This is a genomic window from Bradyrhizobium sp. ORS 285 (assembly GCF_900176205.1).
Lineage (GTDB): Bacteria > Pseudomonadota > Alphaproteobacteria > Rhizobiales > Xanthobacteraceae > Bradyrhizobium.
On the sequence record NZ_LT859959.1, the window covers coordinates 2162330 to 2217809 of the forward strand.

Consider the following 55480-nt stretch of genomic DNA (forward strand, 5'->3'; position numbering starts at 1 on the left):
GCGGGAATTCGCCGGTGAGATCGTCCAGATAGGTTTGCGTGAAGCGGTCGCTATTCCCAGTCAGATCGAAGCTCCAACGGCACAGTCGCGCGCGCGACTTTGCGGGATCGGTGGGGCGGCCATCGGGATGTGGAAACAGCGGCGGCTCGTCGAACTGCATCACGTCGGCGACGATGCGGTCACCGTCGTCCCAGGCGTTCATGATGTGAAAGACGTAGCAGGCGTCACCGCGAAACCAGACGATGTCCTTGATGTCGCCGCTCCGCTTCATCACACCAACATAGGCGCCCTTGTCCGGCTCCCATGCGTAAGGCGGCTTGCCGGACATCGCGCGCTGCAGGCTGCCGGTGAGCGGGAGGATCGGAAACAGGACGTGGTTCGCGGTGACGATGAAGTCATGCACCATGCTGGCATAGGGTGCCTCGAAACGATTGAGGCGCGTCAGTTGGCCGGCGGCGTCGATGGTGCCGTAGGACAGCGCCGGCGTCAGCGGGCCCGCCGCGTTGTAGCCGAAGAACAGGAGTTCGCCGGTCACCGGATCCGTCTTCGGATGCGCGGTGAAGGCGCCGCGCAGGCGGCCGCCGAAATCCTGATAGCCCGTTGTCGCCAGCGTGCCGGGCTCGATCTCGGTCGGCAGATGCGCTTCCTCGAGCGCGAGCAGCTTGCCCGCATGCGCAATGATGTTGGTATTGGCGACGCCCCCATCGGTGACGTCGGACGGCGCGTCGGGCAGCTTGCGGCCAAAGCCGCCGAACAGCGCGCGGCCGGCCTTGCGCTCGGCCTCGAATTTCGGCGTGCGGACCCAGCGATTGCGATAGGAGGCGCGGCCGTTCTCCAGATGGAAGGCGTGCAGCATGCCGTCGCCGACGAACCAGTGAGCGCCGGGCGAATCGAACTGCGGGTTGGGGCCGTTGCGATAGAGGGTGCCATTGAGCTCGCGCGGCAGCTCGCCGGTGATCGTCAGGATGGGCGCGTCGCATTCGAACGGGATCGGCCCGATGTTGTTGCGTGTCTGTCGTGCCGTCATCTCAGAGCCGTCGCTCATGGCCGTTCCTCCGGTTTATCTTTACGATGTAAAGATAAACCTATCGGGTGCCTGCACGCCGGTCAAGCCGAATCTTTACGCTGTCAAAATTGTCTGTATAAGGAGGCTCATGACGACCAAGACAGAACAGGTTCGCGCACAGCCGCGACGCGCCGCGGCCTCGGGAGCGAGAGCGCGGCAGCGCACGGCCGGCAGGCCGGCGGGCGAAGCGGCGACGCCGTATCATCATGGCGCACTGCGCGATGCCCTGCTGGAAGCCGCCGAACGCGTGCTGGAGCGCGATGGGCTCGCCGGCCTCACCCTGCGTGCCGTGGCGCGCGAGGCGGGGGTGTCGCATGCGGCGCCGACGCATCATTTCAAGGACCTCACCGGCCTCGTCAGCGAGCTCGCTGCGATCGGCTTCACCCGCTTCAACGCCGCGATGAAGGCGGCGGGCGAGCAGCCGGGTACGCCGATCGAGCGCGCGATGGCGCGGGCGCATGCCTATGTGGCCTATGCGCAAGCCAATCCCGGCATGTACGGGCTGATGTTCCGCACCGAGCGGCTCGATTATTCGCGGCCCTCACTGCACGACGCGGCGGAGGCCTCGTTCGCCGGTCTGGCGGGCTCGGTCGCGGCGCGCAGCGAAGGGCAGGTCGGGGACGAGGAGCTGTCGATCGATCAGGCTGCGGCGATCGCGCGCGCGTGGTCGCTGGTCCATGGCTATACGATGCTGCTGCTCGACGGCCGCCTCGCCGACATCCTGCGCCGCTCACCCGCGGGCACGACGGCCGATTCGCTGCTCGATGCGATGTTGCGGGCCACCGTCCCGAAGCTGCCGCCGGGCGCGTAGGTCGTCGCACCGGAAACCGGGGCGCGGATCATGCGTTGATCACGCATGGCACGATCACCCCGCGCTCCCTGGAGCAAGGCCAATCCGCGCAAGCGCGCCGGCAAGGCCTCCACCCGTCTGACATCCGCCGAGAAGGCCACGGCCAAGGCCCGAGCGCGCCGCGCCGGCCGGCCCTATCCCAATCTGGTCGACAACATGCGCGTCGCGGCCAAGAAGGCGGGCAAGACCAAGACGAGTGGCCGCAAGCGGTCGGCTGCAAAGGCCAATACAAAGAAGGCCACGACCAAGAAGGTCGCAAGCAAGAAAGCCGCAAGGAAGACGGCGCGGAGCAAGACGCGCGCGGCATCCTCGGCCAAGAAGCGGTCCGCAAAGCGCGCCACACCGCGCAAGGCAACGTCGCGCAAGAGCGCCAAGAGCAAGCGCGAGAAGGACCCACGCGGCGGCCTGACAGCCGCGGGACGCCAAGCGTTCGCCGAACGCGACGGCGCGCATCTGAGGCCGGGCGTCACCAAGAAGGTCTCGGAGATGACTCCGCAGGACATGCGGCGCAAGGGCAGCTGGGCGGTGCGCTTCTACGGCCGCGATCCGCTGCCGCCGCTGCTCGACGCCAAGGGACGGCCGACCCGGCTCGCGCTCTCGGCGCATGCCTGGGGCGAGCCGGTGCCGCGAACGGTTGCCGCCGCACGAAAGATTGCCGCGAAGGGCGAGCGGCTGCTCGCGCGCTATCACCGCATCAAGGACAGTCGCACGCGAGGCAAGAGCTAGGGCAAAGCGAGATCGATCGCGCGGCCGCGCGTGCCGACGACCTTTACCTTGTCCTTGCCACAGGCGAAGCTCCGCGCGCCCTCATCGGCCGCCTGCCGCGCCAGCTCGTTGGCGTTGGCATTGGCGGCCGCATCGACATAGGCGACGTGACACACCGGTCCCGGCGCCAGCCGCGTCACTACCAGCAGCGGCTTGTTGTTCGGCCCCTGCTTGCCCTGGTCGTCATTGTCGGCAATCTGCCAGCGCTGGATGATCGCGAACGGCTTGCCGTCGGCCATGCGCCATTCGATCGTCTTGCCGGCGGAGTTGAACGGGCCGAACCAAGTCTGTGCGGCCGGCTCCTTGGCGGCGGCGCTGACGGTGCGGCCCACCGAGACGGTCTGGCGAAGATCGCCTTCGTTGACCAGCACGATCAGGCCATCCTTGCCGGGGCAGCTCTGCGTCGAGCTGTCGTTGTCCGGCTTGCCGATCGTGCGACAGTCCTTCTCGGCCGCGGAGGTGTAGGCGCTGGCGATCGTCTCCGCGCCGGCGGGATTGAGCCCCGTACAGCAGAGCAGGAGCGCCGCGCCGATTCGGACCGTCGCGCCAGTACTGAAAGATCCAAGACTGAAGAATTCGGACATGCGGTGACCCGTGATCGCCGGAACCTGTGGCGCGCAAGGCGCTGCAAACTGGGGACGGCGCGAAACGGGGCAGGGAAACACCTGACAGCGCCACGAAATTATCCTAGAACGACGGCCTCGCGAGGTCCATCTGTTCTCATCGATCATGCCTGTCATCCCACAGACCAAACCCTATCGCATCGGCCGCTCCAAGACGGGGCTCGGTCTGTTCGCCACCCAGCCGATCAAGAAGGGCAGCAAGATCATCCGCTACTTCGGACCGCTCCTGGATTCGAAGAAGGCGGAGGACGACGCGATCGAGAACAAATATCTGTTCGAGCTCGACAACCGCTGGACTATCGACGGCTCGATCCGCGAGAACGTCGCCCGCTACATCAATCATTCCTGCAAGCCGAACGCCGAGTCCGACGTCAAGCCGCGCAAGAAGAAGATCTTCATCCGTGCCATCAAGAACATCGAGCCGGGCGAGGAGATCAACTACGACTACGGGACCGATTACTTCAAAGCCTATTTGAAGCCGATCGGCTGCAAATGCGACGCCTGCGAGAAGAAGCGGGCCAAGAAGAAGATCGAGGCACGCGCCGAGCGCGCCAAGCAGAAGGCGAAGGACGAGCGGAAGCACGAGCGCAAGGCCGAAAAGAAGGCCAAGAAAACGTCCGACAAGTCCGCCAAGGGCAAGCAGCCCGCCAAGGCCAAGCAGGCGGCCAAGACAAGCGCGAAATCAGATCGCGCAGCGGCCAAGAGCCGTGGGCTTACGCGTGGCAAGACCAAGTCCAGCCCCGCCAAATCCAGCAGTGCCAAATCCAGCAGTGCCAAATCCAGCCGCGCCAAGGCGGCCTGATCCGGCCGGTTCGCGTTCAGCGCCGCTTATCCCGGTCTGCTGAAGGCCAGCGTCGTCCACGTCACTCCTGCAGCGCGGTTCTCGGCGGCGAGGGAGGAGCCGTGGCGGTTGAGTTCGAGGCTGAGCCCGAGCTGCCGCGCCGGCGCAATCACCGTCTCGGCATCGATCTCGAACATCCGCCGGCCCGGCGGCACCGGCCCGTGTCGCAACGTCATGATCAGCAGTCCGCCGGGAGCGAGCCGCGCAGCGATGTTGGGCAGCGCGCGCCGCCGCTGTGGCTCATCGAGATGCATGAAGACGGCGGTCATCATCACCAGATCGAACGGCTCAGCGCGAGATGCCAGCACGGCGAGCTCCGGAAGGCTGTCATCGATCCAGGTGATCGCAGGCGAGGCATGCAGCTGCATGGCGCGGAGGCGCAGCGCATCGGTCGGCTCGACCGCGACCACGCGATGTCCGAGGCTCGCGAACCAGGCTGCGTCCCGTCCTGTGCCCGCGCCGATGTCGAGCACGCGCGCCGGCGCCTTCGGCAAGAGATGAAGCACGGCGGCATGGGCCTGCTCCGACGGGATGCTCTCGTAGCGCACGAACAGACTATCGGCCTCGGCCGCGTAACCTTCCGTCCCGCTGACATCAGGCGGCATCGCTGCGATCTCCTCTCAGTCTGCAACGCGACAGAGGATGCGATCGCCGGCGATATCAGATCAAGCGCGGTGCGAGCGCCGGGCCGCGCGATCGCGACGGCCGGCGCTCCCCACCGATCTCTGTCAGGCCGTCACCGTGCCGGCGCTGCGGCGCAAGCCGATATATTGCAGCTCGGCGAACACGCCCGTTCCCACCGCCTGGGCCGCGACGAAGATCTCGCCGAGCACGTTCGGCGTGACGAGGCCGGAGAACAGCAGCGCGATGCTGCCGACGGTCCAGGCCGCGTTGCCGGCGATGACCAGCAGGATCAGCGGCTTTGGCGCCAGCGCGCGCGAGCCGAGCCAGCCGACGAAGCAGGCATAGACGATCAGGAACAGCCCGGTCTCGCGCAGCAGCGCATCAGGCAGTTGCATGAGCGCCGCCAGCGGCGACGCGTCGAAGGTCAGCGCGAGGCCGGCCATGCCGCTGAACACGGCATCGGCGATCAGGGCGCGGCGGAGCAGGGTGGACGAAGCAATCATGTCGGTCTCCTTCGGTTGGGGGCGGTTCAACGGAACCAGGCGAGGAGACGACGACGCAGGCGCCTCGGGCACAGCGAGCGTGCCGCCCGGGTCTCGATCTCGGTGACCTGCGCGACGACGAGGCTGCCCGTGACGTGCAGCAGCGGCTCCGGCAGGTTGAGCGAGCGCGCCAGCAGCGTCGTCACGAGGTCCGCCAGCCAGCGGCTGGCTGTGGTGAAAGCGAAGGTCTCGGGACTGCGCTGCCTGCTCATGGTCATCTCCTGTGGTGGAGAGGATGGCCGCCCGCGGGAGGCATTTCGATTACCTCCGAGGTCATGGAGGCCCTGACGTCTGCGTGATAGGCCTTGGCTCATGACACAGCTCGCTTCGGCGCGCGCCGACCGCGCCAAACCCGTTCATGTCGGCGAGCATCTGCGGCAATGGCGGCAGCGCCGGCATCTGTCGCAGCTCGATCTGGCGCTCGATGCCGAGATCTCGGCGCGGCATCTGAGCTTCGTGGAGACCGGCCGCGCCGCGCCATCGCGCGACATGGTCCTCAGACTGGCGGAGCGATTGGACGTGCCCCTGCGTGAACGCAACGTGCTGCTGGTCGCGGCGGGCTATGCGCCGGCGTTCCAGCAGCGACCGCTGGAGGATCCGGCGCTGAAGCCGGCCCGCGAGGCGATGATGCTCGTGCTCAAGGCGCACGAGCCGAACCCGGCGGTTGCCGTCGACCGCCACTGGAACCTGGTGGCGGCCAACCGGATGATCGCGCCGCTGCTGACAGGTGTTGCGGAGCGGCTGCTGGCGCCGCCGCTCAACGTGCTGCGCGTGGCGCTGCATCCGGACGGTCTGGCGACGCGCACCGTGAACCTCGCCGAATGGAGCGGACATCTGCTGGAGCGACTGCACCGGCAGTGCGAGGCGACCGCGGATGCCGAGCTGCTGAAGCTCCATGAGGAGCTGAAATCCTATCCGATCCCGGCCCGATCGGCGCCGCTCGCCGCCGACAGCGTCGCGATCCCGTTGCGGCTCCGCGTCGGCATCGACGTGCTCAGCTTCTTCTCGACGACGATGGTGTTCGGCACGCCGGTCGACATCACGCTCTCGGAGCTGGCGCTGGAGACCTTCTTTCCGGCCGATGACCTCACCGCCGCCAGGCTGAAGGAGATGGTTACCTCGCTGTGACCCCGGCTTGTGCTGGCGTGGCACAGGCTTATCTTGGACAAAACGCCAAGCGAACCGGAGCGACGCGCATGAGCCTGAAGCCGCTGATCATCGACGTTGTCTCCGACGTCGTCTGTCCCTGGTGCTACATCGGCAAGCATCGCATCGAGGAGGCGCTGAAGCTGGTGCCGGACGTGCCCGTGGAGCTGAACTACCGGCCGTTCTTCCTCAATCCCTGGGTCCCGCGCGAGGGCATCAGCCGCGAGCAATATCTAACGACCAAGTTCGGTTCAGTCGAAGCCTACAAGGGCATCGCCGGCCGCGTCGTCGCGGCCGCGGAGGAGGAGGGGCTGAGCTACCGTCCCGACAAGGTCGCGCGCCAACCCAACACGACCGACTGCCATCGTCTGATCCACTGGGCCGGCCAGATCGGCAAGGCGCCCGAGATGAAGCAGCGGCTGATGGAATTGTACTTCCGCGACGGCGGCGATCTCACCGACACCGAGGTGCTGGTGCAGGCCGCGGCGGATTGCGGTCTCGACGCCGACGTTGTGCGCAAGATGCTGGCGAGCGAGGAAGACGTCGCGCGGGTATCGGCGCAAGCGCAGGAGGCGGCCGAGAAGGGCATCTCCGGCGTGCCGACCTACGTGTTCGCGCAGAAATATGCCGTCTCCGGCGCGCAGGATCCGCAGATGCTGGCGCGCGCGATCCGGCAGGTGTCAGCCGAGGTCAACGCCGAGGCTGCAGAGTAGCTGTCCGGTTCTTGCCGACGGCGCGCATCAGATGGACTGCGCGCCGCGCGAGCGCCAGGCCCTCGCGGCGGGCGATGAGCGCGGACTGGATGAGCTCGACGATCGGATCGCGCGGGTACAGCGGGATCAGCACGTCGCCGATCGCGAGCCGGCCGCGCCAGATCGGATTGATCATGGGATGGTCCGGACCCGCAGTTGAATCCGCAGAGCTGATCAAGGGATCGCTGCAGAGATGACGGGTCAGGTCCAAGGTGAGTTGGACCCCGGGCGAATATTTTGCGAAGCGCTCGTCGACGCCGAGCTTGAAGAAGAACGCGCGGCGCTGGTGACGCAGTACGACTCCAGCCGCAATCGTGGAGTCTCCGACCAGGAGGCTGATGATCTCGCAGGCGCCTTGCTCGGCGAGATCGGGTGCGGCGCGGCGGATGAAGGCCGCGTCGCCATCGTGCTGGATCAGCGCGGTGCCGCGATGGCCTTTCCAGCCGCTGGCCTCCAGCGTCAGGAAGGTCTCGAGCGCGGCGGCAACCTCGTGAGGCGCGCGCGCGACATCGAAGCGGACCTCGCCATGCTCGGCGAGCCGGTGACGCAGCCGGCGCAGCTCCTTCAGCTTCTTGGTGCCGAGCGCCTCGTGCAGCACCGCCTCGCCATCGCCGGTCGCATCGAGGCAGGCGCGCTCATAGGATTGCAGCGAACGCGGGCGCAGGCCGTCGCGGCGGAGCACGGTCTCGAACGCCTGCATCACCGGGCCCGCGACCGACATGTCGCGCAACAGGAGCGCACGAGCGGCCGTTTGTCTGGCTGCGTCGAGCAGACCCACTGCAGCCCGCTCCGCATCGTCGTGATCGAGCAGCGGCGTGCACAGCGTGCCGTAGGGATGGCCGCTGGCAAGCGCCGGCAGCGGCAGCTTGCAGGCCTTCCAGAGCGAGGTGACCGGCATCAGTCCAATGAGCCGAGACGGTTGATCGTCGCTCCAGGCGCACAGCGCCGAGTTGCCGGTGCGGCCGCGCGCGGAGGCGTTCACCGCGCGCTCCCAACCGGGCAGGTAGTAGCCGTTCGGCTCCACGGCGCGGTCAGCCAGGTCTTGCCAGGCTTGCGGCAGGACAGCATCCAGAGGGACCAATTGCTCGGCAGGCACCGGCATGCGCGCTTCGGTGCGTCGCTGCTCCGCCGCTATCGAAGGCGGATGTGCAAATGAACGATCGATGATCTCGGCCACGTCCCGACGGTCCCCTTGCTGCGCTGTGGTCACGCAACCCGGTCGAATGGTAGTGCAAAGCTGACAAGAGAGACCTTGCCGATCGGCTCAAATTGATCCGGCCGGTTTAACGACGCATTCACCACAAGCTCAACGCGCGATCAGCGGATCAGCGCGACATCGCGGAAGGCGCCGATCAGCGGCTTCTCGAGCTTGCCTTCCATGCTCTGGAGGATCTCGTAGGCCTTCTCGCGCGCCATGACCGGCTTGTAGCTGCGATATTCGATCAGCGCCGAGAAGATGTCGGAGATGGTCAGGATGCGCGTCAGATCGGGAATGTTGTTGGCCATCAGCCCGTCGGGATAGCCGCTGCCGTCGAGGAATTCATGATGGTGACGAACCGCCTTGAGCACCTCCTCGGTGATCGCCGCGTTGCCGATCAGCGCATCGTAGCCCGCGGCCGGATGAGTCTCGACCAGCGCGCGTTCCGCGACGTCGAGACGGCCGGGCTTGTCGAGAATGGCGAGGGGGATCTTGGCCTTGCCGATATCGTGAAACATCGCAGCCATGTAGAGCCGTTCGAGATCGGAGCTGTGGACACCGAGGCTCAGGCCGAAATCGACGGTGATGCCGGTGACGAGCAGGCAGTGCTGATAGGTGCCTTCATGATGGCGGCGAACGGTGGCGAGCCAGTCGGACAAGCCGTTTTCAGCGATGCACTCGGCAATCCGCTTCCCCGCGCGCCGCGTCTCATCGACATCGATCTCGGCGCCACCCAGCACGGCCGCGAACATCGAGGCGATGCAGGCCGCGCCGGCAAAGGCAGCCTGTCGATCGTCCGTGGCAACGCTCTTCGCCGGCGACTGAGGCCGCGCATCGAGCAGCTTCCCGAGCAGCTGGTTGCGGCTCGGCGTGGCCGACAGGACGGTCGTGGCGCCGAGTGCGTAGGCCTGCACCGTCGACAGGCGCGATTTGTGATTGGTCAGGAAGATGCGGCGCGGAATCCGTGCCAGGCGGTCGGAGATTTCCTTTAGCGCCGCGATGTTGTCGACGTCGCGCAAATCGGCGGCCACGACGATCGCGTCGATGTCGCCGCCTCTGATGTCGGCATCACCGATCAGTTCGGTCGTAAGAGAGCAGCGCTCGGCCAGCATCCCGCGCAGCAAAGCAAGCTTGGCCGAATCGTCGCCGACGAGGTGAACGTTCATGAAGAACCAGATCCAGTGGTCATTCCCGGCGTTAGCTGACCCCAATGTTGCGCAAGAATCGTTAAATTTGAGCCAGTCGTTCGCTCCTCGGTTACGCGCTTGCGTTAGCTAATAGCTAACGCTCTGCTTCCGGCAAGGTAGCGGGTTCCCGCACCGTAGCGGACGTGATCAGTTCAGGTCGATTGCGCAGCGTGTCATCAGCCAGGAGTTGAATCACTTTGTTGGTAGTACGGCCGTGTAATTTTCAGCAACACAGTCCTGGCCGGCTGCGCGCCGGCGATCGATGATCTCATCCTGCTTGATCGTGAGCCGGTAGGTCTGGCGCCGGAGCGGAGCGCCGGTGACCGAAATGATCTCCGCGCGGACGCAGGCCGTCCATGCATCGCCACGCTCCGTGCGCCTCGGGGCAGTGGCCTCGAGGTCGCGTGGTTGCGTCGTGGCGACGAAGATCATGTCGAGGTTCATGCGCACGAGACGCCCGACATCCGGCGGAGCTTCAGGCGGGGGCGGCTCGGGTGCCCGCACGCGCATGAAGGCCGGCAGGCGCGATTGACTGTCTGCGGCGCAGCCTGAAAGTAGCAGAGCCGCGAGCAGCCCTGCCAGTGTTGCCGTCCGCCGCATTGTCACCCCGCCGTCATGCCGCGCGGAAGCTATGAGGCGATCGCGGCAACGCCGCGGGAGTCTTGTGCAGCAACGATGTCCAATCCGGTTCCAATGTGGGGAGCAGCACATATCCAGCCGTGCCAGGCGTGTAGCACTTGCTCTCCGCAATGAACCGGGTCGCGAACCGGCCCGACCAACTGGCACGTCAGCAGCAGATTGGAGATCGCCATGTTTCGCCACGCTTTCAGGGCAGTATTGATTGCGGGCGGCCTGCTTGCCGGCCTGGCGCCAGCCTTGGCCGAGAGCAGCCGGCTGGCGCTGGTGATCGGGCAATCGGCCTATCGGTCGGTAACGCCGCTGCCGAATCCGGCGAACGACGCCAATGCGATGGCCAAAATGCTGGGAGAGTCGGGCTTCGAGGTGACCACGGCCGCCGATCTCTCACAGAAGGATCTGAACCGCGAGGTCGGAGATTTCGCTGCGAAGATTGCAAGCAAGGGGCCTGATACGGTGGCGCTGGTGTTCTATGCCGGCCACGGGCTGCAGATCGACGGCGAGAACTATCTGGTGCCGGTCGATGTCGATCCGCGTCGCGAGGCCGATATTCCGCTGCAGGCGGTGCGTCTGAACGATGTTCTCAACACGCTCAACGCGGTGCCGAGCCGGATGCGCATCCTGCTGCTCGATGCCTGCCGCAACAACCCGTTCCCCAGCATCAACCAGAGCGCGGGCCGCGGCCTCGCGCTGCTCGACACCAAGAGCGGCGCGCCGGGCACGTTCCTGTCTTACTCGACCTCGCCCGGCGCTGAGGCCGAGGACGGCAACGGTGCCAACAGTCCCTACACCACGGCGCTGCTGCAGGCGGCGCGCGAGCCCGGACTGCCGATCGAGGAGGCGTTCAAGCGGGTGCGCGTCGCCGTCAACAAGGCGACCGAAGGGCGGCAGACGCCATGGGATTCTTCATCACTCACGGAGGATTTCCGCTTCGTTGCCACGAGCGATGCAAGCGCGGCCAATGCCGGGCCGCGGCCGGTGATCGCCAAGCGCAGCGTTGATGAATGGAAGCGCAGCCTGCAAGGCAAGCCGATCGAGGCCGCCAACGAGATCATCGTCGGTGACGGCAGTGTCGAAGCCTACGAGGCGTTCGTCACGCTCTACACTGCGGCGCCCTATGGTCCGCAGGCGCGGCAATGGCTCGACCTGCACAATCGGATGGCCGCATGGAACGAAGCCGTGCTGATCAACACCGTCGCGTCCTATCAGGGCTTTCTCGACCGCTATCCGGATAGCGACCTGACGCCGACCGCGCGCAAACTGATCGAGCGCCTGCGCAACCGTCCGGTCGTGACCCCGGTCGTCGCGGCGGCGAATGCCGCCATCCCCGCGGTGGTCCCCGCAACTCCGCCGGTGGTGCCGGCGAATGCCGCAGCGGGTCCGACCTGTCCGTGCTCGCAGACGTCGCCGGCGCGCCAGTCCGACACGCCGAAGCGCGTCGAAGAGAAGCCGGTCAGGAAGCGCGACGAGGATCCGCCGAAGCGCGCCAGCCGCCCGTCGCGCCGAGATCCTGATGATGTCGTGGTCTACGCGCCGCCGCCACCGCCCCCGCGGGACTATTATGGACCGCCGGTGCGGGTGGTGCCGCCGGTCAGCATCGGGATCGGCATCGGCGGCGGCTATGGTGGTGGCTACGGGCGGGGTCCATCGAATTATCCAACCCGGCGCGGTTATTAAGTCGACCAAAAGCGGCCGCTCTGGAGGCGGCCGCTTTTATGGCGCGCTCGGTCCAATGCTCCAGAGGAGCGCATTCGGCCGCGTCATGCGGGGCAGGTCCAATCGCCCTCTATCCTAATCAGTCGAAGGCGATCCCGATCCGCTTGTCGTGGCTCCACACGGCGTGGCCACGGCGCGTGAACCTGTCGGCCGGGATCACCAGCGTGAAGGCTTCGGGCAGGCCGACTGGGCTGACGACCTCGACCCGCGCTCCGGTATCCGACATGTTGCGGACCATGCAGTCGACCGCGCCGCCGCCGTCGAACGCCAGCCTGCCTTGTTTCAGCACCCGATGACGGGGTGCAATCCGTTTTTCATCTGTCTCGCTCATCGCCTGCAACCCGATGCCGAATGGGATCACCTTTCGCGTCAAAAGCGCATAAAATAAATCAGGCCCGGGTTTCATTGCGATGAATCGGGCTCGTGAAGGCCGGGTCCTCATCTTCACGATTCGTTAAACCCCCGTGGCTTTGCGGGGGTCAGAGCGTCGCGAAGGCGCTCGACACCATCGCCACTGGCTTGCCGTCGGCGGCGCTCGTCAACGTGACCCGGCCGAAGCCCATGGTGCGGCCGAGCCGGACCACGCGCGCATCGGCCAACACATCGGAGGAGGCGACCGCGCGCATGAAGTGCGTGGTCTGGTCGACCGTGGTCATCGGCCGATAGCCTCCGCTCGCCGTGACCAGCGCGATCACCGTGGCGGTGTCGGCAAAGGCCATCAGCGCCTGGCCGCAGACGACGCCGTTGTCGCGGCACAGACGCGGCGAGAAGGGCAGGCGCAGGATGGCGCCCGGCTCGCCCTGCGCGGAGGGCGCGATGTCCTCGACGATTAGCGCGAGATCCTTGATCCAGGGGGCGAACACGTCATCCAGGAGGCGCCGCGCCTGATCGAGGGTGAAGTCAGGTGTTTCTTTCGGCACGAGCGAGAGTCCTCCCAGTTTCGATGCTTGTTATCGGCTACGCGTCTTGGGCGAAGCGGTCCGATTGGGCAAAGCGGTTCGGGCCGTCTGCCGCAGTCCGGCGGCTTGAAAAGGCCGGAGTTGGAAGCCTATGCTGAATGCGGGCAGGGAGACAGCGCGATGCGACGGCCTCGTCAGACTTCCTCCCGGACCGGTCTTGCGCGGCCAGATGTCGAGCGCTGATGGGTGGAGCGTCACATCCACTGCCTCCTGAGTCGGCAGCCGCTGGACGGTACCTCTGGGGCTTGTGATCCAGGCAGGGAGTTCCCTGGATCGCTGGGTCGTGCCTGAGACAAGACGTGCCTGAGACAAGGCGCGCCTGAGACTTGGCCCAGGGCGACGCAATGGTATAAGGCGGCCAATACCGGGGAGTAACCAATGAAGAAGCTGATCGTAACGATGGCGGTCGCCGTGCTGACCGGCTGGGCCGTGCCGGCGATGGCGCAGATGCCGAACATCAACCTTCTCGCTGATGGTCCTTCCAAGACCCCAGAGGAGAAAGAGGCCGAGGCTGCGCGGGACCGGGCCTACCGGGACACCATGCGCAAGATCCCGGACGCCAAGGCGGCCGCGGATCCCTGGGGCAATGTGCGCGCTGTCGAGCAGCCGAAAGCGACTCCCCCAGTGAAGACGACAGCGGCGAAAAAGCCGAAGACGGGCGCCAGCACCAACTGACGTTTGCGCCCTCGGGCTCGCAGAGCGGGAGCGCCGACGATCGGACTCGGATTCCGTGCAACCTCGTCTATATTGACGGGGTGCAACGTGTTGGAGTTCGTCGATGGGGTTGCGCCCGCGGGACATTGCCAGCCGGATGGCGGCCCAGCGCCGGAAGCCGGACGGCTATGTGCGCGACACCTTCACCTTGCCGCGTGAGGCCGCGCGGGCCAAAGCGCGCGACTATCTGACCCGCTATCCCAAGGCCGGCTACATGAGCGCCGTGGAAAGCTGGCGCGAGCTCCCAGATGGAGCGATCGAATTTACGATGCGGCGATTGCCCAGCGCGGATTGAGCCGCCGCAGGGCGCTCATTCCCGCTCGCCAAGCAGCTTTCGGGTGTCGCGGTTGATGAAGTGAAGCCGGGTGCAGGCCTTGCAGACCACGGTTTCATACGCGCACGCAGGATCGCCCGGCTTCGGCTCTTCCAGCCAATGCTGCACGTTCATTCCCGTTCGCGGACATTTGAAGATCAGATTACCCATACAAATTTAAGTTTCGGCCAGCAGCGGCCCTGCCTACTTGATCTAGATCAAACGCGCTTGCCGAAATGACAGGCAATGCATGTCATTTGCTTACCTAGAATTGCGGTCGAGGGCAGCCATCGACCCCTGATGGCAGATCGTCACGCCAAGAAGTGCTCAGGCCTGATCCAGCGACTCGGCGACGATGCGGATGCGGAACACCGGCTGCCGCGTCTCGTCGAGCAGCTCCATCTGCCACTCCGAGTTCTCGGCGAGCTTGCGCGAGATGCTGCTGGCCATGTCGGCGCAGACAGTGGTCATCTCTTTCCAGGCGGCGTTACGATCGGCACACTCGGTCCCATACTCGGACGCGCCTGAGAAGTGGCCGTTACGGATACGAAAGAAATAGAGCGGCATTGCCAAAACCGGTGAGCCCTGACCGCCCCAGGCCGCTGGGTTTGATGAACGCAGCGTAAATGGAAGCGCAAACCCCCGCTGGATCAATTCCGGTAAAATACGGTCGACGGTTGCGTTGGCTGTTAGTTGTTGCCGTCACGCAAGGATTTGCCGCCTTCGCACCGCGGGAGAGGCGAAGCTGAGGCGAAGTTCATGTGCGCTGAATGAGTGAGCCTCGGACCGCCGCGGTCCGAGGCTCGGCGTCAACGTCGTAGCTTCCCGGCGAGGGCAGTTCGGCAATGACATGCTTAGAGTAGACAACAACTTGCGCGCGCGCCTTGCGTCAAATCAAGAGTTGCAAATAACTGATCAGCTCGTGCGATTTTGGCGAGTGAGTTGACGACGTCGTGTGCGGCTATCGCGGATCGAAAATCCGCTCCGGCACGACGGTGAGGCGGTACGCGACCTCGGTCGCGCCATCGACGGTTTCCAGCACTTCATCGCAGGCCGGACATCGTTTGTCACCGGCAACGCCGCGCTGCGAGTGAAGCTCGATGCGCTGCAGGCCGGCTCTGCATCAGCGGCAGATGAGATCATCGCGTGTCATCGGTCATATGATGCGCAAGGGGGGCGATCCGTTCCCGAGACAGGCGACGACAAATTCAGATGGGCGTCATGACGAATGCGGAAATGCGACGTCAAACGTCAAAAGCCCCGGACAAGGGTCCGGGGCTTTCTTTCGGCGCGGATGGTTTCAGGGCCGTGCGCCTAGGGTGACGGAGCCTGCAGACATTGTCTCGAGCCATTGTCTCGGCAACTCTCTGCAGATGGCATGTCACATGGCAGCACATCGCTCGCCAAAATGAGCCGGTTGATATGCGCCATCATCATCGGAAACGAACAAACAAATTTGGGGCTGAAAAATCCGTTGTCACGCTCCAAGACCCGATTTTCGTACCACAACCAAAAGTTTATGACAATGGCCGTGGTTCGCCGGGGTATTCAGCGTGGGATTGCGTGAGGCGCATCACGAAGCGGCTGGGTTGAACATTCGGCAGACGAGGATGCGTTCATCTTGCGGTTGTGCACGGGCAAGATCGTGGACTTCGGATGGATCGTGGTTGGGGCTGCGCGTGCGGCCGGCTTCACCTGCCGATCATCATGTTATGAGCATCGAGCACCAGCCGTCATTCCGATTGCGCCTGAGTGGAACCGGCTGCGAAGTGTCGCACCTCCTGCACCGGGACATAGCCGCGATCTCTGGAAAAATTTCGCCGCGCTGTTAGCTGCCTTGCGGAGACGTTGGTGTGTGGAACTCGCAGCGGCTCGACGCGCATGTCGTACAACCATTTCATCTTCCCTTCGGATGCACGAAAACCGAGCGGCTGCTCAGAGGATGAGCCGAACAAAAGCAGAAGAGACGTGGGAACTTCGTTCTTCTCAGGAGAACCACGGACGTGCGGTGTTCGCACGCTAGCGGAAGTCCGGTTGTTTCAAGGAAAACTTTTGACGAGCACGATAGGCCCGACGATGGCGGCATTGAACTCAACGAGATGATCGCTCGGGATCCAGTATTCGAGATGGTCCCGTCCGCCGGCCTCTTGCACTTGGTAGCAATCGATGAATTCGCGCAACACCTCGAACCGCAGCACATGGCCGCTGCCGCTCGCCGGCACGTTCCAGTCGCGCGCGATTTTCACCGCGTAGTCCTCGCTCAGCACGGGATAGAAGATCGGCTGCTCGGGAAGGCGCGGTGGAAATGCCCGCATGCCCGACGCTTCTATCAAGGCGAGCTCCTTCGGGCCGACGGGACGCCACAGCGTGACGGTGTTGCTTGGGGTGGTCATAGGGTTCGAACTGGCCCGAGGTCGATCGGATCTGCCCCGAGGAAGCAGAACCCAAGAGCCCGCGCAAGCGCCTCGTGCTGTATGCAATTTATAGTTGTCGAGTGGCTTGCCGCAGCCGAGGCGCGAGACATGTGGAGCTGTGCTGAGCTGCCGCAGCCTCTGGCCAATGCTCGTTGAGGCCGCCGCCTCGGCGGGTCGCCAGAATCTGTAAACGGGTGCGAATGGCTGAAAGAACATATTGCGAACAAAGAACAGATCGGGTACATTCACCTCAAGATTGCTGGCCGACCTCGTTAACCGTTTGTCCATCCCGCGAATCCCCGCCATAAGGAGCGCCAATGTCCGCCACCGCCCTGCGTATCGTCGAAGGTTCTTCCATGGATAAGAGTAAGGCGCTCTCCGCTGCGCTGTCCCAGATCGAGCGTCAGTTCGGCAAGGGCTCGGTGATGAAGCTGGGCAAGAACGACCGCTCGATGGATGTCGAGACGGTCTCGACCGGCTCGCTCGGGCTCGACATCGCGCTGGGCATCGGCGGCCTGCCGAAGGGGCGCATCGTCGAGATCTACGGGCCGGAATCGTCGGGCAAGACCACGCTGGCGCTGCACACGGTGGCGGAAGCGCAGAAGAAGGGTGGCATCTGCGCGTTCATCGATGCCGAGCATGCGCTCGATCCGGTCTATGCGCGCAAGCTGGGCGTCAACATCGACGAGCTCCTGATCTCGCAGCCGGACACGGGTGAGCAGGCGCTGGAGATCTGCGACACTCTGGTGCGCTCCGGGGCGGTCGACGTTCTGGTCGTCGACTCCGTGGCGGCGCTGGTGCCGAAGGCCGAGCTCGAGGGCGAGATGGGCGAGTCGTTGCCCGGCTTGCAGGCCCGCCTGATGAGCCAGGCGCTACGCAAGCTGACGGCCTCGATCAACAAGTCCAATACGATGGTGATCTTCATCAACCAGATCCGCATGAAGATCGGTGTGATGTACGGCTCGCCGGAGACCACCACCGGCGGCAACGCGCTCAAGTTCTATGCCTCGGTGCGCCTGGACATCCGCCGCATCGGCGCGATCAAGGAGCGTGACGAGGTGATCGGCAACTCCACCCGCGTGAAGGTGGTGAAGAACAAGCTGGCGCCGCCGTTCAAGCAGGTCGAGTTCGATATCATGTATGGCGAAGGCGTGTCCAAGATGGGCGAGATCCTCGATCTCGGCGTCAAGGCCGGCATCGTCGAGAAGTCCGGCGCCTGGTTCTCCTATGACAGCCAGCGGCTCGGGCAGGGACGCGAGAACTCGAAGACGTTCCTCAAAACCAACCCGGACATGACAGCCAAGATCGAGGCGGCCATCCGCCAGAACTCCGGCCTGATCGCCGAGCAGATCCTGGCCGGCAATGCCGAGCGCGACTCCGACGACGAGGAGCCGGCGGAGGAGTAAGGTCTGCTGATCAGGGATTAGAACGAAGCGGGCGCCGGTCGATCGACCAGGCGCCCGTTCTCGTTCTGGCTCGCGTCTTTATTGTGCGTAGGCGCGATTGCTCTTGGCAGCAAAACGAAAGCCGGGTGTGTTGCACCCGGCCTCCAATGTTCAAGCTGACCTCAGAGCTGGCGACCTCACTCCGCCGCCTGGGCATAGTCGCCGATCGGCGGGCAGGAGCACACCAGATTGCGGTCGCCATAGACGTTGTCGACGCGACCGACGGGGCACCAGTATTTGTCGGTGCGCGAGGTGCCCGCGGGGAAGCAGCCTTCGCTGCGCCGATAGGCGCGGGTCCAGTCGTCATCGGCGATGTCGTGCACCGTGTGCGGCGCATGGCGCAGCGGCGAGGCATCGATCTTGAACCGGCCCTGCTCGACCTCGGCGATCTCCTTGCGGATCGCGATCATGGCGTCGCAGAAGCGATCGAGCTCGGCCTTGGACTCCGACTCGGTCGGCTCGATCATCAGGGTGCCCGCGACCGGGAAGCTCATCGTCGGCGCATGGAAGCCGTAGTCGATCAGCCGCTTGGCGATGTCGTCGACGGTGACGCCGCTGGTCTGCTTCAGCGGTCTGGGATCGATGATGCACTCATGCGCGACGCGGCCGCGCTCGTTGCGATAGAGCACCGGGAAATGCGCATCGAGCCGCGCCGCGACGTAGTTGGCGTTGAGGATCGCAATCTCGGTGGCGCGCGTCAGGCCGTCGCCGCCCATCAGCAGCATGTAGATGTAAGAGATGGTCAGGATCGACGCCGAACCATAGGGCGCGGCCGAGACCGGTCCGACCGGATGCGCGCTGGCGCCGTCCGTGCTGGGGTGACCCGGCAGGAACGGCGCGAGATGTGCCTTGACGCCGATCGGGCCCATGCCCGGGCCGCCGCCACCATGCGGGATGCAGAACGTCTTGTGCAGGTTGAAATGGCTGACATCGGCGCCGTAGTCGCCGGGACGGGCGAGGCCGACCTGGGCGTTGAGGTTGGCGCCATCCAGATAGACCTGGCCGCCATGCGCATGGACGATGTCGCAGATGTCGCGGATGTGCTCCTCGAACACGCCATGCGTCGAGGGATAGGTGATCATGATCGCCGCGAGCTTTTGGCTATGCGCCTCCGCCTTGGTCTTGAGGTCGGCGAGGTCGACATTGCCGCCCGCGTCGCAGCCGACCACCACGACCTCCATGCCGACCATGTGCGCGGAGGCCGGATTGGTGCCGTGGGCGGAGGAGGGGATCAGGCAGATCGTCCGGTGGCTGTCGCCACGCGCGGCGTGATAGCCGCGGATCGCCAAGAGGCCTGCATATTCGCCCTGGGCGCCGGAGTTCGGCTGCAGCGACACGGCGTCATAGCCGGAGATACGGCACAGCCAGTCCTGGAGGTCGGCGAACATCGCGTGATAGCCGGCCGCCTGGGCGCGCGGCACGAACGGATGCAGGCTGGCGAATTCCGGCCAGGTCAGCGGGATCATCTCGGTCGTGGCGTTCAGCTTCATCGTGCAGGAGCCGAGCGGAATCATCGCGCGGTCGAGCGCGAGATCGCGGTCGGCGAGCTTGCGCAGATAGCGCAGCATCTCGGTCTCCGAGCGATGCGCGTGGAACACCGGATGGGTGAGATACGGCCGCTGCCGCTTCAACTCGGCCGGGACAGCGTCGCGCGCTTCCGCTTCGACGTCGGCATAGGACAGCTCGCCACCAAACGCGCGCCAGACGGCTTCGACGACGTCGGCCGTCGTCGTCTCGTCGAGGGCAATGCGCAGCTTGCTGCCATCGCGGCCGAGATTGATCCGCTCTCCTTCCGCCTGCGCGACGATCGAGGTGGCCTTGGCGCCGGCCTCGACGGTGACCGTGTCGAAGAAGGCGTCATTTGCCGGCGCAAAGCCGAGCTTGCGCAGGCCGGCCGCGAGCACCGTCGTCCGGCGATGCACCGTGCGCGCAATCGCCTTCAACCCTTCGGGGCCGTGATAGACCGCATACATCGCGGCGATGACGGCCAGCAGCACCTGCGCGGTGCAGATGTTCGAGGTCGCTTTCTCGCGGCGGATATGCTGCTCGCGGGTCTGCAGCGCCAGGCGATAGGCGGGGGCGCCGCGCGAGTCGACGGAGAGGCCGACGATGCGGCCGGGCAGCGAGCGCTTCAGCGCATCGCGCACCGCCATGTAGGCAGCGTGCGGACCGCCATAGCCCATCGGCACACCAAAACGCTGCGCCGAGCCGATCGCAATGTCGGCGCCGAGCTCGCCGGGCGAGGCGATCACGGTCAGCGCCAGCAGGTCGGCGGCAAGGATCGCCAGCGCACCCTTGTCGTGCAGCTTGGCGATCGCAGCGCGCGGATCGCGCAAGGCGCCGGTCGTGTCGGGATATTGCAGCAGCCCGCCGAACACCTCGGCGCCCTCGAGGTCCTTCGCCGGATCCCCAACAATCAGCCGCCACCCCAGCGGCTCGGCGCGGGTGCGCAGCACCGCCAAGGTCTGCGGGTGAACGTTGTGATCGACGAAGAACGCCTTGGTCTTCGCACGCGACGAACGTTCGGCCAGCGCCATGGCTTCCGCCGCCGCGGTGCCCTCGTCGAGCAGCGAGGCGTTGGCGACGTCGAGCCCGGTGAGGTCGCAGATCATGGTCTGGAAGTTGAACAGCGCCTCCAGCCGGCCCTGGCTGATCTCGGGCTGATACGGCGTGTAGGCCGTGTACCAGGCCGGGTTCTCCAGGATGTTGCGCTGGATCACCGCCGGCATGACCGTGCCGGAATAGCCCTGGCCGATCAGCGAGGTGAACACTTGGTTCTGCGCCGCCAGCGCGCGCATGTGGCCGATCGCCTCAACCTCGCGCATGGCGGGCTCCAGCGTGAGCGGCGCCGCCTGCCGTATGGTGCCGGGCAGGGTCTGCGCCATCAGCTCCGCCACGCTCTTGGCGTTCACGGTCTCCAGCATCGCCGCGACGTCACGGGGAGACGGGCCGATATGGCGGCGGGCGAAATCGGTGGCGGCATCATCGAGCGGCTTGAGCGGCGTGGTCATGAGTAAATCCTCTATGCCTCGTCATGCCCCGCGAAGGCGGGGCATCCAGTAAACGTTGCTGTCGAGATCAGGCGGAGGGGGCGCGGCGTACTGGATCGCCCGGTCGAGCCGGGCGATGACAGTGGGAAGTGTCGCCGCATTGCGCGTCTCACGCCGTGTGCGCCTTGTAGGCGGCCTCATCCATCAGGCCGCCGAGCTCGGCCTTGTCGGCGATCTTGAGCTTGAAGAACCAGGCCTTGCCGTCGGCATCGGTGTTCACCAGCGCCGGCTCGTCGACGATGGCCTGGTTGACCTCGACCACCTCGCCGGTGATCGGCGCGTAGACGTCCGAGGCGGCCTTGACCGATTCGACCACGGCGGCGGCCTCGGTCTTCTTCAGCGCGCGGCCGACCTGCGGCAGCTCGACGAACACGACGTCGCCGAGCTGCGCCTGCGCGTAGTCGGTGATGCCGATGGTGGCGACATCGCCGTCGATGCTGAGCCATTCATGGTCGGAGGTGTAGAGCGTGGTCATGGACGTCCTTCAGCGCTTGCAGGGTCAACGTTTGTAGGTGTTGGGGACAAAAGGCGTGGCGGCGACGCGCAGCGGCAGCCGCTGGCCGCGCACGTCGGCGAACAATTGCATATCGAGCGCGGCGAGGGCGGTCGGCACGTAGCCCATCGCGACCGGAGCGTTCAGCGTCGGCCCGAAGCCGCCCGAAGTGACCTTGCCGACCGGCTCAGACGAGTCGGCGGTCGCGAACAGCGTCGCGCCCTCGCGCACCGGAGCACGGCCCTCGGGCCTGAGCCCCACGCGGCGGCGCGTCGCGCCTCCGTCAAACTGCGCCAGGATCTTGTCGGCGCCCGGGAAGCCACCGGCGCGGGCGCCGCCGCTGCGGCGAACCTTCTGCACCGACCATTCCAGCGCCGCCTCGACCGGCGTGGTGCCGGTGTCGATGTCGTGACCATAGAGGCAAAGCCCGGCCTCGAGCCGCAGGCTGTCGCGGGCCCCGAGCCCGATCGGCAGCACGTCCTTGTCGGACAAGAGCGCCTCGGCGAGCTGCTCGGCCTTGTCGGTCGGCACCGAGATCTCGTAGCCATCCTCGCCGGTGTAGCCCGAGCGCGAGACGTAGCAGGCGAGCCCATCGACCATGCGCGGGCCCGAATCCATGAACCGCATGGCCTCGGCGTCTGCACAGAATTTCGCCAGCACGGACGCCGCCTTCGGCCCCTGCAGCGCCAACAGTGCCCGGTCCGCCAGCGGATGCACCTCGCAGACGTCGGACACGCCGTCGCGCAGCAGCGCGATGTCCGCCTCCTTGCAGGCGGCGTTGACGACCAGCACCAGGTGCTCGCCGAAATTCGCCACCATCAGGTCGTCGAGAATGCCGCCCTCGGCATTGGTGAACTGGGCGTAGCGCTGCCGGCCCGGGGGAATGCCGATGATGTCCTGCGGCACCAGCCGCTCCAGCGCGGCCGCAGCGTCAGCAACGGTGCCGGATTTCGGCACCAGCGCGACCTGGCCCATGTGGGAGACGTCGAACAGGCCCGCGTGGCTGCGGGTATGGAGGTGCTCCTTGAGCACGCCGGGCGCGTATTGCACGGGCATCTCATAGCCCGCGAACGGCACCATCTTGCCGCCGAGGCTGACATGCAGCGCATACAGCGGTGTTCGTTTGAGAGAAGTGGAGGGAGTAGCAGCCGGTTCAGCCATCAGGGGTCCTCGCGCGGTTCCTCGGGACCAGTCCCGAAAAACGCTACCGAAGCCCCATCTGTCGCTGTGCCTGAGAGTATTATCCCGTCGGCGGACGCCTCCTGGGATCAGGCCCGGCCAGCGTCTCTTTCCAGATGCAGTTGAAGTCGCGAGGGTCCTTTTGCCTGAGAGTTTCCGGGGCGGTTGCTCCTTCGGCGCCGGCCCCTGAAGTTCAAGCTGAACCTCAAGAGACGGTCTCTCCCGACGCGACTGTCGTTGAGTGGCGCGAGAAAACACCAGCTCACCCGAGCTGTCAACGCGTCACCATGGCTTTCAACCAGCTTTAGGAGCCGTGCAGCAACCCCATGATGTTTCTGCACAGTTTCTGGACACGCGATAGTCCCTTGTCTAAAAGCAATGCCGCCGAATTCCCGGACTTCTTCGATTGGATTGCTATGAGCGGCGTCAACGAGATCAGGTCGACTTTCCTCAATTTCTTCGCTGCGAACGGCCACGAGATCGTGCCGTCCTCGCCGCTCGTGCCGCGCAACGACCCGACCTTGATGTTCACGAACGCCGGCATGGTGCAGTTCAAGAACGTCTTCACTGGCGTCGAGAAGCGGCCCTACAACCGCGCCACAACGTCGCAGAAATGCGTGCGTGCGGGGGGCAAGCACAACGATCTCGACAATGTCGGCTACACCGCCCGGCATCACACCTTCTTCGAGATGCTCGGCAACTTCTCCTTCGGCGACTACTTCAAGGAGAACGCGATCGAGCTCGCCTGGAAGCTGGTCACCAAGGAGTTCGGCCTCCCGAAGGACAAGCTGACCGCGACCGTCTATATCGACGACGACGAGGCGTTCGGACTCTGGAAGAAGATCGCGGGTCTCCCTGAGTCGCGCATCATCCGCATCGCCGGCTCGGACAATTTCTGGCAGATGGGCGACACCGGCCCGTGCGGCCCGTGCTCGGAGATCTTCTACGACCATGGCGACAAGATCTGGGGCGGCCCTCCGGGCTCGCCGGAGGCGGATGGCGACCGCTTCATCGAGATCTGGAACCTCGTGTTCATGCAGTACGAGCAGCTCGAGGGCGGGGTCCGCAATCCCCTTCCGAAGCCCTCGATCGACACCGGCGCGGGCCTCGAGCGCGTCGCCGCGGTGCTGCAGGGCAAGCACGACAATTACGACATCGACCTGTTCGTCGCGCTGATCCGGGCCATTGCCGACCTCACCAATGCCGACCCGCAGGGCCCGCAGAAGGCGAGCCTGCGCGTCATCGCCGACCACCTCCGCGCCTCGTCGTTCCTGATCTCCGACGGCGTGCTGCCGTCCAACGAAGGCCGCGGCTACGTGCTGCGCCGGATCATGCGCCGCGCGATGCGCCACGCCCAGCTGCTCGGCGCGCGCGAGCCGCTGATGCACAAGCTGGTCGGCGCGCTCACCCGCGAGATGGGCCAGGCCTATCCGGAGCTGATCCGCGCCGAGGGGCTGATCAAGGAAACCCTGCGGCTGGAAGAGACCCGCTTCCGCAAGACGCTGGAGCGCGGCCTCGCCATCCTCGACGAGAAGTCGGCCTCGCTCTCCAAGGGCGACATGTTCGATGGCGACGTCGCCTTCACCCTGTACGACACCTATGGCTTCCCGCTCGACCTCACCCAGGACGCGCTGAAGTCGCGCGGCATCAGCGTCGACCAGGCCTCCTTCACCGATGCCATGGAGCGGCAGAAGGCGAAGGCGCGCGCGGCCTGGGCCGGCTCGGGTGAGGCGGCCACCGAGACCGTCTGGTTCCCGCTGCGCGAGAAGCTCGGCGCCACCGAGTTCCTCGGCTACGAGACCGAGACCGCAGAGGGCGCGGTCACCGCATTGGTCAAGGACGGCGCCGAGGTCGACAGCCTCAAGGCCGGCGAGAGCGGCGCGATCGTGTTGAACCAGACGCCGTTCTACGGCGAGTCCGGCGGCCAGGTCGGCGACACCGGCGTGCTGACCGGCGAGGGCGTCCGCGTGCGCATCACCGACACCCAGAAGAAGGCCGGCGATCTGTTCGCGCATATCGGCACCGTGGAGCAGGGCACGCTGAAGCTCGGCACCGCGCTGCAGCTCGACGTCGATCACACCAGACGCTCGGCAATCCGCGCCAACCATTCGGCGACCCACATCCTGCACGAGGCGCTGCGCCAGGTGCTCGGCGACCACATCGCCCAGCGCGGCTCGCTGGTCTCGCCCGACCGGCTGCGCTTCGACTTCGTGCATCCCAAGCCGATCACGGCCGAGGAGCTCGCCCGCGTCGAGGACATCGCCAACGACGTCGTGCTGGAGAATGCCGAGGTCACGACCCGGCTGATGGGGCTCGACGATGCCCGCGAGGCCGGCGCCCGCGCGCTGTTCGGCGAGAAATATGGCGACGAGGTCCGCGTCGTCTCGATGGGCAACGCCGCGCGCGACCACGGCAATAATGCGATGGGCTGGTCGGTCGAGCTGTGCGGCGGCACGCATGTGAAGCGCACCGGCGATATCGGCCTGATCGCGGTGACCTCAGAGAGCGCGGTGGCCTCGGGCGTCCGCCGCATCGAGGCGCTGACGGCGCGCGGCGCCCGTGCCCATGCCAATCACAATCTTTCGCTCGCCAAGGCGGCCGCGGCTGAGCTGCGCACCACCGTCGACGAGGTGCCGGCGCGCATCACCGCGCTGATGGAGGAGCGCAAGAAGCTCGAGCGCGAGCTGTCGGACGCGCGCAAGAAGCTCGCGATGGGCGGTGGCGGCCAGGAGACCGGCAACGGCGCTACTGCCGGCGTCCGCGACGTCGGCGGCGTCAAGCTGATGGCGCGCGCTGTCTCCGGCATTGAGATGAAGGATCTCAAGTCGCTCGCCGACGAGGCCAAGAAGCAGCTCGGCTCGGGCGTCGTCGCGCTGGTGGCGACTTCCGAGGACGGCAAGGCCGGCGTCGTGGTCGGCGTGACCGCCGATCTCACGGCGCGCTTCAACGCGGTCGAGCTGGTGCGCGCGGCGTCCGAGGCGCTGGGCGGCAAGGGCGGCGGTGGCCGTCCCGACATGGCCCAGGCTGGCGGCCCCGATGGAGCCAAGGCGGAGGCTGCGCTGGCCGCGATCGAGAGCGCGATCAGCAAGGCTGGCTGATCGTGCCGCCGCTCGGGCCGGGCGAGAGCGTTCGACATCCCGACCTGCGGGACCGGCTCTACGAGCTGCTCGAGCACGACCATCTGCCGAGCACGCACGGCTCGCGCCTGATCCAGCTGATCGTGCTGGTCATCACGCTCGACGTGCTGGCTGTGGTGCTGGCGTCAGATCCTGACATCGCGGCCAGCTTCGGCTGGCCGCTGCGGCTGATCAAGATCACCGCGCTGATCGTGTTCGCCGCCGAATATGCCGCGCGGCTCTGGAGCATCGCGGGTCATATGCCGCGGCGGCAGTCGGCGTGGCAGGACCGGGTGGCCTACGCCTTCTCCGCGCTCGGGATCATCGATCTCCTGTCCTTCGTGCCGGCCACGATTGCGCTCGTGCTCGGCGACCGCAGCCTGGAAGCGGTGTCCATCGTGCTGCCGTTCCTCAAGCTGGTGCGCTATTCGCCGGCGCTGCGCTCGCTGTTGTCAGCGGTGCAGGCCGAGCGCCGCACCCTGGTCGGCTGCCTCGTCATCCTCGCCGGCGCGGTGCTGCTGTTTGCCTCGCTGCTCTATGCCGTCGAGCGCGACGTGCAGCCCGACAAGTTCGGCACCATCCCGCATGCGATGTGGTGGGCGATCGTCACGCTCGGCACCGTCGGCTATGGCGACGTCGTGCCGGTGACGCCGCTCGGCCGCATCATCACCGTGGTCGCGATCATCTGGGGTTTTGCCATGATCGCGCTGCCGGTGGCCATTATCTCCACGGCGTTCGCCGAGGAGATCAAGCGGCGCGACTTCGTCGTCACCTGGGGCATGCTCGCCAAGGTGCCGCTGTTCTCGCATCTCAACGCCTCGGAGATCGCGGACATCATGCGGCTGTTGCGCGCGCGCACGATCGAATCCGGCGAGGTGCTGGTGCGGCGCGGCGATGCGGCGTCGTCGATGTATTTCATCACCGCCGGCGAGGTCGAGATCGAGCTGCCGACGCAATGCGTCAAGCTCGCCGACGGCACCTTCTTCGGCGAGATCGCGTTGCTCCATCGGACTAAGCGCTCCGGCACCGTGACCGCGACCCGGAAGACAAGGCTGCTGGTCTTGGACGCCCAGGACTTCCACGCACTGATAGCCCGCATGCCGGCTCTTGCCGCGCATGTCCGCACCATCGCCAAGGCTCGCATGGCCGACTCCGGCGACCTCGCGATCGCGGAGCTCTCGCAGGCTGAGCATGAGGACGAGCCGGAAGGGTAGCAGACTAATCGCATTGCCCGCGCTGATGGCGGTCACCCTTCACCTCTCCCCACCGGGGAGAGGTCGGCGCGCAGCGCCGGGTGAGGGGGCGCCGCTCGGGGACTCGTAGCGTGATTCACACCTGAACCCCTCACCCGGATTGCATCTCCGATGCAATCCGACCTCTCCCTTCGGGAGAGGTGATCATCGCTGCGGCGACAGCGCGCCGGGGCTCGCCGTGGCGAACTACCGCCTGACCATTCGTGCGCGCGATCAGCTCGCACAGATCTATGACTACACAGAAACGTGTTGCATCACGCGCGCCGGATCAGATCCAGCTGTTCGATTGACGGGGAGGGAGCGCCTTACGCCTTCTCCTTCGCCACGGCCGCGTCCTTCAGCTTGCCGATCGCGTCCTTCACGGCCGGATCAAGGCCCGCGCCGCCGGCGTCGTGGTGGGCGTAGATCGTCTTGAGCATGCGCGGGTCCCAGAACTTCTTGATGTGCTCGGCGACGCCGGCGACCTCTTTCTCCTGGCCCTGGCTCTGGAAGAACTTGCCGATCTGGTTGGCCATGTAGACGAGGCGTTCGATGGGGTTATGCGACATGGGGCGTGTCCGTGTGTGTTGATCGGGCGCCGGTCTCGGCGCTCGCGACGATGCGGTCGGGGTGGGTGAAGATTTCGAAGCCGTCGTTGCGGGCCACGGCGATCAAGGTGATGCCGGCCGCCTCGGCCATGCGGATGGCGAGCGCGGTCGGCGCTGACACGGCGACCAGCACCGGGGCGCCCATCGCTGCGGCCTTCTGCACGAGCTCGACGGAAACGCGGCTGGTCATGAGGACCAAGCCTTCGCTCGCGAGGCTGTGCGTCTGCGCGAGGTGGCCGGCGAGCTTGTCGAGCGCGTTGTGGCGGCCGACATCCTCGCGCAGGGCGATGATGCCGCGGGCTGGCGTCCAGAACGCCGCGGCGTGGACTGCGCGGGTCTCGTGGTTGAGCTTCTGCAGTGGCTCGATCGCGGCCAGGGCCGCCATGATGTCGCGCGGTGCAAAGCGTCGGCCTGCGGGCACATGCGCCGCGGGCCGCACGGCTTCGGAAAGGGAGTCGATGCCGCACAGGCCGCAGCCGGTGGGGCCGGCGATGTTGCGGCGGCGCTCGGCGAGGCGTTCGGCGAGCGCGTCGGGCAGCCACATTCGCAGCTCGATGCCGTCGTCCAGCTCGACGACGTCGAGCGAGACGATGTCGTCTCGGCCAGTGATCAGGCCTTCGTTTAGGCTGAAGCCGACGGCGAAGTCGCGGAGATCCTGTGGCGTCGCCATCATGACGGCCTGGGTGCCGCCATTGTAGGTCAGCGCGACCGCGGTCTCCTCCGGCACGCGGCGGTGGCCCTCGGTGAGGGCTCCGTCGCGCCAGACCAGACGATCCGCGATGCGCACTGCATCTGGCATGCTACTCCGCCGCCTCCACGATCGGAGCGATGCGGCGCGAGTTGCGGGCCTGCTCGTCATAGGCCTTCTGCCAGTCCGACGGTCCGTTGGACTGCGACACCTGCACGGCCGTGACCTTGTACTCGGGGCAGTTGGTCGCCCAGTCGGAGTAGTCGGTGGTGATGACGTTGGCCTGCGTCAGCGGGTGGTGGAACGTGGTGTAGACCACGCCCGGCGCCACGCGCTCCGAGATCAGCGCATGCAGGGTGGTCTCGCCGGCGCGGCTGGTCAGCCGCACCCAGTCACCGTCGCGGATGCCGCGCTGCTCGGCATCGTGCGGATGGATCTCCAGCACGTCCTCGCCATGCCACACCACGTTGTCGGTGCGCCGCGTCTGGGCGCCGACATTGTACTGCGACAGGATGCGCCCCGTCGTGAGCAGCAGTGGGAAGCGGGGACCGGTACGCTCATCGGTCGCGACATATTCGGTGACCACGAACTTGCCCTTGCCGCGGACGAAGCCGTCGACATGCATGATCGGCGAGCCCTCGGGGAACTTCTCGTTGCAGGGCCACTGCACCGAACCCATCTCCTCGAGCTTCTGGTAGGAGACGCCGGTAAAGGTCGGCGTCAACGCGGCGATCTCGTCCATGATCTCCGAGGGATGATTGTACGTCATCTCGAAGCCCATCGCCTTGGCGAGCCCGATCGTGACCTCCCAGTCGGCCAGGCCGTTGCGCGGGCTCATCACCTTGCGCACGCGCTGGATGCGGCGCTCGGCGTTGGTGAAGGTGCCGTCCTTCTCCAGGAAGGTCGAGCCGGGCAGGAAGACGTGGGCGTAGTTGGCGGTCTCGTTCAGGAACAGGTCCTGCACGATGACGCATTCCATCGACGACAGCGCCTGCACCACATGCGTGGTGTTCGGATCCGACTGCAGGATGTCCTCGCCCTGCACGTAGAGGCCCATGAAGGTGCCTTCGATCGCGGAGTCGAACATGTTGGGGATGCGCAGGCCCGGCTCAGGGTTGAGCTTGACGTTCCACATCGCCTCGAACTGATCGCGCACCGCATCGCCCGAGATGTGCCGGTAGCCCGGCAGCTCGTGCGGGAACGAGCCCATGTCGCAGGAGCCCTGCACGTTGTTCTGGCCGCGCAGCGGGTTCACGCCGACGCCGCGGCGGCCGATATTGCCCGTGGCCATCGCGAGGTTGGCGATCGCGATCACCGTGGTCGAGCCCTGGCTGTGCTCGGTGACACCCAGGCCGTAGTAGATCGCGCCGTTGCCGCCCTTGGCGTAGAGCCGGGCCGCGCCGCGGATCGATTCCGGATCGACGCCGGAAATGCTGGCGATCGCCTCGGGGCTGTTCTTCTCCAGGGCGACAAACTCCGCCCAATCCTGGAACTCGCTCCAGTCGCAGCGCTCGCGCACGAAGGTCTCGTTGACGAGGCCCTCGGTGACGATGACATGCGCCAGCGCGGTCAGGATGGCGACGTTGGTGCCCGGCAGCAGCGGCAGATGATAGTCCGCCTTGATGTGCGCCGACTTGACGAGGTCGATCTTGCGCGGATCGACGACGATCAGCTTGGCGCCCTGGCGCAGCCGCTTCTTCATGCGCGAGCCGAACACCGGATGCGCGTCGGTCGGGTTGGCGCCGATCACCATGATCACGTCGGAATCCTCGACCGAGTCGAAGTCCTGCGTGCCGGCCGAGGTGCCGAAGGTGGTGGCGAGGCCGTAGCCGGTCGGCGAGTGGCAGACGCGGGCGCAGGTGTCGACGTTGTTGTTGCCGAAGCCGGCGCGGATCAGCTTCTGCACCAGATAGGTCTCTTCGTTGGTGCAGCGGGACGAGGTAATGCCGCCGATCGCGTCGCGGCCGTACTTGGCCTGGATGCCGCGCATTTTGTCGGCGGCAAACTTGAAGGCCTCGTCATAGGAGACCTCGCGCCAGGGCTGGTCGATGGTCTCGCGGATCATCGGCTTGAGGATGCGCTCCTTGTGGGTTGCATAGCCATAGGCGAAGCGGCCCTTGACGCAGGAGTGGCCGCGATTGGCCTTGCCGTCCTTGTACGGCACCATGCGCACGACTTCCTCGCCGCGCATCTCCGCCTTGAAGGCGCAGCCGACGCCGCAATAGGCGCAGGTGGTGACCGCCGAATGCTCGGGCTGGCCGATCTCGATCACGCTCTTCTCGGTCAGGGTCGCGGTCGGGCAGGCCTGCACGCAGGCGCCGCAGGACACGCACTCCGACCCTAAAAAGCTCTCGCTCATGCCCGGCGACACCCGGCTGTCGAAGCCGCGGCCGGAGATGGTCAGCGCGAACGTGCCTTGCACTTCCTCGCAGGCGCGGACGCAGCGTGAGCACACGATGCACTTGGAGGGATCGTAGGTGAAATAGGGGTTCGACTCGTCCTTCGGCAGCCAGGCCGGATTGGCCTCGCCGCAGGCGTCGGCGAACACGTGGTTCTCACCCTGGTTGCCGTAGCGCACGTCGCGCAGGCCGACCGCGCCGGCCATGTCCTGCAGCTCGCAATCGCCATTGGCGGCGCAGGTCAGGCAGTCGAGCGGATGGTCGGAGATGTAGAGCTCCATCACGCCCTTGCGCAGCTTCTTCAGCCGCTCGGTCTGGGTGTGGACGACGAGGCCCGCGGCGACCGGCGTGGTGCACGAGGCCGGCGTGCCGGCGCGGCCCTCGACCTCGACGAGACAGAGCCGGCAGGAGCCGAACGCGTCGACCATGTCGGTCGCGCACAGCTTCGGGATCTGCGTGCCGGCCTCCATGGCCGCGCGCATGATCGAGGTGCCCTCGGGAACGGTGATGCTCTGACCGTCGATGGTGAGCGTCACCATCTTCTCGGACTTGGAGAGCGGGGTGCCGTAATCGGTTTCGTGGATGAGCGACATGGCCGTGTCCTTATTCCCGAATGTCTATTCCGCAGCCTGCAGGCGCGGTTGCTGAGGACCGAAATCCTCGCGGAAATGTTTCAGCGCCGAGAGCACAGGGTAGGGCGTGAAGCCGCCGAGTGCACAGAGCGATCCGAGCTTCATAGTGCCGCAGAGGTCCTCGACGAGAGCGATGTTCTCAGGTACGCGCTCGCCGCGGCGGATCTTGTCGATGGTCTCGGCGCCGCGCGTCGAGCCGATGCGGCAGGGCGTGCACTTGCCGCAGGATTCGATGGCGCAGAACTCCATCGCGAAGCGCGCCTGCTTCGACATGTCGACGGTGTCGTCGAACACGACGATGCCGCCATGGCCGATCAGGCCTTCCTTGGCGGCGAACGCCTCGTAGTCGAACGGCGTGTCGAACAAAGCGCGGGGGAAGTAGGCCCCGAGCGGGCCGCCGACCTGCACCGCGCGCACGGGACGGCCGGTGAAGGTGCCGCCGCCGATCTCGTCCACGAGCTCACCGAGCGTGATGCCGAACGCGGTCTCGAACAGGCCGCCGAACTTGACGTTGCCGGCGATCTGGATCGGCATCGTGCCGCGCGAGCGGCCCATGCCGAAGTCGGCATAGGCCTTGGCACCCTCATCGAGGATGAAGGGGATGGCTGCGAACGACAGCAGGTTGTTGACGACGGTCGGCTTGCCGAACAGGCCGTGATGCGCGGGCAGCGGCGGCTTGGCGCGGACGATGCCGCGCTTGCCTTCGAGGCTCTCCATCAGCGCGGTCTCTTCGCCGCAGACATAGGCGCCGGCGCCCGTGCGGACCTCCAAATCGAACGTGTAGTTGGAGCCGGCAATCTTGTCGCCGAGCAGGCCAGCCTTCTTGGCGATGTCGATCGCCTTGGCCATGGTCGCGATCGCGTGCGGATATTCCGAGCGCGTGTAGATGTAGCCCTTGGTGGCGCCCACCGCGATGCCGCAGATGGTCATGCCTTCGATCAGCACGAAGGGATCGCCTTCCATCAGCATGCGGTCGGCGAAGGTGCCGCTGTCGCCCTCGTCGGCGTTGCAGATGACGTATTTGCGATCGGCTGCGGTCTGCGACACCGTCTTCCACTTGATGCCGGTCGGGAAGCCCGCGCCGCCGCGGCCGCGCAGGCCCGAGGTGGTGACTTCGGCGATGACGGCATCCGGCGACAGGGTCAGCGCACGCGTGAGGCCCTTGTAGCCGCCATGGGCGCGGTAGTCTTCGAGCGACAAGGGATCGATGATGCCGCAGCGGGCGAAGGTGAGGCGGGTCTGCCGCTTCAGCCACGGGATTTCCTCGGTCAGGCCGAGCGAGAGCTTATGCGACTTGTCGGCGATGATGGCGTCGAGCAGCGACGGCACGTCGTCGGCCGTGACGGGACCGAAGCCGAAGCGGCCCTGCGCCGTCTCGAGCTCGACCAGCGGCTCGAGCCAATACAACCCACGCGAGCCATTGCGGACGATTTCAATATCGACCTTCCGCTCGATCGCCGCCTTGTGCAGCGCCTGCGCAACCTCATCGGCGCCGACGGCGAGCGCGCCGGCATCACACGGGACAAAAAGACGCACGCTCATCGCTGGGCCTCCGAGACGAGAGCATCGATCCGGGCCTCATCCAGCCGGCCGACCAGCCGGCCGTCGATCATCGCCGAGGGCGCGGTCGCGCACAGGCCGAGGCAGTAGATCGGCTCGAGCGTGACGCGCTCATCCGCCGTGGTGTTTCCCATGGCGATCCCGAGCTTGGCCTCGGCGCGCGCGGCGAGCGCATCGCCGCCGGCGGCCTGGCAGGCCTCGGCGCGGCACAACTTCAGCACGTGACGACCGGCCTTCTTGGCCCGGAAATCATGGTAGAATGTGAACACGCCGTAAACCTCGGCGCGTGACAAATTGAGGGTGGATGCGATCATCGGAATGGCATCCTCCGGCACGTAGCCGAATGCCTCTTGCAACGCATGGAGGATGGGCAAGGTTGCTCCCTCCATTTTGCTATGTTCCGCGATGATCTCGGCGCCGCGCGCCGCGTCCCAACTTTCGTACACCGGCGTCATTTTGGGCGTCATCCTGATCCCGATTCTGCGTTGCAAGCGTTTCTCATATCCAAGTTGGAATTGCTCAAGATATCAATAAAGCAGTCCCGTGCTGCGATAGCGAAACGCAATCGTGAGATAGCTAGAAGTTGACGAAAAACAGGCCTTCGCGCGACCGGCTTGCGGCCGCGTTTTACCGTGTCCGTGACCCCCTCGCCGTGATAGGGTTTCACCCTGTCCGGAGGCGCTCAAAACGTGCGGAACCGGGCCATTCAACCCGTGGAAGGCCGACCTCTTGATCGACAAGCTCGAACTGCTGCTGGCACTCGCCAAGGAGCGCCATTTCGGCCGCGCCGCGGAGACCTGCGGGGTCACCCAGCCGACGATGTCGACCAGCATCAAGCAGCTCGAGGAGATCCTCGGCGTCATGCTGGTGCAGCGGGGATCGCGGTTCCAGGGGTTTACCCCGGAGGGCGAGCGCACGCTGGACTGGGCGCGCCGCATCGTCGGCGACTTCCGCGCGATGCGCCAGGAGATCAACGGCCTCAAGGACAAGCTCTCCGGCGAAATCCGCATCGCGGCGGTGCCCACCGTGCTCGGCATGGTGGCCTCGCTGACGACGCCGTTCCGCGCCAAGCATCCCGAGGTTCGGTTCCGCATCATGTCCTGCACGTCCGCCGACGTGCTGGGTCTGCTCGAAAACCTCGAGGTCGATGCGGGGCTCACCTACATCGAGAACGAGCCGATCGGCCGCGTCCGGACCATCCCGCTCTACAACGAGAGCTACCGCCTGCTGACCGCGCCCGACGCGATGTTCGGCGATCGCGAGCAGGTGACCTGGCAGGAAGTCGGGCAGGTGCCGCTGTGCCTGCTGACACCCGACATGCAGAACCGCCGCATCATCGACCGCGCACTGAAGGCCGCCGGCAACGAAGTGACGCCGACGCTGACCTCGAACTCGCTGCTGGTGCTCTACACCCATGTGAAGACCGGCCGGTGGGCCAGCGTGATGCCGGCCAAGCTCGCCGAGACGCTCGGCCTCGCCGACAAGGTGCGCTCGATCCCGATCATCGATCCCGTGATCAACTACCAGATCGGCCTGGTCATTCCGCAACGCGACCCGATGACCCCACTGATCGCCTCGCTGGTCCAGATCGCGCGCGAGGTGGCGCCGACCTTGCAGGCATGAGGCGCGACGCGCGCCGGCAAGTTTCAAAGGCAGGCTCACGGTCACCAACCATAAACGGGCGCCAGCCAGAAGCTGTGCAAGCGGTCCCTGGATGCTTCGCTGCGCTCGCAATGACGCCTCACCATTTCTGGTCGTGCTTGGATGCGCACCAGCGTCGATGGTGGCACACGGTTCTCCGCAAGCGTCATTGCGAGCGCAGCGAAGCAATCCAGGATCTTGCAGCGCGACCAGATGCCTCGGTTCGGGCACGTACACCGGCGCGCTCTGATCCGCCCGGCTGGAACAGCCCGGAGCAGCGGCTGTTAGCCCAGGACAGGCCACCGCTTCCGGAACCGCCATGACCGACCTCTCCATCGACGCGCGGCTGCTCGCGCCGGACAACAACCGCAACCGCTCGAACACGCCGGTCGTCGCCGTCGCGGCGGCAGCCTTGCTTCTCGGTGCGCTAGCGCTCACTGCTGCGATCACCTGGCGGCAGGGTGCGTTGTTTCTGGTCGGAGGCGGGCTTGGCCTGTCGCTGTATCACGCGCTATTCGGCTTCACCTCGGCTTGGCGCGTCTTCATCGTCGCGCGTCGCGGTGCCGGCCTGCGGGCCCAGATGGTGATGCTCGCGGTCGCCGTCGCGCTGTTCTTTCCGGCGCTCGCCCATGGCACGCTGTTCGGCCAGCCGGTGCACGGCGAGTACGGCGCGGTTGGCGTCGGCATGCTCACCGGCGCCTTCCTGTTCGGCCTGGGCATGCAGATGGGCGGCGGCTGCGCGTCGGGCACGCTGTACACCGCCGGCGGCGGCAACACGCGGATGCTGGTGACGCTCGCCGCCTTCATCGTCGGATCGACGATCGGCGCGCGGCATCTGCCGTGGTGGAGCGCGCAGCCGAACATCGGCGCGGTGTCGCTGATCGACAAGCTCGGCTGGATGCCGGCGCTGATCGCCTGCCTCGTCGTCATGGCCGGCATCTACGTGTTCACGCTGCAGGTCGAAACCCAGACACACGGCGAAATCGAGCCGGGCGCGCGCACCGAGCTCACCGGCGCCAGACGCTTCCTGCAGGGTCCTTGGCCGCTGCTGTGGGGCGCCGTCGCGCTCGCGCTCGGCAATTTCGCCACGTTGGTTCTGGCGGGCCGGCCCTGGGGCATCACCTCCGCCTTCGCGCTGTGGGGATCGAAGATCGCGATGGCGCTCGGCGTCGACGTCGCGTCCTGGGGCTATTGGCAGGGCGCACGCGCCGCCTCGCTGCAGCAGAGCATCTTTTCCGACATTACCTCGGTGATGGATTTCGGGATCATGCTCGGCGCGCTGCTTGCCGCAGGTCTCGCCGGCAAATTCCATCCGACCTGGCGCCTGCCGCTGCCGTCGCTGCTCGCCGCCATCGTCGGCGGACTGTTGCTCGGCTACGGCGCGCGGCTCGCCTATGGCTGCAACATCGGCGCTTACTTCAGCGGCATCGCCTCGGGCAGCCTGCACGGCTGGTGCTGGTTCGTGGCGGCCTTCATCGGCAACATGATCGGCACGCGGTTGCGTCCGCTGTTCGGACTGACGGTGGAGCGTGGGCCGGTGCCGAAGCCTGCCTGAAGCGGCCTTGCATCAACCGATGCGCAGCTCGTATTGCGCGGCGTGTGTTTCATAGCGGCTGAGCAGCTTACGCGCCGCTGGCGGCACGACGGCTTCCTTCGACGGCCCGGCGAAGTTGATGACTGCGTTGTCATCGGTGAACGTCATCATCGTCACGAACTCGACCTCGGTGTCGAGCGGGCGACGCAGTAGCTCGATTGCGACAAACCCAGGGATTGCCCGATCCTTGATCCCCGGAAAGATCGTCGACCGCAGCAACTCCTCATAGGCATCGGCATTCGCGGGAGTGGTCCAGCCGCGCCAGATACGCTTCAGCATTCGATTGTCCTCAGCGATGATGGCAATGCTCATCGCACGGCGTCTGCAACTCGCGCTTGGTGAAAATTGCTGTTCTCGATGCGGCCGTTGTAAGGTGCGAGGTGCAACGGCTTTTGTCATGTTGGCCGCAAAGGTGCTGGCCAATACAGTGCCCTCGCCCCTTGCGGGAGAGGGCATCGACGGCCTGTCTACGCGCGCGGTTGGGTGAGGGGTATCTCTCCGCGCGCGACACTCGTGGATAGATACCCCCATTGGCGCTAACTTACCAAATTATCGCTTGGTATTCTCGTTTCCTCGGCGGCTCTCGGAGATGGCGTTGAATGTTTCGCGCGGCGGCGCGCAATGTTTGCACGTCGGGCTTGGGGATGACGGCGTCGATGAGGGCCTCGACGATCAAGCGTGACAGGCGCCAGAGGCCGTTCTTCACGCGGCCTCCCAGCGGGGAGAGTCACCGAGATGTTCCGCAATGAGCGGCTCGGTCAGCAGTGCCAGCAGAAGATGACAGAGGATGTGTGCTCTCGCACTCCTGGGATCCTGGCCCGGTGGTCGCGCGAGGCCGATACTGCTCTTGAGATGTTTGAAGGCGATCTCGATACGCCACCGCAATCGATAGAGGCTGCTGATTGCTGGAAGTGGATATTCATCGCGATCGAGCGAGGTGATGATGATGACCCATTCGGCTGCGACCAACGTCTCGGGCTGCAGCTTGCGGCCCATGTCGCGAGCCCGGCGTGTGATCTTGTCGATCGTGGCATCGCGCGCCTGCTTCGGCTTACGGATCGCCACCAGGCGCAATGCGATGGGCTCTTTTGCAGAAGCCTTGATCCAGATCGGCCGATCAACCAGCCCCTTGCCGCGTGATTTTTTAAGCAGGGCAATGACATCGAGTCGGTTCGCGTCAGCGTCGAGCCAATGTGCGCCATTCCATTTGGCGCGCACGACGATATCGGCGCCTTCAGCAAGCACCTTGGCGATCCGATTGGGCTGCAGATAGGCGCGATCGCCGACACGTATCTCGCCCGGCACGACATCGGCACGATCGATGACCTCGCCCTCGTGCTCATCCGTCAGCTCGAAGGCGGTAAATCGCTCGCTCGCCAGATCGAACGCAGAATGTATCCGCCATACGCCGCCGGATTCTCGATCATTGCAGCCGGCCTTTGCCACCGCCGTGGCATCCACAAGACGGACCGGTCGGCCTTTCGCTGCCGCCAGACAGGTCTCACCTGCGCTCCTAGCGAGCAGCCGGCAGACCAGTTGTTCGAGCCAATCTGCCGAGTTGCGAAGTCGCTTGAGCAGCGCGACATTCGACAATGAGGCAAGTCCCATCGCCTCAGCCCATGCGGCCGTCAATCGCAGCCCACGCGTCCCCCAACAATACGCCAGCACCAGCCGCAGCTGATCCACGGCGCATTCGATCTTGCGGGCTCGTTTGAAAGCCCCAAATTCCCGAGCCTCATGCTCAAGCAGCTCAGCGCCACCCAACCGAGCGATGGTGCGCAGCCATTCGGCGTTAGAAAGCGATTCGTCAGTCACTCGACCGAGGAATCATCCATTTCGGGCAGCAAAATGGTAAGTTAGCGCCGATGATAGATACCCCTCACCCAACCGAGCTTGCTGCGCCATCCTACATGCCCTCTGGGGCGAGGGCGCAATCATGGACACCGCGAAATCTGCGAATTTCAGCTGGGGAGGGTGGGCAAAGGGCCGCCCGTAGGGCGGCACGTGCCCAACGTCTGCATCGACGACATTGGTGGGCACGGCGCGGGCGAGAGCTCGGCTCGACACGAGACGTGGGCGCGCCTTTGCCCACCCTACGGTCGTGCGCTTCGTGGTGGCTCAGCGCGCTCCACTCACGCCGCGACGGAAATGCTCGCCGTGGCCTTGTACGCGTCGCGGGGCAGGGTGACGCGGACGACGGTGCCGCATTCGAGGCGGGAGCGCAGGCGCATCGAGCCGCCGTGGAGCTGGGCCAGCGAGCGGGCGATCGCAAGGCCGAGGCCGGAGCCATGATAGGTCTTGGTCATCTGGCTCTCGACCTGCTCGAACGGGCGGCCGAGCCGCGCCAGCGACTGCGCGGGGATGCCGATGCCGGTGTCGGCGATGATCAGCACGACCTTGTCCTCGAACACCCGGCTGCGCATCGTGACGCGGCCGCCTTCGGGGGTGAACTTCACCGCGTTGGACAGCAGGTTCACCATGATCTGCTTGGTGGCGCGGCGGTCGGCGATGACGGGGATGCTGCCCTCGATGTCGGCGTCGAGCACCAGGCTCTTGTCCTGCGCACGGCCGGAGACGACGCGCAAGGATTCCGCCAGCGTCTTGGCGAGGTCGAGCGGCTCCATGTCGAGCTTCATGCGGCCGGCCTCGATCTTCGACATGTCGAGAATGTCGTTGATCACCTCGAGCAGATACTGACCAGAGGTCAGGATGTCGTGGCAGTATTCCTGGTACTTCTCCGAGCCGAGCGAGCCGAACATGCCCGAGCCCATGATCTCCGAGAAACCGATGATGGCGTTGAGCGGCGTGCGCAGCTCATGGCTCATATTGGCGAGGAATTTCGACTTGGTCTGGTTCGCTTCCTCGGCCCGGGTCTTTTCCTGCGAGTACTTCTCGGCGAGGTCGGCGAGCTCGATCGCCTGGCGCTCCAGCGCGGTCTGCGAGCGCTGCAGGTCGATGACGGTGGCGCGCAGGCGCAGATCGTTGTCGACGAGCTTCTGCTCGTGCTCCTTGATGCGGGTGATGTCGGTGCCGACCGAGACGTAACCGCCATCCTTGGTGCGGCGCTCGGAGATGTGCAGCCAGCTGCCGTCGTCGAGCTGCGCCTCGAAGGTGCGGCCGCCCTTCGCCTGCTGGCTGTTGTCATGCAGCCTTGTGCGGATCTCCGGCATCTTGCCGACCTCGATCACGGTCTCATACGAGGTGCCCGGGGTGACGGCGGAATCCGGCAGCTTGTGCAGCTTCTGGAAGTGCGAGTTGCACAGCACGAGACGGTTGTTGGAATCCCAGAGAACGAAGGCCTCCGAGATCGTTTCGATCGCGTCGCGCAGCCGCAGGTCCGCCTCGACGGTCTTCTCGACGAGGCTCTTCTGCTCGGTGACATCCACGGCGATGCCGATCAGGTGCAGGCCCGAATCCGTGGTGCCCTGCGAAAGCTCGCAGCGCACGCGCAGCCAGATCCAATGACCCTCGGTGTGGCGCATGCGGAAGCTCTGGTCGATGTGGCGGAGCTCGCCGGCGACGAGCTGGTCGGCGATCGCGAACAGGTCGATGTCGTCCGAGTTCACCAGCGCATTGACCTCGCCGAAGGTGAGCAGGTCGGTGCGGTTGTCGAGGCCGAGCATTGCGAACATCGAGTTCGACCAGAAGATCCGGCCGCGCGACAGGTCCCAGTCCCACAGGCCGCAGCGGCCGCGATTCAAGGCGGTGTCGATGCGGCCGCGCACGGCGTCGTTGATCAGGTCGCCTTCGCGGGCGCGGGTCGACTGCCAGTGGAAGGCGAAGCCGAGGATCAGGACGACGAAGCCTGTCGTCGCCGACAGCGTGATCGACAGCGCCGCGTCCGAGCCCCAGATCGGCTCGATCTTCTCCTGGATGATGACGACGCGGCCCGGCAGGCTCTTGATCAGCTGCGAGACGGCGAAGGCCGGACGGCCGTTCGGCAAGGTGATCTCGGTGACGGCGCCCTGCAGTCCCGGCGTGGCCAGGAGCTGCGCGGTCGAGATTAGGTCGAGGATGCGATCGTTCTCGCCGAGGCCGGCATCCACCGGGACCCGGGCGAGGATGCGATGGTCGGCGCCGGTCACGATGACATGGCGGCCGGGCGCGACGCCCCAGGCCGGGATCAGGTCAGGGAGCAGCATCTGCAGATGCTCGATATTGGCGACGCGGTCGGGCCGCATCGCCAGATGACCGATGCGGTCGGCGAGCAGGTCCGAGATTGCGGCGAGGTCGCGCTTGGTCGCGCCGCGCTTCTGCCGGCTGTGGTCGAGCACCTGGACGAAGGCGCCGAGGCAAATGGTGACGAGAAAGGCGATGATCAAAGTGGGGACAGCACGACGCAATACCGGCTCAGCAGTCAGCAGCCTTTGATAGGCCGGTTTCGCGATCGATTGCGCCAACCCTTTGATTGAATCAGAAGATTGGACGCACGCGTTCGCGGCATGCGCACGCGCCATGCTGTAGACCCCCGAAACTTCCTGGATTACCCGAATTTCGAAAGAGCCCCAGCCGCTTCCGAATCAAGTTGATTTGAATCCAGATTTGTCGGGCTGTCGAGAGTCAACGATTTGGCAAAAGCTAATAAATCTTATCCAATGCGGAGTTGCGGTGACAAAAAATCGGCGAGATGAGTCCGAAGCAAGAACACCGCGTGACTCCAGGGCCTCAGCCGTGCGGCGGCTCGGCATGGCTGATGACGCGCTTCACGGTCGGGAAGGCGCGCCGCAGGCCGCGCTCGATGTGATCGACATTGTCGTGCACCTTGAGCACGCTCATCGACGGCGCCGCGCGGCAATGGAAGTTGACGATCTCGCCGGCCTCGGTGTTGCGGACCCGGACATTGTGCACGTCGTACATGTCGGTCTCGGCGGCGAAGCGCTGCAGGGCGTCGGCGATGATAGCGACGCGCTCGACGGGCGCGTCGATGCCGAACGGCAGCTCGGGCTCGAGCGGCTCGATATGGGTGTCGACCTCGACGTCGGCGCCGAACTCGTCGCGGATCGAGCGCTCCAGCTCATGGGCGATCGCATGCGCCGCGACCAGGCTCATGTCGCCATCGACCTCGAGGTCGATCGCGACGATCAGCCGGCCGCCGACATCGTGAACAGTGACGTGGTGGATCGCGAGCCCGGAGTTGCGCGCGATGACCATGATGCGCTCGCGCACGCTCTCATTGCTGAGCGCCACCGGGACCGTCGTGAAGGTGACGTCGGCGCCGGACAGGCTGGCATCGACGGCCGCCTGCGCGTCGCGCTTGATCTCGTGGACGCGGTCGATGGGATAGGTGCGCGGCACCTGCACGGTGGCGTCGACGAAATGGGTGGCGCCGACGAGCCGCACGCGGAGACGCTCGACGTCGACGACGCCGGGGACTGAACGGATTGCTGCATCGGCCTTCTCGGCGGCGCCGTCGGGCGCGCGGTCGAGCAGGGTCTCGACGGTCGAACGCGCCAGCCTGAGACCGAGCACGGAGATCATGACGGCCACCGCGACGGCTGCGGCGGAATCGCCCCACCAGAAGCCGAGCGCGGTGAGGACGAGGCCGGCGATGACCGCGATCGAGCCGAGCACGTCGGAGGCGAAATGCAGCGCGTCGGCCGCGAGCGCCTGGCTGTGGGTCTCATGCGCGGCGCGGTGCAGCGCGCGGGCGCGCCAGAAATTGACGGCGATGTCGAGCAGCAGCACCACGAAGGGGATCGCCGACAGTGACGGCGGCGGCGCCGCCTCGCGCAGCCGGCTCACGGATTCGACCAGCACGCCGCCGGCCAGCACATAGAGCAGGGCGATGACGCCGAGCGCCGACAGGCTCTCGAGCTTGCCGTGGCCGTAATGATGCTCGTCATCGGCGGGCCGGTCCGATACCCGAACGACCATCCAGGTGATGACCGTGGCGACGACGTCGACGCCGCTATGCAGCGCCTCGGAGATCAGCGCGAGGCTGCCGATCAGGATGCCGACGATGAACTTCGCTGCGGCCATGCTGGCGCTCGCCGCGATCGAGATCGCGGCGACGCGGGTTTTCCCGGAGTGGATGGGGGAGTCGGCATCGCTCATGGCCGCGGATGTAGCAGCCGATGCCTTGCCGTGAAAGCCGGGATCGCGCGGCATATGTGCATGAGCCGCGCACTGTTTCGATTGCGTCTAAATGTCAGGAGCTCGCGCTCACAAGGTCACCACGATCTTGCCGAGATGTTTGTTCGCTTCCATATGCGCGAACGCCGCGCCGATGTCATCGAAGGCGAAGACGCGGTCGATCGGCAGGCGCAGCGTCCGTGTTTCCACGGAGCTCCAGATATCCGCCTTCACTTCGTCGAAGATCGCGCGGATCTCCTCGATCGAGCGGGTGCGGAAGGTGACGCCGACATAGCTGATGCGCCGCGCCGCGTGGAGGTCGAAATTGAAATCAGCATGCGTGCCGCCGAGCCGGCCGACATTGATGATGCGGCCGAGCACCTTGGTTGCGGCGAGATTCTGGTTGGCGACCTGGCCCGAGACCTGATCGATGATCAGGTCGACGCCCGCACCGTTCGTGGCCTTGAGCACCTGATCGATCCAGGCGGGATCGCTGGAATCGATCGTGAGATCGGCACCGAACTCCTTGAGTCGTCCACGGCGCATGGCATCGGTCGAGGAGCCGATCACCAGCGACGCGCCCTTGAGCTTGGCGATCTGCATCGCCATCAGGCCGACGCCGGAGCTCGCGCCCTGCACCAGCACAGCCTGTCCCGGCTGCAGCGCGCCGTTGGTGACGACGGCATTGTGCATCGTGGTCAGCGCGATCGGCAGCGTCGCGGCCTCGTCGAAATTCATGTTCGACGGCGTGTGGAACAGCCGGCCATGATCGGCGAGGGTGTATTCGGCGAACGCGGCGGCGCCCGAGCCCATCACCCGGTCACCGATCTTTACGCCCTTCGCATCAGGTCCGAGCTCGGCCACTTCGCCGGCCCATTCCATGCCGAGCACGGTGCCGACGCCGCCGGCCGCGCCATGCACATGGCCCTTGGTCATGCCGAGGTCGGCGCGATTGAGGCCGCAGGCGCGCACGCGGATCAGAACCTGCGTGCCCTTCGGCGTTGGCTTGGCGATGTCGGTGATCGCGGCGCCCTGGGCGCCATAGACATAGGCTTTCATCGCAGGGAATCCTGTCGGAGTGCAACGAGCCGCAACCCGAACGTTGCGGCTCTGTGTTGCGCACCGCCTAGCAGGCGGCACGCTGCTCCGACAAGTCTGCCGCGGCGACGGAACGGTGCCGTCGCCATGTCTCCCGCTCAGGCGGCGGCGGACGCTTCCGCCTCGTCGAACGCCGAGGAGACATCGCGCATGCTGATGACGCCGGCCAGCGCGAAGTCGACGATGACGGGCAGATGGCGGATGTGATGCACGTTCATCAGATGGCGGACGTGCTCGAGCGAGTCCTCGGTGCTGCAGGAGATCAGCCGCTGCGGCGAGATCAGCTGCGAGACCTTCATGGTGACACCGGCGGCGCCGTGCTCGGCGATCGCGCGCACCACGTCACGCTCGGTAAACATGCCCGCGGCGGTGTTGCCCTCGGTGCGGACGACGTCCTTGACGACGAGGGCGCTGACATTGCTGGCGCGCATCAGCTGCGCCGCGACGCCGACGGTCTCGTTCATTCGCACCGTGATCACGCGCGCCGTCTTGTTGCGCAGGATGTCTCCGACCTTCATGGCACCCTCCCGTTGGTTAATCGTTGATGGTCGAAGTCTGGTATACGTTATGCCAGATGTCAATGCGGTCGGACCGGTTTTTGTCGGTCCGGTCACTGAAAAAACACGTCAGTGACGCTGCCCCCGTGGCCCGAACGTTCCGGAGCGCAAAAAAAAGAGGCGCACCGGGTGCGCCTCGTGAAGTCGCGGGAAGAAAGCGGAGGGGTCACGCCGTCCGGACGTCCTGCGTCGCCGGCTTGGCGACCGGCGCCTCCTTGCCGAGGATGAAGGCGCGGCGCAGCGGCTTGATCACGAACAGCGCCATCAGGGCGGCCGTCGCATTCAAGCCGACGCCGATCACGAACACGGCCTGCCAGCCATACTTGGCCGACACCAGGCTCGCGAGCGGGACCAGCAGCGAGGCGGTGCCCTTCGCGGTGTAGAGCATGCCGTTGTTGGTGGCGGCGTATTTGCTGCCGAAGGTGTCGCCGGAGGTTGCCGGGAACAGGCTGTAGATCTCGCCGAACACGCCGAAATAGACGGCGGTGGCCAGCACGAACACGATCGGGTTCTGCCCGTAATTCGACAGCGTCAGCAGCATCACCGCCGCCGTGCCGAAGGCGATGAACATGGTGTGCTCGCGGCCGATCGTATCCGAGATCCAGCCGAAGATCGGTCGGCCGAAGCCGTCGAAGATGCGGTCGAGCGAGATCGCGAAGGTCAGCGCCGCCATCTGGAAGCCGGCGAGCGACACCGGCTCGTTGGCGATCTTGAAGTCGTGGGCGATCGGCGCGATCTGGGCCGCGGTCATCAGGCCGCCGGAGGCCACCATGACGAACACCAGATACATGATCCAGAAGATCGGCGTGCGCAGCACCTGCGGCGGCGTGTAGTCGATCTTGCTCTGCGGCAGATTGAGCTGCTTCTTGCGCGCCGGCGCCGCGTGGGTCGGGGGCCGCAGGAAGATGGCGAGCACGAACACGATCAGGCCCTGGCCGATGCCGAAGGTGAAGAAGGCGCTCTGATAGCCGCTCGAGGCGATCATGCTGGCGATCGGCACGACGGTCAGCGCCGCACCGGCGCCGAAGCCCGCGGCGGTGGCGCCGGCGGCGAGGCCGCGGCGGTCGGGAAACCATTTCAGCGCATTGCCGACGCAGGTGCCGTAGACGGCGCCGGCGCCGATGCCGCCGATGACCGCGCCAGCATAGAGCAGCGTGAGCGAGTCGGCATAGGAGTTCAGCACCCACGCCAGCGCGATCATGACGCCGCCGAACATGATCACGACGCGCGGACCATATTTGTCGACGAACCAGGCTTCGACCGGCACCAGCCAGGTCTCGGTCACGACGAAGATGGTGAAGGCCAGCTGGATGGCCGTGCGGCCCCAGTGATACTTCGCGTCGATCGGATCGACGAACAGCGTCCAGCCATATTGCAGGTTGGCGATCATCGCCATGCAGACGATGCCCATCGCAAGCTGGACCCACCGGAAGCCGCTCGACTGCGGCGGGGTGGGCGGTGACGCCTCTGTGCTGGAAACCATGAATCCTCCCAAAGCGCGCTCTCTTGGAGGTTGCGGCTGCGACCAGCGCGCTCCTCATCTGCGCATCAGGCTATCCTGGTATAATATATTCCAGTCCGCAATATGGCCTGCGACACCGGGTGCGACATGCTGCTTTGCAGCGAGGCGGGTTTGGTCGGCCAAGCAAAAGAAAACGCTCGGCAAAATGCCGAGCGTCGCTTGCGTGGAATCGTTCTATTTTATTTTTGCTGCGCTGCGAAGCCGCACCTATTGCAGCATCGACTTCTCCACCACGACCTTGCGCCAGGGCTTGAGCACCGCGATCGAGAGGATCGAGGCCAGGATGTTCGCGCCGGCCGCGATGATGAAGACGCGGTCCCAATCGCCCGATGACTGCTGCATGTAGTTGGCGATCGGTACCAGCAGCGCGGCGGTGCCCTTGGCGGTGTAGAGCAGGCCGGCATTGGTGGTCGCGAACTTGGTGCCGAAGGTGTCGGTGCAGGTCGACGGGAACAGCGAGTAGATCTCACCCCAGGCGAAGAACACGAAGCCGGAGAGGATCACGAACCACACCGGATCATGGCCCAGCATGTAGAGCGCCCAGATGCCGATGCCTTCCATGCCGAAGGCGATGAACATCGTATTCTCGCGGCCGATATTGTCGGAGATCCAGCCGAAGAACGGACGCGTCAGGCCGTTCAGCACGCGGTCGATCGTCGCCGCGAAAGTCACGGCCGTCATGGTCATGCCGATCAAGGTCACCGGGATGTTGTCGACCTTCCAGTCGCCGGCGATCGGCTTCAGATTCGCGGTGACCATCAGGCCGCCGGCGCCGACGATGACGAACATGAAGTACATCAGCCAGAAGATCGGCTGGCGCAGCACCTCGGTCGGATTGTAGTTGCGGCGGCTCTGCACCAGGTTCGTGTTCTGAGCGACCGCAGGCACCTGGCCTTCCTTCGGAGCGAACAGGAAGAAGGCGAGGATGACGATGATGATGCCCTGGCCGAGACCGAAATACAGGAAGGTGGTCTGGAAGCCGGAGTCACGGATCATGGCCTGGATCGGCGCGACGGTCAGCGCCGAGCCCGCGCCGAAGCCGGCCGCCGTGATGCCGGCCGCGAGGCCGCGCTTGTCGGGGAACCACTTCAGCGCGTTGCCGACGCAGGTGCCGTAGACGCCGCCGGCGCCGATGCCCGCGATGATCATGCCGAGGTAGTAGCCGTTGAGCGAGGTGGCGTAGGCGTTGATCATCCAGCCGATGGCGCAGAGGATACCGCCGACGAGCACGACGATCCGCGGGCCGTATTTGTCGACGAACCAGCCTTCGACCGGCACCAGCCAGGTCTCGAACAGCACGAACAAGGTGAAGGCCCACTGGATCGAGGCGCGATCCCAGCCGAACGTCTTGGCGATATCAGGGACGAAGAAGGTCCAACCGTATTGGTAGTTGGCGATCATCACCATCGCCAAGACGCCGACCACCAGCTGCGTCCAGCGATAGGCATCGCTTACTCTTGCAGATGCGGGCGCCCCCGCGTGAGCCAAGTCCGTCATGCTTCCTCCAGGCTGTCTATTTTTGTCCTAACAGCTAAGCGGAGTTTGGTATAACATATGCCAATAGACAAGCTGATTTCCGCGGAGCCGGTGCTCTTGCACTGCGAAGCCGGTCGAAAAACACCTGCAATAGCAAGGCAAATCGCTGCAGCGACAATACGACGCGGCAGCGGAGAATTGTAGATCAACTATCGGATTAACGTCTGCTTTAAGCGGCCGCCGCGCGCAACCGGCTCCATCCCTGGTTGAGGGGAGACCAGAACAGCGCAATCAGTCCCAGCGCCATGATGGTGCCGACCAGCCCGTTGGAGAAGAACACGGCCAGGGATCCCTGGGATCCCAGCAGCGACTGGCGGAAGGCCTCCTCGGCCTTGTCGCCGAGCACGATGGCGAGTACCAGCGGCGCGAGCGGGTAGCCGCACTTCTTGAACAAATAGCCGAGCACCCCGAACACCAGCATCAGCACGACGTCGAACGTGCTGCTATGCACCGAATACGCGCCGATCGCACAGAGCACGAGGATGAGCGGTGCGATGATGCTGAAGGGAATGCGCAGGATCGCCGCGAACACGGGGACGCAAGTCAGCACGACCAGCAGGCCGGCGAGGTTGCCGAGATACATCGAGGCGATCAGGCCCCAGACGAACTCCTTCTGTTCGACGAACAGCATCGGACCCGGCTGCAGGCCCCAGATCAGCAGGCCGCCGAGCAGCACGGCCGCGGTCGGCGAGCCGGGGACGCCGAGTGACAGCATCGGCAGCAAGGCTGCTGTGCCCGCGGCATGGGCCGCCGTCTCCGGCGCGACCACGCCCTCGATCTCGCCATGTCCGAAATTCTTGCCGCGCTTGGAGAGGCGCTTGGCGATGCCATAGCTCATGAACGAGGCCGGCGTCGCGCCCGCCGGCGTGATGCCCATCCAGCAGCCGATCAGGCAGGAGCGCAGCGAGGTCAGCCAGTAGGCGGGCATCTCCTTCCAGGTGTGCAGCACGACCCGCAGGTTGATCTTCGCGTTGCCGCCGCGGAAGCTCAGGCCTTCCTCCATCGTCAGCAGGATCTCGCCGATGCCGAACAGGCCGATCACGGCGATCAGGAAGTCGAAACCGTTGAGCAGCTCGGTGATGCCGAAGGTCAGCCGTAGTTGTCCGGTGATGGAATCGAGGCCGACGGCGGCCAGCGCAAAACCGATCATCATTGCCGCGATGGTCTTGAACGGCGGTTCCTTGCTCAAGCCGACGAAGCTGCAGAAGGCGAGGAAGTACACCGCGAACTTCTCGGCCGGGCCGAATTGCAGCGCGAAGCTCGCCACCAGAGGCGCGACCAGGGTGATCATCACGACCGCGAACAGCGCACCGACGAAGGAGGATGTGAAGGCGGCCGTCAACGCCTCGCCGGCCTTGCCCTGCTGCGCCATCGGGTAGCCGTCGAATGTCGTCGCGACCGACCATGGCTCGCCGGGGATGTTGAACAAGATGGACGTGATCGCGCCGCCGAACAGCGCGCCCCAGTAGATGCAGGACAGCATGATGATCGCCGAGGTCGGCGGCATGCTGAAGGTCAGCGGCAGCAGGATCGCCACGCCGTTGGCGCCGCCGAGTCCCGGCAGCACGCCGATGATCACCCCGAGCACGATGCCGAGGATCATCACCATGATATTGAAGGGTTGCAGCGCGACGGCGAAGCCGTGAAACAGATTGGCGAGTTCTTCCATGCCGGCGCGTCCTGCAACCCCTAGCCGATGATTTTTGTTGTTAGAGCCCGAGCCATTCCTCGACCGGTCCCTTGGGCAAGGGGACCATGAACCAGCGCTCGAAGATCAGATAGGTGACGACCGGCATCCCGATCGCCACCGCCGCGACCGTGAGCCAGCCATACTTGCCCAGCCAGCGCATGAACCAGGCGATGAAGACCATGGATGCGAGGTAGATTCCGGTGAAGGGCAGGGCGCCGACATAGATCGCGGTCGGCACCACCACGCTCATGACCTGCCGCAGCTGCGTCCATTCGGCGAACAGTCCGCCGTCATCCTCGCGCAGCGCATTGCGAACATTCATCGCGCTCGACACGACGATGAACAGGCCGACATAGAACGGGAAGAAGCCCGCGCGCGGCCCCTCGGCGCCCCAGTTGATTCCCGCCTTCACGCTGCCGATGATCACGATGATCCCGAACAGCGCGATGGCGAGCGTGACTCCGAGCTCGACCGCCTTATGGCTCGGGCCGGCGGATCGTCCCTGACTGCTCATGCGTGCCGCTCAGTTGGACGCCAGGAAGCCGGCTTCCTTCATCAGGGTCTCGTGCCGCTTCTCCTCCGTCTCGACCCATTTGGCGTAGTCGGCGCCGGTCATGAAGGTGGTGTTGAAAGCGCCGGTCTTCATGAAGTCCTGCCAGTCCGGCGTCTCCCGCACCTTCTTGAACAGCTCGACATAATACTCGACCTGGTCCTTGGTGGCGCGCGGCGACATGAAGATGCCGCGCAGCATCAGGTACTCGATGTCGAGCCCCTGCGACTTGCAGGTCGGAATATCCTTCCAGGCCCTTCCGTCGGTGATCGGCTCGTCATAGCCCATCGGCTTGGCGTCGAACACGCAGAGCGGCCGCACCTTGCCGCCGCGCCATTGCGCCACCGCCTCGATCGGGTTGTTGACAGTGGAATCGACGTGGTTGCCGACGAGCTGCACCGCGACTTCGCCGCCGCCTTTGTAGGGGATGTAGGTGAACTTCGCGCCGGTGGCCTTTTCCATGGCGACCGTGATGATCTGATCTTCCTGCTTCGAGCCGGTGCCGCCCATCTTCAAGGTGCCGCCGGCCTGCTTGACCGCATCGATATAGTCCTTGGCCGTCGCGTAGGACTTGTCGGCATTCACCCACAGCACGAACTCGTCGAGCGCCAGCATCGCGACGGGTGTGAGGTCCTTCCAGCTGAAGGGGATGCCGGTGGCGAGCGGCGTCGTGAACAGGTTCGACAGCGTGATGATGATCTTGTGCGGGTTGCCGGCCGAGCCCTTGACGTCGAGAAAGCCTTCGCCGCCCGCGCCGCCGGACTTGTTGATCACGACCAGCGGCTGCTTCATCAGATTGTGCTTGGTGACGATGCCCTGGATCGTCCGCGCCATCTGGTCGGCGCCGCCGCCGGTGCCCGCGGGAACGATGAACTCGACCGGCCGGACCGGCTCCCAGCCCGCGAGAGCCGGAATGCTGCCTGCGGCCAAGGCCACCCCAGCCGCGAAGGCACCGCGCACAAAACGCTTCATCGACGCTTTCTCCCCTTCAATCTCGGACCTTCGCCGCTTCTTCCGAGCCGCTTACCAGGTCGCGATCCGTCTCATTCCTCAATCATCCCGAGCTTCGACGCCGTCACGCTCGTCGGCTTTCTCCCGGCGCGCGCACGCCTGTTAGGTGCACCAGCGAGCAACAGCACGCTCCAGGAGTTTGCCGATTGCCAATCGACCAATTTGATTTTGGTATGAGAAAGCGGCCGACCGCAATTGAGGAGATGGGCTGGTGCGCCTGCGGAGCCAATTTGTCGCAGCCATCGGGTTCGGTCACAAAAGCAAAAAGCCCCGGGATCCGGGGCTTTTGATTGGGTCGTACAGATGGGGCGCGGGAGGCGCCGGGCTCAGAGGCCGAAATAGGGCAGGTCGCCGTTGCGGTTGGCGGCGCGGGCGCTGACCATGAGCAGGCGATCGAGGGCGGCCAGGAAGCGGCCGAACAGGGACACCGAGTTGACGAGGGGGAGGGCGACGGTCTTGGCCATGGTTTGTCTCCTTCAGTGGCGATATGACGTTCTGACTGAGGAGAATCTACGTATACCAGATGCCAGATACAATAACGGATATTGCATAGCGATATGAGATTTTTGCGCTGCAGCACCTATGTCACAATTGGGATTCCTTATCGAAACCGGCATTGTCATACGGAAAGCGCCGCCCAACGCAGGATTAAAAGGTAACGCGGAACGGATGTGACCGGTACGGCGCGATCGCACAATCCGCGCAACGGGTGGGAACTCTGGCGGACGGAACGCCGTTAATTGCGGCAAAGCTGGGCGGTGCCGGGAAGCGATCATTTCATTTCGTCGGGCCGTCTCAGGATGGAACAAACTATCGGCAGATTTGAGGGCGAAGGAAGAGCCATGCGCGCCTTGATCCTGGCAATGTCCATCCTGACAGCCGTCGCGAGCGCTGACGTCGCGAACGCCGGTCTGAGCAGCTCGCCGCGTGAGGCGACCGAGTCCGCCGATCCCCCGGTAGCCGCACAAGAAGCAAACCAGCAGACCGAGAATCAGATCGGCCTCACCAAGGCGAAGCGCCGTGCCGTGCAGCGCGGCCTGACCCGGCTCGGCTTCGACACCAAGGCCAACGGCACGTTGGACGACCAGACGCGGGCGGCAATCACGCGTTGGCAGGAGGAGCGCGGCTACCCCGCGACCGGCTACCTCAACCCCGCCCAGCACAAGGCGCTGATGAATGCGGCCACCGAGGCAGGCAGATCCGACCGCCAAGCCCGCCGTCACGCGGGGGGCCGGACGCGGCAGTCTCGCAATGCCGGAGGTCCGATTGGCGCGATCGGCGGCGCGATGCACCGCGTGGTGGGCGGGATTTTCGGCAGGTAGGCCATTCAACTGCCGGAGAGTCGGAAGGCGCTCCTTGTCATCTCGAAGATGAGCAGAGAGCAGTTTGCGACGGCTCCGAACTCGTTGTCGACTTCGATGCGCAGCGGCGACAGCGCCCGACGTCGGGGTGCTGGTCGCTATTCTGATCGATTGCCGCTGGAGGCGCGGTTCCTTGGCCAGTGCAGCGCGGCTTCATAACGTGCCCTGTCTACGCGGATTTGGTCCTCGCGCTCCTTCTCGCGGCGGCGTCCAGTCTGGCGAAATTCGGCGAAGGTCTCAAAGACGACATTGTAATCATCATCCAAGTAGAGCCAGCCGCCCAACCTGGTGTGCAACTCGGCGAGGCGCTCGAACAAGACGCGGTCTCCGAACGCGGCTCGGTCAGGATCGCCCCCAGCAATCCAGGCTTCAATGGCCCATTCGTAACCGTACGGCCAACTCGACGCATTCATCCTTTCGCTGATGGTTTGCATAAGATTGCGCAGCTCGAGCCGAGGATGACGCGCGAGAAGCTCAGGGTATCCCAGCTCCCATTGGCGCCATCGCTCAAGGCACGTCTCGGGAACGATGCCAGCCAGGTCACTCGAACAACGAAAGAAGGCTGCGCTTTCGGGCCATGTCGTCCAAGGCATGCATCGAAGGCCGTGTTGCGTCAACGCGCCATAAGTTTCCATTGCCAGTTGCTTGAAGGATGCAAGCAGTTCGTCTTCGCCCGGCGCAAGCTTCGCGAAGTCAGCAAGAAGCTTGTCCTGCCACTCGCCAAATTTGGTTCGTTCGCCTTCGTCCACGATCATGTTCTTTCGTCTGGATCAAAGCGGGTTTTGCCTTGTAAGGGAAAGGAGAAAAGAGCGAACCAGCACACTGAACGTTTGCATATTCTGACATCAACGCAAGCCGGAGAGGAGTTGATCTCGATGAAGATCATCAAGGGCGACCTCATCAAGCTCGCGCTCGACGGGCATTTTGATGTGATCGTGCACGGTTGCAATTGCCAGTGCACGATGGGGGCGGGAATCGCGAAGAGCGTCAAGGACATCTTTCCCGAGGCCTATGCGGCCGATCTGGCGACGCCGAAGGGCAGCCGTGAAAAGTTGGGATCCATTTCGGCGGCGACCGTCCTGCGTGGCGGCCAGCACCTCACGATCGTCAACGGCTATACGCAATTCCACTGGCGCGGTCCCGGCGTTCTCGTCGACTACGCGGCCGTCGGAGCGGTCATGAAGGAAGTGAAGCTTCAATTTCCCGAACGCCGCATCGGCTATCCCAAGATCGGTGCGGGCTTGGCCAAGGGTGACTGGAGCGTGATCGCAGAGATCATCGACGCCGAGCTCGAGGGCGAGGATCACACGCTGGTGGAGTATCTCGCCTGACAACGCTCGGTGGACTCGGCGCTCGATACCTCGCGCCACGCCAGGCTTGGTGGGGCACTATCGAAGCATCCAGAAATCGCCAACTGGTCCAGCCGGATCTCTTTTGGGTGGCCCTAGCACGTCGCCCAGACCTGGGTTGCTCGACTGCGCGATCGTGCAGACTCTGGTCTGCAACGTCTCGGTTTTCTCGTGGCCAGCCTTGAGCATGCCCGCGACGTCAGGCGGAATTCTGCAATCGGTCGAATGAGCTTCGACATATTCGATCATTTTGAGTTCGGCCTCAGAGAAACCGCGAATAAGTTCACAGGCGTCTTGCGGCGTTGCGCGGCGCTCGGCGGCGGCCATGATCAACCGGCCACGCCGCTCTGCCTCTGCGCGCAAGGGAAAAAATCCGTTGCAGACATCCGAAGCGCCGTCAGCGACCGCCGGCGCGCTGTCGACCCGCGGAGGGGCGGCGGTCTGCCCGGGCAGCGGCGCTGGAAATGCGTACTGCGCGAAGGCGTGACCAACGGTCGGGGTCATCGCGGCTACGACGAGGCGTAAAATCAGGTGTCGTGCTGTCCGTGTGATCACGATCCGCACTCCGTCCGCATTCACCTCGAAAGCTTCAGCCATTTGGCGCTATCCCGTTCGGTTTGTAAAGGCGCCGAGCAGACGACAGCTTTCCATAACCCCGGGGAGGTCTCAGGAGGCCAGCCCGTAGTAGCGCCGATAGGAAGCAAGATGCTGCTGTGGCGTAAAGCCGTCAAAATCGCCGGCGCGCTTGCAATCCAGTCTGGTGGGGAATTCAGTGACAGCACTGGATCCCCATATTGGATCCTGGTGCCATATCTCGGTGCCGACCCGCTGTTCTCCGGCGAGCGACACCGGTTGCCGTTCCTCGATTATCTGCGCCTCGCATTCCGCTGGGCCGGCTTTCCCGGAATCGACCGGCATGCGGCGCGGGATGATGTACGGGATTTCGTCGCTAAGGTTCGGAAAAGATCTGATGCCATTCTGAACCCGGACCTTGCTGTTGCTTGAGGCAACGCTAATCTGATGAATGTTTTGGCTTGTACCTTCGGTGCCAACGTGGCTGACAAAAAGATCGCCCCTCGTCTGTTGGTCGTGTCCCCGGTGGTGGTGTAGCTCGGTAGAGCAAAGCCGCCCGGACGCGCGCTGTCACGTAGCGCCGTAGCGGGCGGGCGGCTTTGCGGTGGTCATCGGCAGTTCTCCGGTAGGATCGGGTTGCGACACGCCAACGCAACCGAGGACCCACCGATGACCGACGACATGATGAACCTGCGAACACTCGTGGAGAAGACCCCTGATGCGGATTTGTTGCGCGAGATGATCGGCTTTGCCGCCCAGCGCCTGATGGAGCTGGAGGTCGAAAGCCAGACCGGAGCAGGCTACGGCGAGAAGACCCCCGAGCGTCTGGCCCAGCGCAACGGCTACCGCGACCGGACCTGGGAGACCCGGGCCGGTACGGTCGAACTGCGTATTCCCAAGCTGCGCAAGGGCTCCTATTTCCCGGGCTTCTTAGAGCCGCGCCGGATGGCCGAGAAGGCGCTCACCGCCGTGGTCCAGGAAGCCTATGTGCAAGGCGTTTCAACCCGCTCGGTGGATGACCTGGTGCAGGCCATGGGCATGACCGGCATCTCGAAGAGCCAAGTGAGCCGGCTGTGCGGTGAGATCGATGACAAGGTGAAGGCCTTCCTCGGCCGTCCGATCGAGGGCGACTGGCCGTATCTGTGGATCGACGCCACCTACGTGAAGGTGCGCCAGAACGGGCGCATCGTGTCGGTGGCGGTGATCGTCGCAGTCGGTGTCAACAGCGACGGCCGGCGCGAGGTTCTCGGCATGGACGTCGGCCCCTCCGAAGCCGAGACGTTCTGGACCGCGTTCTTGCGCAAGCTCGCCCGCCGCGGCCTGCGCGGCGTCAAGCTCGTCGTGTCCGACGCCCACGAGGGCATCAAGGCCACCGTCGCCAAGGTGCTCAACGCCAGCTGGCAGCGCTGCCGCGTCCACTTCATGCGCAACGCGCTGGCCCATGCCGGAAAGAGCGGGCGCCGCGTGGTCTCCGCTTTCATCGCCACCGCGTTCGCCCAGGACGATGCCGATGCCGCAAAAACGCAGTGGCGCAAGGTCGCCGATCAGCTCCGCCCCAAGCTGCCCAAGCTGGCCGGCTTCCTCGACGAGGCCGAGACCGACGTACTCGCCTACATGACGTTCCCGCCCCAGCACCGGACCAAGTTGCACTCCACCAATCCGATCGAGCGTCTCAACGGAGAGATCAAGCGGCGCACCGAGGTGGTCGGCATCTTCCCAAATGAGGATGCCATCGTCCGCCTCATCGGCGCGATCCTGCTCGAACAAAACGACGAATGGGCCGTCCAGCGAGCCCGCTATGTGACACTGGAAACCATCGCACCGATGAGCGATGATCCTACCGTCAGCCTTCAGGCTATCGCCAGCTGACCAGCCCGGCTCTCGCCGGCGAACGCGGTGACCCACCGCGAGCTACACCACGCCACGGGACACGATCCGTCTGTTTGTGATCTTTGCGCGGGAAGCACATGAGGCTGTCATCTTTCGTCGGGGGCCGTCGGCCTGGTTTCATGTCATCCGCTGGAACACGAAGACCGACCAGTTCTATCCGGGCGCATGGCTGAAAGGGCGCATCTATCCGGAAAAATGCGATCTGTCGCCTGACGGTGAACTGCTTCTGTCGTTCATCCACCAGGGACGCAATCTGCGAACCGGTTACACGGATGCGTGGAGCGCGAT

Annotated in this window: 54 protein-coding genes and 1 riboswitch (2 of these 55 cut by a window edge); of the genes, 19 read left to right on the forward strand and 35 right to left on the reverse strand. The window is 65.2% G+C overall.

From position 1 onward, the window contains the following. Positions 1 to 1045, reverse strand: partial view of a carotenoid oxygenase family protein gene (locus tag BRAD285_RS09790; RefSeq protein ID WP_006610165.1) — the 5' portion only. Its footprint begins 362 nt before the window's first position; only the first 1045 of its 1407 coding nucleotides appear in the window; the start codon lies at positions 1043 to 1045; its stop codon lies off the left edge, out of view. Positions 1046 to 1154: 109 nt separating this feature from the next. Between BRAD285_RS09790 and BRAD285_RS09795 the strand changes: the two genes are divergently transcribed. Together BRAD285_RS09795 and BRAD285_RS09800 are read left to right on the forward strand one after the other, a co-directional pair. After that, positions 1155 to 1877 (forward strand): TetR/AcrR family transcriptional regulator, encoded by a 723-nt coding sequence (locus BRAD285_RS09795; RefSeq protein ID WP_006610164.1) that lies wholly within the window; start codon positions 1155 to 1157, stop codon positions 1875 to 1877. Positions 1878 to 1922: 45 nt separating this feature from the next. Beyond that, the gene (locus tag BRAD285_RS09800; protein ID WP_006610163.1) at positions 1923 to 2642 is read left to right on the forward strand and encodes a DUF6321 domain-containing protein; all 720 of its coding nucleotides are present in this window, start codon (positions 1923 to 1925) and stop codon (positions 2640 to 2642) included. Here BRAD285_RS09800 and BRAD285_RS09805 read toward each other — a convergent pair. After that, positions 2639 to 3265 carry a hypothetical protein gene (locus BRAD285_RS09805; RefSeq protein WP_006610162.1) on the reverse strand — a complete coding sequence of 209 codons (627 nt, stop codon included), beginning with the start codon at positions 3263 to 3265 and terminating at the stop codon, positions 2639 to 2641. The two genes, BRAD285_RS09800 and BRAD285_RS09805, sit on opposite strands and share 4 nt — an antisense overlap. Before the next feature lie 145 nt (positions 3266 to 3410). Between BRAD285_RS09805 and BRAD285_RS09810 the strand changes: the two genes are divergently transcribed. Then, positions 3411 to 4106: an SET domain-containing protein gene (locus BRAD285_RS09810; RefSeq protein ID WP_006610161.1), complete on the forward strand. Its 696-nt coding sequence runs from the start codon at positions 3411 to 3413 to the stop codon at positions 4104 to 4106. A gap of 26 nt (positions 4107 to 4132) precedes the next feature. Here the strand turns inward: BRAD285_RS09810 and BRAD285_RS09815 are convergent, their stop codons facing one another. From BRAD285_RS09815 to BRAD285_RS09825, 3 genes are all read right to left on the reverse strand, one after another. Beyond that, positions 4133 to 4750: a bifunctional 2-polyprenyl-6-hydroxyphenol methylase/3-demethylubiquinol 3-O-methyltransferase UbiG gene (locus tag BRAD285_RS09815; RefSeq protein WP_006610160.1), complete on the reverse strand. Its 618-nt coding sequence runs from the start codon at positions 4748 to 4750 to the stop codon at positions 4133 to 4135. A gap of 123 nt (positions 4751 to 4873) precedes the next feature. Continuing rightward, positions 4874 to 5272 carry a hypothetical protein gene (locus BRAD285_RS09820; RefSeq protein ID WP_006610159.1) on the reverse strand — a complete coding sequence of 133 codons (399 nt, stop codon included), beginning with the start codon at positions 5270 to 5272 and terminating at the stop codon, positions 4874 to 4876. A gap of 26 nt (positions 5273 to 5298) precedes the next feature. Beyond that, positions 5299 to 5523, reverse strand: coding sequence for a hypothetical protein (locus tag BRAD285_RS09825; RefSeq protein WP_006610158.1), 225 nt, complete (start codon positions 5521 to 5523; stop codon positions 5299 to 5301). Between the two features lie 100 nt (positions 5524 to 5623). Between BRAD285_RS09825 and BRAD285_RS09830 the strand changes: the two genes are divergently transcribed. Next, a complete protein-coding gene (locus tag BRAD285_RS09830; RefSeq protein WP_006610157.1) occupies positions 5624 to 6439 on the forward strand; it encodes a helix-turn-helix domain-containing protein in 816 nt (271 codons plus the stop codon). 68 nt (positions 6440 to 6507) lie between these two features. Further along, positions 6508 to 7170 carry a DsbA family oxidoreductase gene (locus BRAD285_RS09835; protein ID WP_006610156.1) on the forward strand — a complete coding sequence of 221 codons (663 nt, stop codon included), beginning with the start codon at positions 6508 to 6510 and terminating at the stop codon, positions 7168 to 7170. Here the strand turns inward: BRAD285_RS09835 and BRAD285_RS09840 are convergent. From BRAD285_RS09840 to BRAD285_RS36270, 3 genes are all read right to left on the reverse strand, one after another. Continuing rightward, positions 7148 to 8311, reverse strand: a complete 1164-nt coding sequence (locus tag BRAD285_RS09840) for a GNAT family N-acetyltransferase (protein WP_083846331.1) — start codon at positions 8309 to 8311, stop codon at positions 7148 to 7150. The two genes, BRAD285_RS09835 and BRAD285_RS09840, sit on opposite strands and share 23 nt — an antisense overlap. Positions 8312 to 8526: 215 nt before the next feature. Then, the gene (locus BRAD285_RS09845; protein ID WP_006610154.1) at positions 8527 to 9573 is read right to left on the reverse strand and encodes an HD-GYP domain-containing protein; all 1047 of its coding nucleotides are present in this window, start codon (positions 9571 to 9573) and stop codon (positions 8527 to 8529) included. A 213-nt stretch (positions 9574 to 9786) separates the two neighbouring features. Continuing rightward, the gene (locus BRAD285_RS36270; RefSeq protein ID WP_244422085.1) at positions 9787 to 10038 is read right to left on the reverse strand and encodes a hypothetical protein; all 252 of its coding nucleotides are present in this window, start codon (positions 10036 to 10038) and stop codon (positions 9787 to 9789) included. A 366-nt stretch (positions 10039 to 10404) separates the two neighbouring features. On the opposite strand from BRAD285_RS36270, the gene BRAD285_RS09855 reads away from it, so the two are divergent. Then, entirely contained in the window at positions 10405 to 11907 is a 1503-nt protein-coding gene (locus tag BRAD285_RS09855) for a caspase family protein (RefSeq protein ID WP_006610152.1), read from the forward strand. 118 nt (positions 11908 to 12025) lie between these two features. Here the strand turns inward: BRAD285_RS09855 and BRAD285_RS09860 are convergent, their stop codons facing one another. Both BRAD285_RS09860 and BRAD285_RS09865 read right to left on the reverse strand, forming a co-directional pair. Beyond that, positions 12026 to 12277, reverse strand: a complete 252-nt coding sequence (locus BRAD285_RS09860; protein WP_006610151.1) for a PilZ domain-containing protein — start codon at positions 12275 to 12277, stop codon at positions 12026 to 12028. A gap of 148 nt (positions 12278 to 12425) precedes the next feature. After that, positions 12426 to 12866, reverse strand: coding sequence for a PaaI family thioesterase (locus BRAD285_RS09865; RefSeq protein ID WP_006610150.1), 441 nt, complete (start codon positions 12864 to 12866; stop codon positions 12426 to 12428). Between the two features lie 417 nt (positions 12867 to 13283). On the opposite strand from BRAD285_RS09865, the gene BRAD285_RS09870 reads away from it, so the two are divergent. Both BRAD285_RS09870 and BRAD285_RS09875 read left to right on the forward strand, forming a co-directional pair. Next, the gene (locus BRAD285_RS09870) at positions 13284 to 13580 is read left to right on the forward strand and encodes a hypothetical protein (RefSeq protein ID WP_006610149.1); all 297 of its coding nucleotides are present in this window, start codon (positions 13284 to 13286) and stop codon (positions 13578 to 13580) included. 103 nt (positions 13581 to 13683) lie between these two features. Next, positions 13684 to 13914, forward strand: a complete 231-nt coding sequence (locus tag BRAD285_RS09875) for a hypothetical protein (RefSeq protein WP_006610148.1) — start codon at positions 13684 to 13686, stop codon at positions 13912 to 13914. Positions 13915 to 13929: 15 nt separating this feature from the next. On the opposite strand, the gene BRAD285_RS35725 is transcribed toward BRAD285_RS09875, so the two are convergent. The 3 genes from BRAD285_RS35725 to BRAD285_RS09890 all read right to left on the reverse strand — a co-directional run bounded on the left by BRAD285_RS35725 (position 13930) and on the right by BRAD285_RS09890 (position 16265). Further along, the gene (locus BRAD285_RS35725; RefSeq protein ID WP_172114324.1) at positions 13930 to 14067 is read right to left on the reverse strand and encodes a hypothetical protein; all 138 of its coding nucleotides are present in this window, start codon (positions 14065 to 14067) and stop codon (positions 13930 to 13932) included. Positions 14068 to 14259: 192 nt separating this feature from the next. Beyond that, complete coding sequence (locus BRAD285_RS09880) at positions 14260 to 14499, reverse strand: hypothetical protein (RefSeq protein ID WP_015665825.1); 240 nt, start codon at positions 14497 to 14499, stop codon at positions 14260 to 14262. Between the two features lie 1472 nt (positions 14500 to 15971). Continuing rightward, positions 15972 to 16265: a hypothetical protein gene (locus BRAD285_RS09890; RefSeq protein ID WP_006610144.1), complete on the reverse strand. Its 294-nt coding sequence runs from the start codon at positions 16263 to 16265 to the stop codon at positions 15972 to 15974. 398 nt (positions 16266 to 16663) lie between these two features. Between BRAD285_RS09890 and recA the strand changes: the two genes are divergently transcribed. Continuing rightward, positions 16664 to 17752, forward strand: a complete 1089-nt coding sequence (recA, locus tag BRAD285_RS09895) for a recombinase RecA (protein WP_006610143.1) — start codon at positions 16664 to 16666, stop codon at positions 17750 to 17752. Positions 17753 to 17928: 176 nt separating this feature from the next. Here the strand turns inward: recA and gcvP are convergent, their stop codons facing one another. The 3 genes from gcvP to gcvT form a co-directional block, all read right to left on the reverse strand. Further along, a complete protein-coding gene (gcvP, locus tag BRAD285_RS09900; RefSeq protein ID WP_006610142.1) occupies positions 17929 to 20802 on the reverse strand; it encodes an aminomethyl-transferring glycine dehydrogenase in 2874 nt (957 codons plus the stop codon). Positions 20803 to 20950: 148 nt separating this feature from the next. After that, positions 20951 to 21316 carry a glycine cleavage system protein GcvH gene (gcvH, locus tag BRAD285_RS09905; RefSeq protein ID WP_006610141.1) on the reverse strand — a complete coding sequence of 122 codons (366 nt, stop codon included), beginning with the start codon at positions 21314 to 21316 and terminating at the stop codon, positions 20951 to 20953. A gap of 24 nt (positions 21317 to 21340) precedes the next feature. Next, positions 21341 to 22495 carry a glycine cleavage system aminomethyltransferase GcvT gene (gcvT, locus tag BRAD285_RS09910; RefSeq protein ID WP_006610140.1) on the reverse strand — a complete coding sequence of 385 codons (1155 nt, stop codon included), beginning with the start codon at positions 22493 to 22495 and terminating at the stop codon, positions 21341 to 21343. 142 nt (positions 22496 to 22637) lie between these two features. After that, positions 22638 to 22748, reverse strand: a riboswitch (glycine riboswitch). Positions 22749 to 22929: 181 nt separating this feature from the next. On the opposite strand from gcvT, the gene alaS reads away from it, so the two are divergent. Next, on the forward strand, positions 22930 to 25611 hold the full coding sequence (gene alaS / locus BRAD285_RS09915) for an alanine--tRNA ligase (RefSeq protein WP_006610139.1): 2682 nt from the start codon (positions 22930 to 22932) through the stop codon (positions 25609 to 25611). A 2-nt stretch (positions 25612 to 25613) separates the two neighbouring features. Then, a complete protein-coding gene (locus tag BRAD285_RS09920) occupies positions 25614 to 26843 on the forward strand; it encodes a cyclic nucleotide-gated ion channel (protein ID WP_006610138.1) in 1230 nt (409 codons plus the stop codon). Between the two features lie 344 nt (positions 26844 to 27187). Here BRAD285_RS09920 and BRAD285_RS09925 read toward each other — a convergent pair whose 3' ends face one another. The 5 genes from BRAD285_RS09925 to BRAD285_RS09945 are packed head-to-tail and all read right to left on the reverse strand — an operon-like array spanning position 27188 to position 33203. Further along, the gene (locus tag BRAD285_RS09925; RefSeq protein ID WP_006610137.1) at positions 27188 to 27430 is read right to left on the reverse strand and encodes a formate dehydrogenase subunit delta; all 243 of its coding nucleotides are present in this window, start codon (positions 27428 to 27430) and stop codon (positions 27188 to 27190) included. Beyond that, positions 27420 to 28256 carry a formate dehydrogenase accessory sulfurtransferase FdhD gene (gene fdhD, locus BRAD285_RS09930; RefSeq protein ID WP_035644962.1) on the reverse strand — a complete coding sequence of 279 codons (837 nt, stop codon included), beginning with the start codon at positions 28254 to 28256 and terminating at the stop codon, positions 27420 to 27422. Before fdhD ends, BRAD285_RS09925 begins: the two co-directional genes overlap by 11 nt. Positions 28257 to 28269: 13 nt before the next feature. Then, on the reverse strand, positions 28270 to 31149 hold the full coding sequence (gene fdhF / locus BRAD285_RS09935; RefSeq protein WP_006610135.1) for a formate dehydrogenase subunit alpha: 2880 nt from the start codon (positions 31147 to 31149) through the stop codon (positions 28270 to 28272). A 24-nt stretch (positions 31150 to 31173) separates the two neighbouring features. After that, positions 31174 to 32730: an NADH-quinone oxidoreductase subunit NuoF gene (locus BRAD285_RS09940; RefSeq protein WP_006610134.1), complete on the reverse strand. Its 1557-nt coding sequence runs from the start codon at positions 32728 to 32730 to the stop codon at positions 31174 to 31176. After that, positions 32727 to 33203, reverse strand: a complete 477-nt coding sequence (locus tag BRAD285_RS09945) for a formate dehydrogenase subunit gamma (RefSeq protein ID WP_009027297.1) — start codon at positions 33201 to 33203, stop codon at positions 32727 to 32729. Before BRAD285_RS09945 ends, BRAD285_RS09940 begins: the two co-directional genes overlap by 4 nt. Before the next feature lie 274 nt (positions 33204 to 33477). Here BRAD285_RS09945 and BRAD285_RS09950 point away from each other — a divergent pair, with 274 nt between their 5' ends. Next, positions 33478 to 34371, forward strand: a complete 894-nt coding sequence (locus BRAD285_RS09950) for a LysR family transcriptional regulator (protein WP_006610132.1) — start codon at positions 33478 to 33480, stop codon at positions 34369 to 34371. Positions 34372 to 34708: 337 nt separating this feature from the next. Continuing rightward, the gene (locus BRAD285_RS09955; RefSeq protein WP_006610131.1) at positions 34709 to 35944 is read left to right on the forward strand and encodes a YeeE/YedE family protein; all 1236 of its coding nucleotides are present in this window, start codon (positions 34709 to 34711) and stop codon (positions 35942 to 35944) included. Between the two features lie 12 nt (positions 35945 to 35956). Here the strand turns inward: BRAD285_RS09955 and BRAD285_RS09960 are convergent, their stop codons facing one another. From BRAD285_RS09960 to BRAD285_RS09975, 4 genes are all read right to left on the reverse strand, one after another. Next, positions 35957 to 36262: a hypothetical protein gene (locus BRAD285_RS09960; protein WP_006610130.1), complete on the reverse strand. Its 306-nt coding sequence runs from the start codon at positions 36260 to 36262 to the stop codon at positions 35957 to 35959. Positions 36263 to 36685: 423 nt separating this feature from the next. After that, positions 36686 to 37798 (reverse strand): IS4 family transposase, encoded by a 1113-nt coding sequence (locus BRAD285_RS09965; RefSeq protein WP_006610129.1) that lies wholly within the window; start codon positions 37796 to 37798, stop codon positions 36686 to 36688. 317 nt (positions 37799 to 38115) lie between these two features. Beyond that, positions 38116 to 40440 carry a PAS domain-containing sensor histidine kinase gene (locus BRAD285_RS09970; protein WP_006610128.1) on the reverse strand — a complete coding sequence of 775 codons (2325 nt, stop codon included), beginning with the start codon at positions 40438 to 40440 and terminating at the stop codon, positions 38116 to 38118. 208 nt (positions 40441 to 40648) lie between these two features. Continuing rightward, entirely contained in the window at positions 40649 to 41962 is a 1314-nt protein-coding gene (locus tag BRAD285_RS09975; protein ID WP_244422083.1) for a cation diffusion facilitator family transporter, read from the reverse strand. Here BRAD285_RS09975 and BRAD285_RS36500 point away from each other — a divergent pair. Then, positions 41943 to 42071 carry a hypothetical protein gene (locus BRAD285_RS36500; protein ID WP_256387677.1) on the forward strand — a complete coding sequence of 43 codons (129 nt, stop codon included), beginning with the start codon at positions 41943 to 41945 and terminating at the stop codon, positions 42069 to 42071. The two genes, BRAD285_RS09975 and BRAD285_RS36500, sit on opposite strands and share 20 nt — an antisense overlap. A 74-nt stretch (positions 42072 to 42145) precedes the next feature. Here BRAD285_RS36500 and BRAD285_RS09980 read toward each other — a convergent pair whose 3' ends face one another. The 8 genes from BRAD285_RS09980 to BRAD285_RS35325 form a co-directional block, all read right to left on the reverse strand. Beyond that, a complete protein-coding gene (locus tag BRAD285_RS09980) occupies positions 42146 to 43114 on the reverse strand; it encodes a zinc-binding dehydrogenase (protein ID WP_006610126.1) in 969 nt (322 codons plus the stop codon). 137 nt (positions 43115 to 43251) lie between these two features. Then, positions 43252 to 43671, reverse strand: coding sequence for a CBS domain-containing protein (locus BRAD285_RS09985; RefSeq protein WP_006610125.1), 420 nt, complete (start codon positions 43669 to 43671; stop codon positions 43252 to 43254). 205 nt (positions 43672 to 43876) lie between these two features. Further along, positions 43877 to 45193: an oxalate/formate MFS antiporter gene (gene oxlT / locus BRAD285_RS09990; RefSeq protein ID WP_006610124.1), complete on the reverse strand. Its 1317-nt coding sequence runs from the start codon at positions 45191 to 45193 to the stop codon at positions 43877 to 43879. A gap of 246 nt (positions 45194 to 45439) precedes the next feature. Next, on the reverse strand, positions 45440 to 46729 hold the full coding sequence (gene oxlT / locus BRAD285_RS09995) for an oxalate/formate MFS antiporter (protein ID WP_006610123.1): 1290 nt from the start codon (positions 46727 to 46729) through the stop codon (positions 45440 to 45442). 208 nt (positions 46730 to 46937) lie between these two features. Then, positions 46938 to 48437: a tripartite tricarboxylate transporter permease gene (locus BRAD285_RS10000; RefSeq protein WP_006610122.1), complete on the reverse strand. Its 1500-nt coding sequence runs from the start codon at positions 48435 to 48437 to the stop codon at positions 46938 to 46940. 40 nt (positions 48438 to 48477) lie between these two features. After that, positions 48478 to 48972: a tripartite tricarboxylate transporter TctB family protein gene (locus BRAD285_RS10005; RefSeq protein ID WP_006610121.1), complete on the reverse strand. Its 495-nt coding sequence runs from the start codon at positions 48970 to 48972 to the stop codon at positions 48478 to 48480. A 9-nt stretch (positions 48973 to 48981) separates the two neighbouring features. Next, positions 48982 to 49980, reverse strand: coding sequence for a tripartite tricarboxylate transporter substrate binding protein (locus BRAD285_RS10010; RefSeq protein WP_006610120.1), 999 nt, complete (start codon positions 49978 to 49980; stop codon positions 48982 to 48984). 365 nt (positions 49981 to 50345) lie between these two features. Further along, a complete protein-coding gene (locus tag BRAD285_RS35325; protein WP_157681677.1) occupies positions 50346 to 50483 on the reverse strand; it encodes a hypothetical protein in 138 nt (45 codons plus the stop codon). Between the two features lie 378 nt (positions 50484 to 50861). Between BRAD285_RS35325 and BRAD285_RS10015 the strand changes: the two genes are divergently transcribed. Continuing rightward, positions 50862 to 51341, forward strand: coding sequence for a peptidoglycan-binding domain-containing protein (locus BRAD285_RS10015; protein WP_006610119.1), 480 nt, complete (start codon positions 50862 to 50864; stop codon positions 51339 to 51341). A 137-nt stretch (positions 51342 to 51478) separates the two neighbouring features. Here BRAD285_RS10015 and BRAD285_RS10020 read toward each other — a convergent pair whose 3' ends face one another. Beyond that, complete coding sequence (locus BRAD285_RS10020; RefSeq protein WP_006610118.1) at positions 51479 to 52135, reverse strand: hypothetical protein; 657 nt, start codon at positions 52133 to 52135, stop codon at positions 51479 to 51481. Positions 52136 to 52255: 120 nt separating this feature from the next. Here BRAD285_RS10020 and BRAD285_RS10025 point away from each other — a divergent pair, with 120 nt between their 5' ends. Next, on the forward strand, positions 52256 to 52711 hold the full coding sequence (locus BRAD285_RS10025; RefSeq protein ID WP_006610117.1) for a hypothetical protein: 456 nt from the start codon (positions 52256 to 52258) through the stop codon (positions 52709 to 52711). Between the two features lie 57 nt (positions 52712 to 52768). Here BRAD285_RS10025 and BRAD285_RS10030 read toward each other — a convergent pair whose 3' ends face one another. Next, positions 52769 to 53326: a hypothetical protein gene (locus BRAD285_RS10030; protein ID WP_244422081.1), complete on the reverse strand. Its 558-nt coding sequence runs from the start codon at positions 53324 to 53326 to the stop codon at positions 52769 to 52771. 108 nt (positions 53327 to 53434) lie between these two features. Here BRAD285_RS10030 and BRAD285_RS35730 point away from each other — a divergent pair, with 108 nt between their 5' ends. The 3 genes from BRAD285_RS35730 to BRAD285_RS10045 form a co-directional block, all read left to right on the forward strand. Further along, a complete protein-coding gene (locus BRAD285_RS35730) occupies positions 53435 to 53734 on the forward strand; it encodes a hypothetical protein (protein ID WP_172889755.1) in 300 nt (99 codons plus the stop codon). Positions 53735 to 53971: 237 nt separating this feature from the next. Next, on the forward strand, positions 53972 to 55171 hold the full coding sequence (locus tag BRAD285_RS10040; protein ID WP_035648604.1) for an IS256 family transposase: 1200 nt from the start codon (positions 53972 to 53974) through the stop codon (positions 55169 to 55171). A 76-nt stretch (positions 55172 to 55247) separates the two neighbouring features. Beyond that, positions 55248 to 55480: the 5' portion of a hypothetical protein gene (locus tag BRAD285_RS10045; RefSeq protein WP_006610673.1), read on the forward strand. 439 nt of this gene lie beyond the right edge of the window; only the first 233 of its 672 coding nucleotides appear in the window; the start codon lies at positions 55248 to 55250; the stop codon falls past the right edge of the window.

Coding starts and splice junctions, on each gene's coding strand:
- BRAD285_RS09860 (WP_006610151.1), bottom strand. CDS start 12,277: ATGAGCGAGACAGATGAAAAACGGATTGCACCCCGTCATCGGGTGCTG.
- oxlT (WP_006610124.1), bottom strand. CDS start 45,193: ATGGTTTCCAGCACAGAGGCGTCACCGCCCACCCCGCCGCAGTCGAGC.
- BRAD285_RS09835 (WP_006610156.1), top strand. CDS start 6,508: ATGAGCCTGAAGCCGCTGATCATCGACGTTGTCTCCGACGTCGTCTGT.
- BRAD285_RS35730 (WP_172889755.1), top strand. CDS start 53,435: ATGCTGCTGTGGCGTAAAGCCGTCAAAATCGCCGGCGCGCTTGCAATC.
- BRAD285_RS36500 (WP_256387677.1), top strand. CDS start 41,943: ATGAACTTCGCTGCGGCCATGCTGGCGCTCGCCGCGATCGAGATCGCG.
- BRAD285_RS09985 (WP_006610125.1), bottom strand. CDS start 43,671: ATGAAGGTCGGAGACATCCTGCGCAACAAGACGGCGCGCGTGATCACG.
- BRAD285_RS09870 (WP_006610149.1), top strand. CDS start 13,284: ATGAAGAAGCTGATCGTAACGATGGCGGTCGCCGTGCTGACCGGCTGG.
- BRAD285_RS09875 (WP_006610148.1), top strand. CDS start 13,684: ATGGGGTTGCGCCCGCGGGACATTGCCAGCCGGATGGCGGCCCAGCGC.
- BRAD285_RS09805 (WP_006610162.1), bottom strand. CDS start 3,265: ATGTCCGAATTCTTCAGTCTTGGATCTTTCAGTACTGGCGCGACGGTC.
- oxlT (WP_006610123.1), bottom strand. CDS start 46,729: ATGACGGACTTGGCTCACGCGGGGGCGCCCGCATCTGCAAGAGTAAGC.
- gcvP (WP_006610142.1), bottom strand. CDS start 20,802: ATGACCACGCCGCTCAAGCCGCTCGATGATGCCGCCACCGATTTCGCC.
- fdhF (WP_006610135.1), bottom strand. CDS start 31,149: ATGTCGCTCATCCACGAAACCGATTACGGCACCCCGCTCTCCAAGTCC.
- BRAD285_RS10005 (WP_006610121.1), bottom strand. CDS start 48,972: ATGAGCAGTCAGGGACGATCCGCCGGCCCGAGCCATAAGGCGGTCGAG.
- BRAD285_RS09855 (WP_006610152.1), top strand. CDS start 10,405: ATGTTTCGCCACGCTTTCAGGGCAGTATTGATTGCGGGCGGCCTGCTT.
- BRAD285_RS09810 (WP_006610161.1), top strand. CDS start 3,411: ATGCCTGTCATCCCACAGACCAAACCCTATCGCATCGGCCGCTCCAAG.
- BRAD285_RS35325 (WP_157681677.1), bottom strand. CDS start 50,483: ATGGCCAAGACCGTCGCCCTCCCCCTCGTCAACTCGGTGTCCCTGTTC.
- BRAD285_RS09955 (WP_006610131.1), top strand. CDS start 34,709: ATGACCGACCTCTCCATCGACGCGCGGCTGCTCGCGCCGGACAACAAC.
- BRAD285_RS35725 (WP_172114324.1), bottom strand. CDS start 14,067: ATGAACGTGCAGCATTGGCTGGAAGAGCCGAAGCCGGGCGATCCTGCG.
- BRAD285_RS09980 (WP_006610126.1), bottom strand. CDS start 43,114: ATGAAAGCCTATGTCTATGGCGCCCAGGGCGCCGCGATCACCGACATC.
- BRAD285_RS09960 (WP_006610130.1), bottom strand. CDS start 36,262: ATGCTGAAGCGTATCTGGCGCGGCTGGACCACTCCCGCGAATGCCGAT.
- BRAD285_RS09945 (WP_009027297.1), bottom strand. CDS start 33,203: ATGACGCCGGTGTACGAAAGTTGGGACGCGGCGCGCGGCGCCGAGATC.
- BRAD285_RS10015 (WP_006610119.1), top strand. CDS start 50,862: ATGCGCGCCTTGATCCTGGCAATGTCCATCCTGACAGCCGTCGCGAGC.
- alaS (WP_006610139.1), top strand. CDS start 22,930: ATGAGCGGCGTCAACGAGATCAGGTCGACTTTCCTCAATTTCTTCGCT.
- BRAD285_RS09795 (WP_006610164.1), top strand. CDS start 1,155: ATGACGACCAAGACAGAACAGGTTCGCGCACAGCCGCGACGCGCCGCG.
- BRAD285_RS36270 (WP_244422085.1), bottom strand. CDS start 10,038: ATGAACCTCGACATGATCTTCGTCGCCACGACGCAACCACGCGACCTC.
- recA (WP_006610143.1), top strand. CDS start 16,664: ATGTCCGCCACCGCCCTGCGTATCGTCGAAGGTTCTTCCATGGATAAG.
- BRAD285_RS09840 (WP_083846331.1), bottom strand. CDS start 8,311: ATGCCGGTGCCTGCCGAGCAATTGGTCCCTCTGGATGCTGTCCTGCCG.
- BRAD285_RS09940 (WP_006610134.1), bottom strand. CDS start 32,730: ATGAGCGTGCGTCTTTTTGTCCCGTGTGATGCCGGCGCGCTCGCCGTC.
- BRAD285_RS09970 (WP_006610128.1), bottom strand. CDS start 40,440: ATGGCGCGTGCGCATGCCGCGAACGCGTGCGTCCAATCTTCTGATTCA.
- BRAD285_RS10040 (WP_035648604.1), top strand. CDS start 53,972: ATGACCGACGACATGATGAACCTGCGAACACTCGTGGAGAAGACCCCT.
- BRAD285_RS09975 (WP_244422083.1), bottom strand. CDS start 41,962: ATGGCCGCAGCGAAGTTCATCGTCGGCATCCTGATCGGCAGCCTCGCG.
- BRAD285_RS10020 (WP_006610118.1), bottom strand. CDS start 52,135: ATGATCGTGGACGAAGGCGAACGAACCAAATTTGGCGAGTGGCAGGAC.
- BRAD285_RS09815 (WP_006610160.1), bottom strand. CDS start 4,750: ATGCCGCCTGATGTCAGCGGGACGGAAGGTTACGCGGCCGAGGCCGAT.
- BRAD285_RS09830 (WP_006610157.1), top strand. CDS start 5,624: ATGACACAGCTCGCTTCGGCGCGCGCCGACCGCGCCAAACCCGTTCAT.
- BRAD285_RS09845 (WP_006610154.1), bottom strand. CDS start 9,573: ATGAACGTTCACCTCGTCGGCGACGATTCGGCCAAGCTTGCTTTGCTG.
- BRAD285_RS09925 (WP_006610137.1), bottom strand. CDS start 27,430: ATGTCGCATAACCCCATCGAACGCCTCGTCTACATGGCCAACCAGATC.
- BRAD285_RS10030 (WP_244422081.1), bottom strand. CDS start 53,326: ATGGCTGAAGCTTTCGAGGTGAATGCGGACGGAGTGCGGATCGTGATC.
- BRAD285_RS10010 (WP_006610120.1), bottom strand. CDS start 49,980: ATGAAGCGTTTTGTGCGCGGTGCCTTCGCGGCTGGGGTGGCCTTGGCC.
- BRAD285_RS09825 (WP_006610158.1), bottom strand. CDS start 5,523: ATGAGCAGGCAGCGCAGTCCCGAGACCTTCGCTTTCACCACAGCCAGC.
- BRAD285_RS09820 (WP_006610159.1), bottom strand. CDS start 5,272: ATGATTGCTTCGTCCACCCTGCTCCGCCGCGCCCTGATCGCCGATGCC.
- BRAD285_RS09800 (WP_006610163.1), top strand. CDS start 1,923: ATGGCACGATCACCCCGCGCTCCCTGGAGCAAGGCCAATCCGCGCAAG.
- BRAD285_RS09880 (WP_015665825.1), bottom strand. CDS start 14,499: ATGCCGCTCTATTTCTTTCGTATCCGTAACGGCCACTTCTCAGGCGCG.
- gcvT (WP_006610140.1), bottom strand. CDS start 22,495: ATGGCTGAACCGGCTGCTACTCCCTCCACTTCTCTCAAACGAACACCG.
- gcvH (WP_006610141.1), bottom strand. CDS start 21,316: ATGACCACGCTCTACACCTCCGACCATGAATGGCTCAGCATCGACGGC.
- BRAD285_RS10000 (WP_006610122.1), bottom strand. CDS start 48,437: ATGGAAGAACTCGCCAATCTGTTTCACGGCTTCGCCGTCGCGCTGCAA.
- BRAD285_RS10025 (WP_006610117.1), top strand. CDS start 52,256: ATGAAGATCATCAAGGGCGACCTCATCAAGCTCGCGCTCGACGGGCAT.